The 54,882-nt window shown below is 68.7% G+C and carries 53 protein-coding genes and 7 pseudogenes (1 of these 60 running past the window's edge); 27 read left to right on the forward strand and 33 right to left on the reverse strand.

The annotated features are described in order from the left end of the window. A protein-coding gene (locus ACFQ6X_RS21155) for a hypothetical protein (RefSeq protein WP_383183547.1) crosses the window boundary here: on the reverse strand, positions 1-95 show its 5' end (the start). It extends 271 nt beyond the left edge of the window; only the first 95 of its 366 coding nucleotides appear in the window; the start codon lies at positions 93-95; its stop codon lies beyond the left edge, outside the window. Between the two features lie 363 nt (positions 96-458). Here ACFQ6X_RS21155 and ACFQ6X_RS21160 point away from each other — a divergent pair. Further along, a pseudogene (locus ACFQ6X_RS21160) lies at positions 459-743 on the forward strand (diadenosine tetraphosphate hydrolase); the annotation flags it as partial. Between the two features lie 53 nt (positions 744-796). Here ACFQ6X_RS21160 and ACFQ6X_RS21165 read toward each other — a convergent pair. The 4 genes from ACFQ6X_RS21165 to ACFQ6X_RS21180 all read right to left on the reverse strand — a co-directional run bounded on the left by ACFQ6X_RS21165 (position 797) and on the right by ACFQ6X_RS21180 (position 4,318). Beyond that, positions 797-1,564, reverse strand: a complete 768-nt coding sequence (locus tag ACFQ6X_RS21165; protein WP_383183549.1) for a transposase — start codon at positions 1,562-1,564, stop codon at positions 797-799. 40 nt (positions 1,565-1,604) lie between these two features. Continuing rightward, complete coding sequence (locus ACFQ6X_RS21170; RefSeq protein ID WP_383183551.1) at positions 1,605-1,952, reverse strand: hypothetical protein; 348 nt, start codon at positions 1,950-1,952, stop codon at positions 1,605-1,607. A 249-nt stretch (positions 1,953-2,201) separates the two neighbouring features. Then, entirely contained in the window at positions 2,202-3,554 is a 1,353-nt protein-coding gene (locus ACFQ6X_RS21175) for an MFS transporter (protein ID WP_383183737.1), read from the reverse strand. An 80-nt stretch (positions 3,555-3,634) separates the two neighbouring features. Continuing rightward, positions 3,635-4,318, reverse strand: coding sequence for a TetR/AcrR family transcriptional regulator (locus tag ACFQ6X_RS21180; protein WP_383183553.1), 684 nt, complete (start codon positions 4,316-4,318; stop codon positions 3,635-3,637). Between the two features lie 213 nt (positions 4,319-4,531). Here ACFQ6X_RS21180 and ACFQ6X_RS21185 point away from each other — a divergent pair, with 213 nt between their 5' ends. The 3 genes from ACFQ6X_RS21185 to ACFQ6X_RS21195 all read left to right on the forward strand — a co-directional run bounded on the left by ACFQ6X_RS21185 (position 4,532) and on the right by ACFQ6X_RS21195 (position 5,884). Then, on the forward strand, positions 4,532-4,819 hold the full coding sequence (locus tag ACFQ6X_RS21185; RefSeq protein ID WP_383183555.1) for a hypothetical protein: 288 nt from the start codon (positions 4,532-4,534) through the stop codon (positions 4,817-4,819). Positions 4,820-4,831: 12 nt separating this feature from the next. After that, positions 4,832-5,347: a GNAT family N-acetyltransferase gene (locus ACFQ6X_RS21190; protein WP_383183557.1), complete on the forward strand. Its 516-nt coding sequence runs from the start codon at positions 4,832-4,834 to the stop codon at positions 5,345-5,347. A 69-nt stretch (positions 5,348-5,416) separates the two neighbouring features. Further along, a complete protein-coding gene (locus ACFQ6X_RS21195) occupies positions 5,417-5,884 on the forward strand; it encodes a hypothetical protein (protein WP_383183559.1) in 468 nt (155 codons plus the stop codon). Between the two features lie 4 nt (positions 5,885-5,888). Here ACFQ6X_RS21195 and ACFQ6X_RS21200 read toward each other — a convergent pair. The 4 genes and pseudogenes from ACFQ6X_RS21200 to ACFQ6X_RS21215 all read right to left on the reverse strand — a co-directional run bounded on the left by ACFQ6X_RS21200 (position 5,889) and on the right by ACFQ6X_RS21215 (position 10,288). Next, a pseudogene (locus tag ACFQ6X_RS21200) lies at positions 5,889-7,007 on the reverse strand (IS630 family transposase). 296 nt (positions 7,008-7,303) lie between these two features. Next, positions 7,304-8,233, reverse strand: coding sequence for a hypothetical protein (locus ACFQ6X_RS21205; protein WP_383183561.1), 930 nt, complete (start codon positions 8,231-8,233; stop codon positions 7,304-7,306). 473 nt (positions 8,234-8,706) lie between these two features. After that, positions 8,707-9,096 carry a hypothetical protein gene (locus tag ACFQ6X_RS21210; protein ID WP_383183563.1) on the reverse strand — a complete coding sequence of 130 codons (390 nt, stop codon included), beginning with the start codon at positions 9,094-9,096 and terminating at the stop codon, positions 8,707-8,709. Between the two features lie 685 nt (positions 9,097-9,781). Beyond that, entirely contained in the window at positions 9,782-10,288 is a 507-nt protein-coding gene (locus tag ACFQ6X_RS21215) for a carboxymuconolactone decarboxylase family protein (protein WP_383183565.1), read from the reverse strand. A gap of 99 nt (positions 10,289-10,387) precedes the next feature. On the opposite strand from ACFQ6X_RS21215, the pseudogene ACFQ6X_RS21220 reads away from it, so the two are divergent. The 5 genes and pseudogenes from ACFQ6X_RS21220 to ACFQ6X_RS21240 form a co-directional block, all read left to right on the forward strand. Then, positions 10,388-10,636, forward strand: a pseudogene (locus ACFQ6X_RS21220) (sigma factor); the annotation flags it as partial. A gap of 92 nt (positions 10,637-10,728) precedes the next feature. Continuing rightward, positions 10,729-11,247, forward strand: a complete 519-nt coding sequence (locus tag ACFQ6X_RS21225) for a hypothetical protein (protein WP_383183567.1) — start codon at positions 10,729-10,731, stop codon at positions 11,245-11,247. A gap of 326 nt (positions 11,248-11,573) precedes the next feature. Then, entirely contained in the window at positions 11,574-11,903 is a 330-nt protein-coding gene (locus ACFQ6X_RS21230; protein WP_383183569.1) for an STAS domain-containing protein, read from the forward strand. A 226-nt stretch (positions 11,904-12,129) separates the two neighbouring features. Next, entirely contained in the window at positions 12,130-13,332 is a 1,203-nt protein-coding gene (locus ACFQ6X_RS21235; protein ID WP_383183571.1) for an MFS transporter, read from the forward strand. A 439-nt stretch (positions 13,333-13,771) separates the two neighbouring features. Further along, on the forward strand, positions 13,772-14,959 hold the full coding sequence (locus ACFQ6X_RS21240; RefSeq protein ID WP_383183573.1) for a hypothetical protein: 1,188 nt from the start codon (positions 13,772-13,774) through the stop codon (positions 14,957-14,959). A gap of 349 nt (positions 14,960-15,308) precedes the next feature. Here ACFQ6X_RS21240 and ACFQ6X_RS21245 read toward each other — a convergent pair whose 3' ends face one another. Together ACFQ6X_RS21245 and ACFQ6X_RS21250 are read right to left on the reverse strand one after the other, a co-directional pair. Further along, positions 15,309-16,355 carry a GDSL-type esterase/lipase family protein gene (locus ACFQ6X_RS21245; RefSeq protein WP_383183575.1) on the reverse strand — a complete coding sequence of 349 codons (1,047 nt, stop codon included), beginning with the start codon at positions 16,353-16,355 and terminating at the stop codon, positions 15,309-15,311. Between the two features lie 171 nt (positions 16,356-16,526). Then, positions 16,527-16,850, reverse strand: a pseudogene (locus ACFQ6X_RS21250) (transcriptional regulator); the annotation flags it as partial. A gap of 876 nt (positions 16,851-17,726) precedes the next feature. Between ACFQ6X_RS21250 and ACFQ6X_RS21255 the strand changes: the two are divergent. Then, complete coding sequence (locus ACFQ6X_RS21255) at positions 17,727-18,596, forward strand: hypothetical protein (RefSeq protein WP_383183577.1); 870 nt, start codon at positions 17,727-17,729, stop codon at positions 18,594-18,596. Here ACFQ6X_RS21255 and ACFQ6X_RS21260 read toward each other — a convergent pair. Both ACFQ6X_RS21260 and ACFQ6X_RS21265 read right to left on the reverse strand, forming a co-directional pair. Next, positions 18,593-18,786: pseudogene (locus tag ACFQ6X_RS21260) on the reverse strand (hypothetical protein); the annotation flags it as partial. The gene ACFQ6X_RS21255 and the pseudogene ACFQ6X_RS21260 overlap by 4 nt on opposite strands. A 92-nt stretch (positions 18,787-18,878) precedes the next feature. Beyond that, positions 18,879-19,760, reverse strand: coding sequence for a helix-turn-helix transcriptional regulator (locus ACFQ6X_RS21265; RefSeq protein WP_383183579.1), 882 nt, complete (start codon positions 19,758-19,760; stop codon positions 18,879-18,881). A gap of 138 nt (positions 19,761-19,898) precedes the next feature. Between ACFQ6X_RS21265 and ACFQ6X_RS21270 the strand changes: the two genes are divergently transcribed. Further along, positions 19,899-20,678 carry an NAD(P)H-dependent oxidoreductase gene (locus tag ACFQ6X_RS21270; RefSeq protein WP_383183581.1) on the forward strand — a complete coding sequence of 260 codons (780 nt, stop codon included), beginning with the start codon at positions 19,899-19,901 and terminating at the stop codon, positions 20,676-20,678. Between the two features lie 40 nt (positions 20,679-20,718). On the opposite strand, the gene ACFQ6X_RS21275 is transcribed toward ACFQ6X_RS21270, so the two are convergent. Then, complete coding sequence (locus ACFQ6X_RS21275) at positions 20,719-21,585, reverse strand: sigma-70 family RNA polymerase sigma factor (protein WP_383183583.1); 867 nt, start codon at positions 21,583-21,585, stop codon at positions 20,719-20,721. Between the two features lie 83 nt (positions 21,586-21,668). Between ACFQ6X_RS21275 and ACFQ6X_RS21280 the strand changes: the two genes are divergently transcribed. Both ACFQ6X_RS21280 and ACFQ6X_RS21285 read left to right on the forward strand, forming a co-directional pair. Beyond that, entirely contained in the window at positions 21,669-21,965 is a 297-nt protein-coding gene (locus ACFQ6X_RS21280; protein ID WP_383183585.1) for a hypothetical protein, read from the forward strand. After that, on the forward strand, positions 21,962-22,315 hold the full coding sequence (locus ACFQ6X_RS21285) for a DoxX family protein (RefSeq protein ID WP_383183587.1): 354 nt from the start codon (positions 21,962-21,964) through the stop codon (positions 22,313-22,315). Before ACFQ6X_RS21280 ends, ACFQ6X_RS21285 begins: the two co-directional genes overlap by 4 nt. 66 nt (positions 22,316-22,381) lie before the next feature. Here ACFQ6X_RS21285 and ACFQ6X_RS21290 read toward each other — a convergent pair whose 3' ends face one another. From ACFQ6X_RS21290 to ACFQ6X_RS21310, 5 genes are all read right to left on the reverse strand, one after another. Then, a complete protein-coding gene (locus tag ACFQ6X_RS21290; RefSeq protein ID WP_383183589.1) occupies positions 22,382-22,735 on the reverse strand; it encodes a UBP-type zinc finger domain-containing protein in 354 nt (117 codons plus the stop codon). After that, positions 22,732-24,219 carry an ATP-binding protein gene (locus ACFQ6X_RS21295; RefSeq protein WP_383183591.1) on the reverse strand — a complete coding sequence of 496 codons (1,488 nt, stop codon included), beginning with the start codon at positions 24,217-24,219 and terminating at the stop codon, positions 22,732-22,734. Before ACFQ6X_RS21295 ends, ACFQ6X_RS21290 begins: the two co-directional genes overlap by 4 nt. Continuing rightward, positions 24,216-25,892, reverse strand: a complete 1,677-nt coding sequence (locus tag ACFQ6X_RS21300; protein ID WP_383183593.1) for an FAD-dependent oxidoreductase — start codon at positions 25,890-25,892, stop codon at positions 24,216-24,218. Before ACFQ6X_RS21300 ends, ACFQ6X_RS21295 begins: the two co-directional genes overlap by 4 nt. 529 nt (positions 25,893-26,421) lie before the next feature. Continuing rightward, a complete protein-coding gene (locus tag ACFQ6X_RS21305) occupies positions 26,422-26,781 on the reverse strand; it encodes a hypothetical protein (RefSeq protein ID WP_383183595.1) in 360 nt (119 codons plus the stop codon). Between the two features lie 292 nt (positions 26,782-27,073). Further along, positions 27,074-28,441: an MFS transporter gene (locus ACFQ6X_RS21310; protein WP_383183597.1), complete on the reverse strand. Its 1,368-nt coding sequence runs from the start codon at positions 28,439-28,441 to the stop codon at positions 27,074-27,076. A gap of 91 nt (positions 28,442-28,532) precedes the next feature. Between ACFQ6X_RS21310 and ACFQ6X_RS21315 the strand changes: the two are divergent. Both ACFQ6X_RS21315 and ACFQ6X_RS21320 read left to right on the forward strand, forming a co-directional pair. Next, positions 28,533-28,788, forward strand: a pseudogene (locus ACFQ6X_RS21315) (pyridoxamine 5'-phosphate oxidase family protein); the annotation flags it as partial. A gap of 132 nt (positions 28,789-28,920) precedes the next feature. Continuing rightward, positions 28,921-29,028 (forward strand): hypothetical protein, encoded by a 108-nt coding sequence (locus ACFQ6X_RS21320; protein WP_383183599.1) that lies wholly within the window; start codon positions 28,921-28,923, stop codon positions 29,026-29,028. Between the two features lie 61 nt (positions 29,029-29,089). Here the strand turns inward: ACFQ6X_RS21320 and ACFQ6X_RS21325 are convergent, their stop codons facing one another. Beyond that, positions 29,090-29,872, reverse strand: a complete 783-nt coding sequence (locus ACFQ6X_RS21325; protein ID WP_383183601.1) for a phosphotransferase enzyme family protein — start codon at positions 29,870-29,872, stop codon at positions 29,090-29,092. Between the two features lie 434 nt (positions 29,873-30,306). Between ACFQ6X_RS21325 and ACFQ6X_RS21330 the strand changes: the two genes are divergently transcribed. Then, complete coding sequence (locus ACFQ6X_RS21330; protein WP_383183603.1) at positions 30,307-31,107, forward strand: maleylpyruvate isomerase family mycothiol-dependent enzyme; 801 nt, start codon at positions 30,307-30,309, stop codon at positions 31,105-31,107. Between the two features lie 1,160 nt (positions 31,108-32,267). Here the strand turns inward: ACFQ6X_RS21330 and ACFQ6X_RS21335 are convergent. After that, the gene (locus ACFQ6X_RS21335; protein ID WP_351169065.1) at positions 32,268-32,633 is read right to left on the reverse strand and encodes a nuclear transport factor 2 family protein; all 366 of its coding nucleotides are present in this window, start codon (positions 32,631-32,633) and stop codon (positions 32,268-32,270) included. A gap of 34 nt (positions 32,634-32,667) precedes the next feature. On the opposite strand from ACFQ6X_RS21335, the gene ACFQ6X_RS21340 reads away from it, so the two are divergent. Then, a complete protein-coding gene (locus tag ACFQ6X_RS21340; RefSeq protein WP_383183605.1) occupies positions 32,668-32,835 on the forward strand; it encodes a hypothetical protein in 168 nt (55 codons plus the stop codon). A gap of 92 nt (positions 32,836-32,927) precedes the next feature. Here the strand turns inward: ACFQ6X_RS21340 and ACFQ6X_RS21345 are convergent, their stop codons facing one another. Both ACFQ6X_RS21345 and ACFQ6X_RS21350 read right to left on the reverse strand, forming a co-directional pair. Further along, positions 32,928-33,122, reverse strand: a complete 195-nt coding sequence (locus tag ACFQ6X_RS21345; protein ID WP_383183607.1) for a hypothetical protein — start codon at positions 33,120-33,122, stop codon at positions 32,928-32,930. 135 nt (positions 33,123-33,257) lie between these two features. Beyond that, positions 33,258-34,217: a LysR family transcriptional regulator gene (locus ACFQ6X_RS21350; protein WP_383183608.1), complete on the reverse strand. Its 960-nt coding sequence runs from the start codon at positions 34,215-34,217 to the stop codon at positions 33,258-33,260. 134 nt (positions 34,218-34,351) lie between these two features. On the opposite strand from ACFQ6X_RS21350, the gene ACFQ6X_RS21355 reads away from it, so the two are divergent. From ACFQ6X_RS21355 to ACFQ6X_RS21375, 5 genes are all read left to right on the forward strand, one after another. Continuing rightward, positions 34,352-37,858, forward strand: a complete 3,507-nt coding sequence (locus tag ACFQ6X_RS21355) for a M28 family peptidase (RefSeq protein WP_383183610.1) — start codon at positions 34,352-34,354, stop codon at positions 37,856-37,858. Positions 37,859-38,458: 600 nt separating this feature from the next. Next, positions 38,459-38,683, forward strand: a complete 225-nt coding sequence (locus tag ACFQ6X_RS21360) for a hypothetical protein (protein WP_383183612.1) — start codon at positions 38,459-38,461, stop codon at positions 38,681-38,683. After that, complete coding sequence (locus tag ACFQ6X_RS21365; RefSeq protein WP_383183614.1) at positions 38,680-39,258, forward strand: class I SAM-dependent methyltransferase; 579 nt, start codon at positions 38,680-38,682, stop codon at positions 39,256-39,258. Before ACFQ6X_RS21360 ends, ACFQ6X_RS21365 begins: the two co-directional genes overlap by 4 nt. A 29-nt stretch (positions 39,259-39,287) precedes the next feature. Further along, complete coding sequence (locus ACFQ6X_RS21370) at positions 39,288-40,037, forward strand: class I SAM-dependent methyltransferase (protein ID WP_383183617.1); 750 nt, start codon at positions 39,288-39,290, stop codon at positions 40,035-40,037. 143 nt (positions 40,038-40,180) lie between these two features. Continuing rightward, positions 40,181-41,275, forward strand: coding sequence for an NUDIX domain-containing protein (locus tag ACFQ6X_RS21375; RefSeq protein ID WP_383183619.1), 1,095 nt, complete (start codon positions 40,181-40,183; stop codon positions 41,273-41,275). A gap of 6 nt (positions 41,276-41,281) precedes the next feature. Here the strand turns inward: ACFQ6X_RS21375 and ACFQ6X_RS21380 are convergent. From ACFQ6X_RS21380 to ACFQ6X_RS21390, 3 genes and pseudogenes are all read right to left on the reverse strand, one after another. Continuing rightward, positions 41,282-41,506, reverse strand: a pseudogene (locus ACFQ6X_RS21380) (IS5/IS1182 family transposase); the annotation flags it as partial. Beyond that, positions 41,505-42,140, reverse strand: a complete 636-nt coding sequence (locus ACFQ6X_RS21385) for an NADPH-dependent F420 reductase (protein WP_383183621.1) — start codon at positions 42,138-42,140, stop codon at positions 41,505-41,507. The gene ACFQ6X_RS21385 and the pseudogene ACFQ6X_RS21380, both read right to left, overlap by 2 nt. Positions 42,141-42,172: 32 nt before the next feature. Further along, a complete protein-coding gene (locus tag ACFQ6X_RS21390; RefSeq protein ID WP_383183623.1) occupies positions 42,173-42,907 on the reverse strand; it encodes an SDR family NAD(P)-dependent oxidoreductase in 735 nt (244 codons plus the stop codon). Between the two features lie 144 nt (positions 42,908-43,051). Between ACFQ6X_RS21390 and ACFQ6X_RS21395 the strand changes: the two genes are divergently transcribed. Next, positions 43,052-43,663 (forward strand): TetR/AcrR family transcriptional regulator, encoded by a 612-nt coding sequence (locus ACFQ6X_RS21395; RefSeq protein WP_383183625.1) that lies wholly within the window; start codon positions 43,052-43,054, stop codon positions 43,661-43,663. A gap of 373 nt (positions 43,664-44,036) precedes the next feature. Here ACFQ6X_RS21395 and ACFQ6X_RS21400 read toward each other — a convergent pair whose 3' ends face one another. Together ACFQ6X_RS21400 and ACFQ6X_RS21405 are read right to left on the reverse strand one after the other, a co-directional pair. Next, positions 44,037-45,020, reverse strand: coding sequence for a tetratricopeptide repeat protein (locus ACFQ6X_RS21400; protein WP_383183627.1), 984 nt, complete (start codon positions 45,018-45,020; stop codon positions 44,037-44,039). A 302-nt stretch (positions 45,021-45,322) separates the two neighbouring features. Continuing rightward, complete coding sequence (locus tag ACFQ6X_RS21405) at positions 45,323-45,862, reverse strand: hypothetical protein (protein WP_383183629.1); 540 nt, start codon at positions 45,860-45,862, stop codon at positions 45,323-45,325. Between the two features lie 205 nt (positions 45,863-46,067). Between ACFQ6X_RS21405 and ACFQ6X_RS21410 the strand changes: the two genes are divergently transcribed. Further along, positions 46,068-46,694 (forward strand): hypothetical protein, encoded by a 627-nt coding sequence (locus ACFQ6X_RS21410; protein ID WP_383183739.1) that lies wholly within the window; start codon positions 46,068-46,070, stop codon positions 46,692-46,694. A gap of 441 nt (positions 46,695-47,135) precedes the next feature. Here ACFQ6X_RS21410 and ACFQ6X_RS21415 read toward each other — a convergent pair whose 3' ends face one another. After that, positions 47,136-47,507 (reverse strand): winged helix-turn-helix transcriptional regulator, encoded by a 372-nt coding sequence (locus ACFQ6X_RS21415; protein ID WP_383183631.1) that lies wholly within the window; start codon positions 47,505-47,507, stop codon positions 47,136-47,138. Positions 47,508-47,563: 56 nt separating this feature from the next. On the opposite strand from ACFQ6X_RS21415, the gene ACFQ6X_RS21420 reads away from it, so the two are divergent. Both ACFQ6X_RS21420 and ACFQ6X_RS21425 read left to right on the forward strand, forming a co-directional pair. Continuing rightward, positions 47,564-48,244, forward strand: a complete 681-nt coding sequence (locus ACFQ6X_RS21420; protein ID WP_383183633.1) for an SDR family oxidoreductase — start codon at positions 47,564-47,566, stop codon at positions 48,242-48,244. 16 nt (positions 48,245-48,260) lie between these two features. Continuing rightward, complete coding sequence (locus ACFQ6X_RS21425; RefSeq protein ID WP_383183635.1) at positions 48,261-49,445, forward strand: MFS transporter; 1,185 nt, start codon at positions 48,261-48,263, stop codon at positions 49,443-49,445. A 219-nt stretch (positions 49,446-49,664) separates the two neighbouring features. Here ACFQ6X_RS21425 and ACFQ6X_RS21430 read toward each other — a convergent pair whose 3' ends face one another. From ACFQ6X_RS21430 to ACFQ6X_RS21445, 4 genes are all read right to left on the reverse strand, one after another. Continuing rightward, entirely contained in the window at positions 49,665-50,147 is a 483-nt protein-coding gene (locus ACFQ6X_RS21430; protein WP_383183637.1) for a DedA family protein, read from the reverse strand. Positions 50,148-50,493: 346 nt separating this feature from the next. Next, on the reverse strand, positions 50,494-51,510 hold the full coding sequence (locus tag ACFQ6X_RS21435) for an alpha/beta hydrolase (protein ID WP_383183741.1): 1,017 nt from the start codon (positions 51,508-51,510) through the stop codon (positions 50,494-50,496). A 67-nt stretch (positions 51,511-51,577) separates the two neighbouring features. After that, positions 51,578-53,197 (reverse strand): phosphodiester glycosidase family protein, encoded by a 1,620-nt coding sequence (locus tag ACFQ6X_RS21440; protein WP_383183639.1) that lies wholly within the window; start codon positions 53,195-53,197, stop codon positions 51,578-51,580. Positions 53,198-53,600: 403 nt separating this feature from the next. Further along, positions 53,601-53,900, reverse strand: a complete 300-nt coding sequence (locus ACFQ6X_RS21445) for a hypothetical protein (RefSeq protein WP_383183641.1) — start codon at positions 53,898-53,900, stop codon at positions 53,601-53,603. Between the two features lie 30 nt (positions 53,901-53,930). Here ACFQ6X_RS21445 and ACFQ6X_RS21450 point away from each other — a divergent pair, with 30 nt between their 5' ends. Beyond that, the gene (locus ACFQ6X_RS21450) at positions 53,931-54,587 is read left to right on the forward strand and encodes a TetR/AcrR family transcriptional regulator (protein WP_383183643.1); all 657 of its coding nucleotides are present in this window, start codon (positions 53,931-53,933) and stop codon (positions 54,585-54,587) included. The last annotated feature ends 295 nt before the right edge of the window (positions 54,588-54,882 follow it).

Consider the following 54,882-nt stretch of genomic DNA (forward strand, 5'->3'; position numbering starts at 1 on the left):
GCCGCCCCCGCCGACCCCGCACTCGCGCCCAGCAACCCGCCTGCGAGAGCGACGGCCGCGGCGCCACTCGCGAGCGCACGCTTGAAGTTGTTCATCGGATTCCCTCCGTTGCATCGCCGTACGACTCCGCATGAACCCCCCGTTGGGATGCGGATCGTCGGAACACCACCGACGCTAGGGCCGGCCCCGCTCCTCGTGGGACTCGCAATACTTAGGGAAGCCGTTTTCGCCTTGAAGAGCGCCGCTGCTCGGTGGGGGTGTGTTTCTCCGGGGAACTCGGGCTGTTCGCAGGTGAGATCGTCAGCAGGAGGCAGCCCAAGCCCTCGGCGCGCGAGGTTGATGGATGTCTTTGAAATCGGCCGGGGCCGCTTTCACCACCACTTGCTGGGTCTTCGAAGTGTGTGAGGAAGGTGGGGACCGAGGAGCCTTCCTTGATCACCAGAATGTAGGTCCTGGCCATGACTGGTGACTGGCGGATGGACCGAATCGGAACTGCGCTGAGGGGCGAGAACCCGACCGTGCTGCGACGGTTGACGTCGGGGTTCGCGGTGATCGGGGATATTCAGTTCCTGCTGGGCTACTCGGTTCTGCTCGTGGACGAGCCGGATGTGCAGCAGCTGTCGGACCTGCCGAGGACGAAGCGGCTGTCGTTCCTGTCCGACGTGGACCAGCTCGGGGAAGCGGTCGAGCGTGCCTGTAGGCGGCTGGACCCGGCTTTCCGCCGAGTCAACCTAAGGCTTGTCCCGCAATGATCACCTGAGGGACGCGAACGCCGTTGCACTGTGCATCCGTTCGCCTATCCGGTGATGTTCAGGTTGTGCATTCGCGCGATGCCGCTCATGGCGTGGTGAACGCCGTCGCCTTTGAGGCGACAGTCGCGGAGGATCATCCAGGTCTTCATCCGTGCGAAGGCGTGCTCGACTCGAGCGCGTACCTGCTTGTAGGACTTGTTGTGTGCCTGCTTCCACTCGGGCAGGTCTTCGCCGTTCCGGCGCCGGTGGGGCATCACGAGCCCGGTGCCCGGATAGCCGCCGTCGGCGATCGTAGTGGTGTTGCCGACAGCGGCTTTGGCCCCGGACTCCGCCCACGCCTTGCAGTCGTTGCGGTTGCCTGGCAAAGGCTGGCCGACCACGACAACCAGGCGGCCGTCGGCATCGATGACGACCTGATGGTTGGTGGAGTACCGGTAGTTCTTCGACTGCTCAGCAACTGTGTGATCGCGTGTGGGCACGAGGGTGCCGTCGACGATCAGGGCGGTGTCCTTGGCGAAGCGGCGTCGGGGCCGCAGGGCCAGCAGCGGGCCGAGATGGTCGATGATGCGGCCGGCTGCGGACTTGGAGACGCCGAAGAGCGGAGCGAGCCGCCGCATGGTCAGATTCGTACGCCAGTAGGTCACTACCAGCAGAATGCGATCCGACAGCTGCAGACTCCAGGGGTGTCCCCGCCGCACTTCGTCGGCACCCTCACGCCGCAACGCGGATACCAGCTTGCTGAAGCAGCGCGGGCTCATCCCCGTGAACGGCACTATCCATGACGGCTCCGACGCAGTGATCACACCCAACATGGCAGGATCATCCACTAGCCGGAGCACTACCGGGCTTGCGTCAAAGATCGGGGATCAGGCCGGGCTCGACGCCAAGCGCCACCACGTCCTTGCGGACTGTCGTCACGAACTGCGCGATCTCCGACACGAGCACATCCCAGCCAACTGGCGAGGTCCACGAGCCTGGCTCGGAGACAGAGCCGACCCGCCATCCCTCGACAGACCCCACAATCCGCACCTCGCCCACGTCGGCGTAAGACATCGAGTCGAACTCGAAGTCATCGCGGTCGCCGTCCAGCTGGCCCAGCCAACCCACTAGGTCGCGCGCCAGTTCAGCCACCGGAAACAGCCCCTCCGCCATCACCACCTGGCTGCCATCCCGGATGACCAAGTCGGCTTCGATGTCCACGAGCAGTACCTCGAGAGGTGCCGTTTCAGGACGGAGGCCACGGCGGTACAGATCCGGTATACCCACGTTTTGGTACGCGAAATTCACTGCCATTTGGCCCTCCCTGGAGTCCAAGGGCCCGCAGATCCGCCAGCCACCCAACGCGCGAATCCTACCAAGCTGCCCAATAGGGCTTGCTATAGGAAAGCGGGACAGCCCTTAGCTCTCGTCTTAAGGAGATTTCGAGCCTCCCGAGAGCTGGACCGGGACTCACCGCGCCCTCTCCTTCGGTCGGCCAGTGGGCACCGGTGAGGGGACTGCGGTCAGGGTTCCGGGCAATAGCCGGGCGGGGAACAGAGCGAGGGCGGCGAGAGCAGCCAGGGCCAGCGCGGTGGGGGCCAGTACCGGGCCGGACGGGTGGGCGGCACCCGCAGCGACGGCGATACCGAGGGTCGGCCCGAGGTTCATGGCGGTCTGCTTGAGTCCGCTGACGACCCCGGCGTACCCGGGCGGTGTTTCACCGGCCACCGATCCGGTGGCGGTAACCATCACGGTGGCGAAGCCCGCGCCGAGCAGTGCGAAGGTCGCGCCGAGGAGCGGCCAGCCCGTGCCGGGCCCGATCCGGGCGAGCCCGGTGATGCCGAGCACGACCAGCAGTGCTCCCGCAGTGGCGCAGCGGCGTGGGCCGTATCGGCGCAGCGCGAGCCCCGCCGCAGGCGAGCCGAGGACCATGAACACGGTCAGAGGAAGCACATGCAGGCCGGTGGCGAGCGGGCCGAGGTGGAGTGTGTCCTGGAGGTAGAAGGTGGCGGTGAACAGGGCACCGTGCAGAGCTGCGGCGGTGACGAGCAAGATGCCCATCGACGCGACCACCGGTACCGAGCCGGCGACCGCGCGCGGCACGATCGGGTGCGCGGTGCGGCGTTCGTGCTGTGCGAACAGCAAGGCGAGGGCGGCAACGACGGCGAGCTCGATCAGGGTTCGCGGCGCCGTCCACCCCAGTGCCGGCACCTCGGCCAAGGTATGCACCAGCACCGCCGCGGCCGCCGCGAGGAGCGCCGCACCGGGCAGATCCAGGTGCCCCGGACCAGGGCGGTGGCCCGGGTGGGTGCCAGGCTTCGGCGGCTGAGCAGCCAGGGCGAGCCCTGCAATGGCCACCGCAATCGGGGCATTGATCCAGAACACGGACCGCCAGCCGAGGTGGGCGATCAGCAGGCCGCCGAGCACCGGCCCGGCCCCGGCGGCGACCGCGATCGCACTGGTGCGCACAGCAATCGGCGTGCCGAGGCGGTCCGCCGGGTACGCCAGTCGCAGCAGTGCGAGGGTGGCCGGTTGCATCAGCGCACCGAACGCACCCTGCGCGGCCCGCAGACCGATCGCCCATCCAACCGAGGGCGCGAGCGCGATACCGGCCGATGTGGCCCCGAACCCGAGCACCCCGATCACCAACAGCCGCAGGTGCCCGTACCGGTCACCGAGCCGTCCGGCCACCACCAACAACGCGGCCACCGCGATCAGGTAGCCGGTGCTCGCCCACTGGACTTGAGCCAGGTTCGCGCCGAGGCTGCGCCCCAGGCTGGGCTGTGCCACCAGCAGGACTGTTCCGTCCATCGCCACCAGCATCGCCCCGGCCACGCTGACCGAAAGCGCCAGTGGCCGCCGGCCGAGGCCTGCGCACGCTTCGGACGGTGGGGCTGAGGCGGTCACTTTGACGCCGGGCCGAGGTGTGCGTCCAGCACCGTCGCCACCAGCTGGTCGAGCCGCTCGGTGTGGCCATCCCCGTCTGCCGATGCGGACGGGGGCAGGGCTGCGTCCAGGACCAGGGGGAGGCTCCCCCACGCCCAGAGTTGGGCAACGCCGTGCAGGTTCGACCACAACGCGGCGGTCATTACCGCCGCTCCGCCGTCGTCCGGAGCTGCGTTCTCGCCCGGTTCGCTCCGGCCACCCGTGACCGCCTCCACGCGGCACTGTGCGACCAAGCCGGCCATCTGCTCGAACAAGGGCAGGGAGGATTCACGCAGTTTCGGCTGGTCCGGCGGCAGTGATGCCCCTTCGAGCAGATCATGACGGAACATCAGCTCGAACATGCCGCGGCAATCCAGCGCGTACTGGACGTACGCCCGCGCGACGGCCTCCAGCCGTGTCCGGGCCGAGCCAGGCACAGCCAGCGCGGACTCGAACCGTGCTCCGAGCTCCTGGAAGCCACGCCGCGCGATCGCCGAGAGCAGCGCATGGTGGGTCGGGAAGTACCGGCGGGGGGCCCCGTGCGACACCCCGGCGCGACGAGCGATCTCACGCAGACCCAGTGATGCCGGACCCTCGGCGATCACCAACTCCACCCCGACGTCGACCAATCGCTCGCGCAGGGCGCCCTGATGATGATTCATAGACAGTGTCTACCATGGCCTGCTAGACACTGTCTACGGATGTCCTGCCCCGCGAAATCCCGCTTCGATCGGGGCGACTTGGTGCGTGTTGACGAAACCCCTCCCTCACTCCTGAGACAGCGCACCTGTCCAACCCACTGCGGGCTGGGGGCACTGTTCTCGGAGTCGTGTTGGAGTTGAAGGGCCGAAGTGATTTCACCCGCAGGAAACCAGTTGCTTCGATGCGTCGTTCTGAGCGGCTTCGGGCGCTGCATCACCCCTGTCGGCCCGGTGGCCCTCCTGGAACTGGTGATCCGCCCGCTGGTCGCCGTCGCCGCCACCGACGGACCCGAACTGACCTGGTGGCGCTTGTTCATCAGCTGGACGGCCCGGCGCGGAATCGTCGCCGCGGCCGCCGCGGCGACCCTCTCGGCCCCGTTGATTACCCACCCCATCGACGGGGGCACCCAAGATCCTTCTGGAAATTTCCAGCCATGCCCGCGCAGCGCGTCGGGCGGATGACAGACTGAACAGGTGATCGACGATCTTCCCGCTGGCCTGACGGCTCGGCACCTTGCCAACGAAGACCATCTCCGGGTGCTCGCCGTACTGGACACCTGGTGGGGTGGCCTGAAAGGGAGGGCAGGGTCGACGGAACGGGCGCTGCTTCTGCCCCGGCTGTACTTCCAGCATTTCACCACCACCAGTTTCCTGGTCGAACACGACAGTGGAGAGGTAGCCGCCTTCCTGGTCGGCTTCCTGTCGCAGGCACAGCCCGACACCGCCTACGTGCACTTCGTCGGCGTCGACCCGGCACTGCATGGGCAAGGCATCGGCAGCAGCCTCTACCGGGCCTTCTTCGCGCTCGCTCAGTCCCATGGGCGCCGTTACGTGCACTGCATCACCAGCCCGGAGAATGTCGCGTCGCAGGCATTTCATACTCGGCTCGGTTTCGCGGCCTCAGCCGTGAAGCCCGACTACGACGGCCCCGGATTCGATCGGGTGGCGTTCACCATCGACCTCTCCGCGGATTCGGCTGCCATCGCCTAGTGCTCTGACCTGGAAGGTTCACCGGGCTCAGTACGCTGAGCGAGGCTGCGGTGGGCGAGGAGGTCGGGCATGACGCGGAGACTGTCGATGGACGAGGCTGTGGGGCGGCTTGAGGGCGAACTGGGGTCAGGACAGCGAGCGCTTGACGATCTGGTCACGGAAGACCTCTGGCTTGCCTTCCTCCGATTTGGCCGACGGCTGTTTGACGTCCCGGACACACCCGACGCTGACGGTCTCCTGTTCCAGTACGGGACCCACGCGTTCGACGGCCCTCCGGCGTTCACGCTGGACCTCACCCGGCAGTTCGAGATCTCCGACAGCGACGGTGATCATGACCACTACGTTCAGGTCCGCTGCGAGCTCAGATGCGGCCTCGCACCCGCCTTGGAGGCTCTCGGAAGCTTCGGCTCGTGGTTCTTCCACGATGCCGGAGACGATCTCGAAGAGTGGGCTCAAGGACAGACCGAGCGAGCAGCCTGGGCAACGATCCACAGACTCAAGCCGACCGAGATCAGGGTGTATCAGGAGCAGGTGTAGTCGTTCAGGCCGCCATCCTGGTGCGACGCCCTCCCCAGCGAACACCCTTCTCACTGCGGATGCGGGCTCGTTCGCGTCGTTGGGCTGCGAGGACGTCGGGGTGGCGGGCGTTCTGGTTGCGCCAGCGCAGGTAGGCGTGCAGGACCCGGGTCTGGACCGTGTGGTTGGGATGGTGCGAGTTGGCCAGGGTGAACTGCCGCAAGGGTCCGAAGTGGGCTTCGATGGGGTTTGCCCAGGACGCGTAGGTCGGGGTGAAGCACAGTTCGACCTTGTTCCGGTCGCCCACCTGCGGATTCGCCAGTTCAGGTGGGCGGAGAGGCTGTCGAGGACCACGTAGATGGGGGCGCCGTCAGGGCGGGCGGCGCGGATCGATCGCAGCGCGGCCCGAGTGTGGTCAATGCCCTTGCGGCGCCGATTGATCCCCCACACTCAGTCGTCACCGACGGAGTAGCAGCCGTGGAAGTAGGTGATTCCGTGGGTGCGTCGGCAGGTCGCCGGCAGCCGGTTCGGCTGCCTTGTTCTGCCCAGCAGGAGTCGGCGGTGGGGCGGATGCCCAGCGGGCCGAACTCGTCGACCGCCAACGTGCGGTCCGGCCGCTCGTTGATCGCATACTCGATCCGCTCCAGCTTGGCGTCGAAGTCCGCATCAGGGGGCTCCTTCCAGATCTTCGTGCGCTGGAAGGAGACCCCGCGGCGGGCCAGTAAGCACAGCAGAGCCTCCCGGCCGATCCGGACGGGCCGGGCGATGTTCCTGCGCAGGTGATCGGCGAACTTGCGGATGGACCAGCGGGAGAAGGGCTTGCCCAGCACGGTCGGGCGGGTGGTGGCCGTCTGGACGACGAAGTCCTCGTCGTCACGATCGAGAAGGCGGGAACGGCCTCCCGCCCAGCGAGGGTCCAGGCATGAGAGCCCGATCTCGTTGAACTTGTGGATCGAGCACGAACGGTGTCCCCGTCCGCCTGGACCAGCCGGGCTATGACCGGGACCATGCTGCCGCCCGCCGAGGCCAGCAGCATCATCGCCCGCCGGAACCGCACCGAGCTGGCACTCTCCCGCCGGACGATGTGCTGGAGTTTCTGCCCCTCCTGCTCGGTCAGCCCGCGCACCCGGACCGGTTGCGGCATCCCGCCTCCCCACTGGTCCGGCAATTCATTTCCAACCAGCACCACTGATGGAGCCCTTTGAGATAGGCCATCTCCTGCTCGGCGGCGGCCCCAAACCTGCTCAGTGGATCTCCCTACATTGCCTGATGGCCAGCCGTCTCCAGGGGCAGGGCGGGCCTCGGCCGGATGGCCAGATGGCCGCGGCTTGCGCGCCAGAGTCCGCGTAAGCGTGAGAGCTCGCACATCGGAGGCGGTACTTCATCGCAGTGCGCGCGCTCTTGGCGGTCCGGCGGTCAGGGGGCGACTCTCAGCAGGGCTCAGATATGGGGCCAGTTCCTGGCTGTCACCTCGCGTGCGATAAGGCGCCACTGGTCCTCTCCCCCGGGCAGGGGCCAAGCCCAGGTCGGCTGTTGGGCGGTGTTCAGGTCGTGAAGGAGGCGGACGAGCTGTGGGCCGGCGGTGGCGGCACCGTCTGGAACGGCCGGGCCATGAACGGTGCGGAGTTCAGCGAGGCGTGCCAGTTCGTCCTCGTAGAAGCCCGTGGCCTCATTGATGCGCGCGGTCAGGTCATCGCGCGGCACCGTACGGTGCAACTGCATTAGCGGAGGCTCGACGGATTCGGCGATCGCCGCGGCGAGCCGCGCGTGTCCGTCCAGGATCAGATGGCAGTCAAGGCCGCTTATCCACCACAACAGGACAGGTGGGAGCGTCCCTTCACGGGCCTGCTTGCGGTACGCCTTGACCCGGCTGTCGTCAGCATTGGGCATGGGCCGCAGCGGAAGGACCTCCCACGAATGAGAATGGAGGAACCAGTCGATGTATCCGTCCGGATGCCCTTCGACGAGCATCGAGCTCCAGTAATCGGCATGCGAGGTCTCGGCGTGGCGCCAACGCCGGAGGGGACTGTCGTACGAGAGCAGCCACCGGCCCTCATGCAGAGGGCTGTCAGGCGAGTCGACGAGATGCTGAGCAAAGCGGTGAGCCCACCGTTCCGGGCTGCCTGCCAGGGCACGGCCGGCATCGGCGCGCAACGGCGGAACGAAGGAGCGGTACTCATCGGTGCGCCAGAAGTCCACGCCCTCGAGTTGCTCGTCGACAACGGCGAGCAATACGGGCCGCGACAGCTGGGAGACCTGCAGTCGCGGCCCGGCACTGAACACGCACAGCCCCGGCCGGTGGCGGTCCTGTACGTCCAGGGACAGGCCCATCCACGTGCCGTCGTCCCTCGTGACATCGCTGCGCTGCATCGCGAGAGCGTAGACGGCTGCTGAATGGGCCCCGGTGGTACCCCTGGCCGCCCGACACGACCCCCTCAATCAGGGTGCCCCGGCCAGAGACACGCGAGGGTGCTCGCTGAAGCTCGTCACCCCGTTGCACGTCGAACCGAGTGAGGCGACGAGCGGCCCTGGCCAATTTCAGATTTTCACGAATCCTCATCAGCGCCCCGTTGCCGTGTTCGCCCGCCGCTCTCGACGCCGAGCTGCACGCCGCCCTGGCCGCTTTCGACGCTGCGGCTCCGTGCTACCCAGCTGGTCCACCGACGCCGGCCGCACCGAGGACAGCGGGTGGCGCCAGGCCCGCACCACGCTGCTCGATGCGGTCGCACGCCACCACCACGCTCACCTGCTCGCCGCCATCGTCGAGCTCGGCGGTGAGCCGGAGCTCCCAGCTACCCGTAACGGGCGCTTCAGGGGCGCGGTCATCCCAGAAGGCTGCGCGGTCAGCGCCGGCCGCCGCCGATGCGGCGGTCGTCGGCCAGTGCGGTCAGCGGGCCGAACTCGCAGGCAAGCTCGTTCCACGTCAGAACCTCGCCACAGCGGGCCGGGAACTCCTTCGGGTTGAACTCGGGCATGGTCCAGGTGCCAGTGCCCCGGTCCCGCAGCCACAGGTCCCCGTCACCGTCGACCACAGTCGGCGGGACCGGTACGGGCTCGGCCTGATCGGTGGGCTCCCAGGTGACCCGGCCCGGGTGGGAAACGCGGCGCAGCTCGGTGGTGGCCAGCCGCGCGACCAAGTCACGGGTGGACTCTTCGGCGTCCTTGACCGACGCGAGTCGGAATGCGTCGTCAAGTACGGGCAGGGCTGGATTCTTGCTGCGCTTTGAACTCATACGCTGACTACCTCCGGTGGGGGGCGCCACATCCGTTATGGCACCCCGTAGAGGAACACGGTATCCGAGGCGGGAGCCGGGCCGGCTACGACCACTGTCCAGGTGGAGGCGCTGGCGCACCGGGCGGTGGGGCTAGGTGGTGAGCTGGTCCTGGACGTGGCGCAACCCGTGGTGGTAGCGCTCAGATATGGCGGTCCGGGTCTGAGAAGGTGAGGCCGCCGGGTGCGAGCAGACGTCGGGCCGGGGCGGGTGCGGGCGGTTCCCGACCCGGCGTGCACGGCCCTGAATGCCACCCTGGCCCCCTGCTGGTCGGCGAGGAAGCCGGTGTGGCGCGGGGCACTGACATCGCACTGTGCGATTCCCCGCCGAATCGTTCCCGCAGTCCCTCCCTGACCTGGGGATTCACGGAACTCCGGTCAGAGCCAAATTTCAGTGATCCCCATCACCACGAGCAACCCGGCGAACCTCCAGGTCACAGCACGAGAGGGACGAAGTCCCAGTTCGGCACCCATGAGTCACAGTCCTGGATGACCCCTGTCACATTCGCGGCCAGGACTCCTCTCCACCCGACCGCGAGTGGGGATCCGAGCCGGCGAGAGATCGGATGCCCGGCTGTCCCCGCTGGTCCACGAGCCGCACGCCAGCCCGTCCGGGGCTGGGACGCCAGGGCCTTACGCGGTCGGTTTCACGCCCACGGATCGGTGAACGACCGTCCGGGCACCGGCTTGGCGATGAGTGATACAGGGATGAAAAAGTTGACCTGACCGATCGCGAACATCAGGGTGGCGAGCGCCTTGGCCTCGTAGTGGGCGGCTGCCTGCGCATACAACTCGTTGGAGACCCTTTCTCCGCCTGCCGACGGCTGAAGCACGGCTTCCACCAGTGCCAGCGCGGCACGCTCGGCACCAGTGAAGTACGGCGAATCCTGCCAGGACGCCACCGACGTGATCTTCTCCTCCGGCTCCCCGGCCTTGCGCAGGAAGCCCGTATGCAGGACGGTCAGGTAGCTGCTGCCGACGATCTGACCAGCACGCAAGTGGACGAGGCTGATCGTGGAGCGCGGTACCGAACCGTTGCCGGTGACCTTGAACAGCGCCGCCGACACCTCCGCCAGCTCCGGGACGAGCTGCGCGGGGTCCTCGGACATCCGCGGAACCATCGGAACCTCCGCCGTGATCGAACATGTTTCCATCGTCGTCTCCTCCACATCGTGGTCGGCCGGCGCGCTTGTTGCACGGGCCGATTCATGTCCGTCACTGCATTGACGGATCGCAACGCGAGGAGGTGACAGGTGAGCGGGAGCGAATTCCTGGCCCAGCGCTTCGAGGAGCACCGCTCCCCTCTGCGGGCGGTCGCCTACCGGATGCTGGGCTCGCTCAGCGAGTCCGGCGATGCCGTACAGGAAGCGTGGCTGAAGCTGAGCCGCTCCGATGTCACCGCTGTCCAGCACCCGGGCGGCCGGCTCACCACCGGAGTCGGCCGGATATGCCTGGACATGCTGCGCTCGCGCACCACGCTTCGCGAGGAGTCGCTGCACGACCCGGACCGGCAGAGAGGACGAGCGCGAACCTTGACCGCAGGCCCCGTCACACGTGCGGGCTGGACGAAGAGCGCCGGGTAGCGTGTCGCTGCATGACGCCGTTGCCGGATCTGCCACAGAACGTGGTGCTGCTCGACCTCCTGAGGGAACAGGGCATTCCTCAGGAGCGCGGTGACATGGTCTACGAAGGGTGGGAGCTGCACACCCACCCCGATCTCCTCGACAGGCTCGAGGACCTTGCTCCCCACTGGCCGGTACTGCCGACATTCGGCATACCGGTACTCGCAGTTGAAGGTATCGCCGCGGTCGCGGCGCTGGGCATGAGCACCCTGTTGGTGCGGCTTCCCGAAGCACCGCCCGAACTCCTGGAAGCCGCCGCGCCTCGCCCGCCCCTGACGGATGCCGATCACGACTGGTACGCCGTCTGCCCGTGGCAGAGCAAGCTCCCCTCAGCGCAATCCAAGCGCCTCCTGTCAACGCTGGTCCAGCACGCGCTGTCGTATGCGGCGCGCCTGTCGCAGGACGACAGCATCGACGGGCAGGGCCGGCCGGTCCAACCTCCGCGAAGGCGCAGCGGCAAAGCTAAGGGCCGCCGGCCCAGCAGGGACTAGGACCGCAGCCGAGGACGCCAGCGGTAGCGCGCGTGGAACAACCACGGCCAACGGCGTCTGGCCCGTACGCAGGGCGAGGATGCCGGACGTGGGAACAGGCCGTCGCCGACACCCGCACCACCGTGTACGCGCAGCCGAGTTCGTGGGCAGCTGGGACGCCGGCCCCTTCGGCAAGCGTTCCTGGCACGGACAGCGTCACTGTGGACCGTCGGCATGAGGGGATGACTGTGTTGTCGACGTAATGGTCCCTGGCTGCAGGTGGAGGGGAAGTTCCCGTCCAGGGGGTGGCTTGGAATACCGCGCATACATGCGGAAACATTTGCCTGATGACATCTGATGCCGCCGGCCACACCCAGTCCGCACCGCCGCCCGTGATCGCCCCCGCCGGCGAACTCGACATGCACTCCATCGCACCCCTGGAAGCAGAGATCGAGACCGCACTCGCCCACCACGACGCCCTCGTCCTGGACGCCAGCGGGATCACCTTCGGCGACTCCATGTTCCTCAGACTCGTCCTGTCCACCCACCAACGCACCGACCTGCGCATCACCGCGCCCTCCCCCGCCGTCACCAGGCTGTTCCGCCTTATCGGCGCCGATACTGTCCTGCACCTCTACCCCACCCTCAAAGAAGCGCTCTCCGCTTCCTCGCCGTGAAGTTCTACGACCAGGCCGCCCCGGCTGCCCAGTCCCAGCGGGACACCCGCACTGCTTCTCAGCACCGGCAGGTAGTGCCCGCTCCGTCGCGTCAGCCTCCGGGTGGCTTCCTGCGCTTTCTGCTCCGCAGGGCGCACCGGACTCGGCTTCTTGAAGCCGTAGGGTCTGCCTTCGGCCACAGCGTGCAGGGCCGGGGGATACACGGACTGGTCAGAGGTGGGTTTCTGTGAACGTCGGAGTGCAGCGCGGTGCGATCGCTCTCGTGCAAGTGCTCGGCCTCGCTGTGTGGTTCTCCATGTCAGCGGTGGTGCCGAGCCTGCGGAACGATTGGGGGCTCACGGCCGGCAGCGCGGTATGGCTGACGGCCTCCGTGCAGATCGGCTTCGTCGCCGGGGCCGTGACCTCGACCGCCCTGAACCTGGCTGACCGCCTCCCGCCCCAGCGCCTGCTCGCGGCCAGTGCCGCTGCCGCCGCCGGATGCACCCTGATGCTGGCCCTGTTCGCCGACCGGCTGGCCGTCGCTGTTCCTCTGCGATTGCTGACCGGGGTGTTCCTGGCCGGGGTATACCCCACCGGAATGAAGCTCATGGCCTCATGGGCCGGCAGCGCCGGGCGGGGCAGGACCATGGGCGTTCTCATCGCAGCCTTGACGCTTGGCTCCACACTCCCCCATCTCATCGCCGGACTGGGATCCCTGCCCTGGCGCGGTGTCCTGCTCACCGCGGCAGCAGCCGGACTCGGGGGCTCCGCCATCGCAATGCTCTTCCTCCGGCCCGGCCCCTACGCAGCGCCGGGCGCCCCCGCCCGCAACCCTCGCTACGCACTGAGCATGTTCACCGAACGCGGGCCACGGCTGGCCAACCTCGGCTACTTCGGGCACATGTGGGAGCTCTACGCCCTGTGGACCTGGATCCCGTTCTTCCTTTTGGCGACCGGCACCAGGAGAGATCTCCCGGGCTCACCGGAGATCACGGTCTTCCTCACCATGGGAATCGGCGGGGCAGTCGGCTGTCTGCTCGGCGGCTGGGGCGCAGACCGGTTCGGCCGCGCTCCCGCCGCCCTGACGGCGCTCCTTGTCAGCGGTATGTGCTGCCTGGTCTCCCCGTTCTTCTTCCACGCACCGCCGCTCCTTCTGTTCGCCTTCTGCACGCTGTGGGGCGCTGCCGTGATCGCGGATTCAGGGGTGTTCTCGACAGCCCTGAGCGAGGTCGCCGACCAGCGGTACATCGGGACGGCCCTGACCGGCCAGACGGCGATCGGGTTCGCCCTCACCGTCATCAGCATCCAGCTCACCCCGCTCCTGGCCGAAGCCGTCGGCTGGCGTTACGCCTTTCTCCTCCTGGCACCCGGCCCTCTCTTCGGCGCCCTCGCCATGCGCGCCTTCGGAAAGGGTGTTACCTCCGCTCCCTCCGTGCAGGGCACCTCCTGAAAGCGGACGGCCACGTGCTGCACGGCCCGGTCGCCGATCGCGTGCCAGCCTCGGAACAGGCTCCGGGGCGAAATGCGTGAGGACCTGGCCGTCGGCGGCGAACGTCTCGAAGCGGGTGCCGCAACCGGTCAACTCCGCCCAGGTGGCGGCCACCGCCTTTTCGCGTCGGCGTTCCCCGCTCTTCGTCCCCGCCTCCTGGATCCGTGCGGCCGGCGCGAGGACGGCGTCCGGGTCGACTTGCGCCAGGCGGGCGTACAGCGTCCTTCGCATCGCAGTCGGCCACCGAGCCGGTGCGGGCCACGACGGCAGGCTCGGTACGGCAAGTTGGCGGAGGCACCGGACGTGCAACCGTTCGAGAGCGGCAAGAGTCTAGGGATCGAAGGGCCGTTCTCCCGGAAGATACCGTCCGTTTGCCCGCGTCCCCACAGAGGTTCTCTCCATGCGCATACCCCCGCACAACCGTCGTGCCTCCCGTGCCACTGTCGCCGCTCTCGGCGCTGTCGGCCTGATCGCGCTAGCCGCGGCTCCCGCCGCCTTCGGCGATGAAACCGCACCGGAATTGGTCATTGGAGGCATCGAGCCGATCGACGGGGTGAAACCGGGGAGCAGCTTCGATCTGCCGGTCACCGTGGCGAACAAGGGCACCGGGGCCGCCGAGAAGGTGTGGGTGTCCTACTCCGTCACCCGCGGACTCGACTTCGCGGAGGTTCCCTCCAACTGCCGAGCACAGCAGGTCCCGTCCTATGACGAGATGCCCGAGAGGTGGATCGCGGCATGCGCGTTCGACCAGGCGGTGGAGCCGGGTGTCGTCTACACGCCCGAGAAACCTCTCCGTGTCAAGGCACTGGACCGCGCGCTCAACGACGAGCTGCGCGTGAGTGTCGGGGACGCCGATCCCGGGACGGACGAGAACGGCCTCCCGCCGGTGGCGGGAACCGCACCGGCGGTGAAACTGGTTGAGGGGCAGGCCGGGGGTGAGGGGTCCGCCCCGTTTGTCGATGTGCCCGTCACCTCCGTCAACACTGCCGACTACCAGGTGGAGGGTGCCGCGTTGAAGGGGCGCGTCGGTGACACGGTGACGATGAAGGTGACGTTCACCAACGCCGGGCCGGCCTGGGTGCTGACCAGGGAGGGTGACCGGCTCGTCACGGTCGTGGTCACGCCTCCCGACGGAACGTCGGTCGTCAAGCCTCACGGGTTCTGCGAGGCCAAGGGTGAGGCGTACGTCTGCGGCACCAGTCAGCGGTCGGTCAACGAGGGCGGCGGAGAGACCTACACCTTCAAGCTGAAGATCGACAAGCGGGTGGCGGACGCCAAGGGCTCGGTGGCGCTGAGCTCCGAAGTGCGGCCGTTCGACACCGACAAGACCAACGACAAGGCTGACATCACGCTGGACGTCACGGGTGGGGGGCCGACCGGCTCGACGGGCAGCTCGACCGATGGCTCGGGCGGCTCGGCCGGCGGATCCTCGTCGACCGGCGACGACGGTACGACGACGAACGGCGGCAACCTGGCAGAGACCGGCTCCTCGACGTGGACGATCACGGGCGCGGCTGCCGCGGCGGTGGTCGCAGGTGCGAGCACGCTCCTCATCGTGCGCCGCCACCGGGCCCAGAGCCCGAGCTGACGACCGACAGCAGGCATGCCGACGCGCGGTCGTGGTCCCGTCCGCTCTCCCGGATGTCTACCGCACCGGACTCGTTCACCACCGCGCGCTCGGCCGTTACCGCTCAATCCCAGCCCAGAAACCACGAGGAGCGGGCGGTGTACGAGCTTCGCGACGTCCTCCCCGCCCTCCATGTGCGCCGGGTAGCCCTTGCTGACCGCCCGGCAGGGTGTCGGAGGCTTGCCCCTCCGACACCCACAGAACACTTACCCCAAGGGGTAGGTTCAAGTGCTGGCGCAACCACACGGATGCAGACCGGCGCGGACCGCTGTCTGCGGGGGCTCGACCAACTGCGGCGTGGATGACGTCATCAAGACGCCGAACACGTGGCCGTCACCAACGGCGTGCCGGTCGCAGCCGGCGTACTCGCGAGGAAGCCGAAGGTGGTACTGGCCCCCGCCTTCATCGCGCCGTTCCACCCGGCGTCGCGCACCGTCGTCCCGGTCAGCGCTCCGTTCCAGACCTGGGTGAGCTGACTGCCCGCCGGGAGTGCGAGGGCAACCGCCCACGAAGAGATTGCTGCCGTGGACGAGGCGTTGGTCACCGTCACCTCACCCTGAAAGCCGCCCTGCCATGCCGACACCGCCCGGAAGGCCGCCGAGCAGCCACCACTCCCGGGGTCCCCTGGGTCCCCCGGAGTGAGCAGGGCCGACAGCGCCGGGTACCAACGGGCCGCCATCTTGGCGTCGCCGGAGGCATTGGGGTGGACGCCGTCGTAAGTGTCGGTGGCCGTGTCGAAGCCGGTCCACTGGTCGACGACGGTTACCGGCGACTGCGCGGTGGTGATGCCGTGTGCCCACGCCGGAATGCGCTGGTTGAAGGCGACGGTACGAGCGGCGCACTCGGCGCAGCTGCTCGGATTGATCGGGATGAGCTGCGCGACCAGCACCTTCATCGAGGGGTTACTGGCCCGCATCTGGCCGACCAGCTTGGTGTACGCGGCGAGGATGGTGTCCGGCGCGATGCTGCTCCAGACGTCGTTGGTGCCGAAGTGCATGACAACGATGTCCGGCGCTGTCGCCGCCAGCCATCCGGGCAGCAGGTTCTGGTCGGCGACGGCGGTGGCCAGGAAGCCGCCGTGGCCTTCGTTGTCGGCGTCGTGCGTGAGGGCGCAGCTCTGGGCGCTCAGCGTGCCGACGAAGTCGATGTCGGTGTAACCGGCGTTCTGCAGCTGGTCCCAGAGGAGGGAGCGCCAGCAGCCCGGGGAGCCTGTGATGGAGTCGCCGAGCGGCATGATCCGTACCGGGGTCGCGCCGGTGGCGGCGGCGGATGGTGCGCCGGCCAGGCCGAAGCCGGCGGCGAAGACGAACAGGGCGGCCAGGAAAGTGGCGAGGAGGGGGTGGCGTCTGCTGCGCACGAGGGTCCTTCCCGAAGCGGGGGCGGCAGTGGGGGTGCGGTACGCACCTTGGGAGCGCTCCCACTCATCAAGCCACGATTGTCGCTAGCACGTCAATATCCCAGGCCCCTCGGCGCCCCTCGGCGCCGCTCGGTGCCGCTCGGTGCCGCTCGGTGCCGCCCGCCCGACGGGTCAGCGCATCGCCTGCGTCCCTATGACCGACAGCAGTTGCAGCCGGTCATAGCTCCCGCTGCCCGGCGCGGCCGTGTACACGAGCAGGCTGTGCGACTGGTCCGGGTCCAGCAGCCGCCGGCAGTTCAGCTTCAGTACGCCGACCTCGGGGCGGATGAAGCGTTTGACCTCGTGCGGACGGAGGCCGATCTCGTGCCGGTCCCAGAGACGGCGGAACTCGTCGCTCTGTTCGAGCAACAGCTCGGCGCAGTGCGCCGCACGGGAGCCGGTGCCCCGTAGCGTGGCCGGCTCCCGCAGGCCGGACGCGAACATGCGGGAGAGGAACAGGGTCAACTTCCGCTGCGCGACGTTCAGCGCAATGCTCAGTGGCGGTACCGTCGACTTCGAAAAGCTGGAGGCCGGCCACAGCAAGCGGAGCGAGGCCAGTGACGGCCCTGGATGCTGCCGAGAGCCGCTTCGGGCACACAAGGGTTCCCCGGTCCCCCTCCCATCGGCGTGCCGCCCCCCAACACCGGCCGTACGCGCCCGTCAGAGCGCACGCAGGGCCTTGTCGCACGTCGGGCACCGAAACCGGCTCACACCCGCCGGGTACCACGACTGACCGGGCCGAGAGGGAGAGTACGTGTGCCGCTCCATCCCCTCCGTGGACAGACCGCAGAACGTTTTGCCGCCGGGGTCCCCAGGGGTGTCAGGATCAGCCGGGGCGGCATGCACGGCCTCCGCACGCGTCACCGCTTCCCCGGGCCCGAATTCGTCGCCCAGCGCCTTGCGCAGCTCTGTGAGAACGATGATCTTCATGCGTCCACTGTCGGGCCGTCCTGGAGAACCCGCACGGCGAGCGCATGCTGACGACGTGAGGCGAAGGCGGCTCGGAGCCGGGCCTGGGATCGGCAAGCCGGTGCCCTCCGTAGCAAGTCCGCCCCCGTAGCGAGCCCGCCCCCGTGCGCGACGCGCAGTCGCGTTCCTACCGGGATGCTGACTGCCCTATGACCTTCCTCATCGGCGGCCTTGGCCGGCCCGGCGGGCTGCCGCACGACGGGGAGGACCCGCAGACAGTGCTACGGAGCATGCAGTCTCGCGGCTGCGAGCTACCCTCGGTGCACCGGAAGCGGGGGCCGTCCGAGGCCAACGGGTGCTGGCACACGGAGGCTTGGGGAGGGGCGTGGTGTCTTGCGCACACGATCACCGCGACTGACGTCGGTGAGTACGCGAGTGACCGGGGTTCTGATGATGGTGGCCGTGTGCGCCACGCTGATCGCGGGCATCGTGCCGTTGCCGCCCCGGGCGGAAGCCCGGGACCTGCGGCTCATGCTCATCGGTTGCTCGCTGCTGTGCGTGCTGATGTGGATGACGGTCTCGATCCGTTCGCGGCGCGCGGGCATGGTCGGCTTCGACAAGTCCGTGCGGGCGGCCCGCCGACCTTCCCGCAGCCTGCCCGTCCTCCTCGCCGTGCTGATCCCATTGGCCAGTGGTGCGGCGCTGGTCCAGGCGGTCGGACCGGATGGTGAGCGGGGGCGTTGGGTTTCTGAGGCGTACACAGCCGGCGGAGGCGCCTATGAGGTTCCCATCGAGAGGACGGTGAGTGAACCACGGCCCACCGGCCTGAACGTGAACGGCGCCGACGAACATGCCACTGACGTCGTCGTGAAGCTGCGCTTCGACGACGGCATTCGCACCGTCACCGTCCGGGGTGCGAGGACCCTGGGCGTTCCGGAGGAGGGTGACACGGTGGCCGTCATCTATGCTCCCAGCCAGCCGGGGCTCGGCGTGCGCTACCACGACGCCGGCTTCTTCAACGGCGGCGTCGCGCTCCTGTGGATCTGGGCGGTGGCCTTGTTCGTGGCCTTGTTCGCCTCCGGGATCTTCGCTGTGGGCGGGGCTGTGGTCCACTCTGTCCGAAAGTTCCGCGGTGACGTCCATGGAGTGGCGGCGCTGGTGCTCTGCCTCGGAGTGCTCCTCCTGCTGCCCGGCGCGTTCTTCTACACCTCCACCTGGGCGGGCTGGATCCTCGCCCTTGCAGCTGCCTCCACTCCCTGGCTGGCCCTGACCTGGATCCTCAAGCGCATCTAGGTCGTGTCCGCAAAGTCATGGAGCCAGACTTGTAGACGGGCGAGGGTGACCTTGGCTCGGTGGTGGATGGCTCGCTCGGCGTAGCGGGTAACGAGTGTGCTCTGTTGTGTCTGAGGCGTCCGATGCAGCGTTCGACGACGTTGCGGCGACGGTAGACGGTTCGGTCGAGGCGGCAGAGCGTTACTCTGCGACCGGGGCAAACGGCTCGACAAGGGTCCAGGACCTCGACTCGTGACGATGCACCGCGACTTACCAACGAACGACCCACTCTGCGGACACGTCCTAGGCCTCTCGGCCTGACCGCTGGACGCCGACATCTTGGCGAACCTGAGCGTTCACTGCGGGATACTCGTCACCGTTGTCCGCGTGCAGGCCTGCGAGCAGGCGCAGCCCGTCCTCGGCGGGGCTGCCGGAGACCGCGGACAGTACCAGGAGCTCCATGCCTGATTCATCCGGTAGTGCGAAGTTCTCCTGGTGCAGGTCCAGCAGTCCGACCAGCGGGTGCCTGTACGCCTTGCGTCCATGCGTGCGGGCGCGCACGTCCGCGCGGGCCCAGAGGCGACGGAAGCGCTCGCTGCCCATCGCCAGCTCGCCGATGAGCGAGGCCAGACGAGGGTCGTCGGGGTATTTCCCGGCGGCCAGGCGCAGATGCCCGACCGCGTCGAGGGTGCATGTCTCCCAGTCCGCGTAAAGGCCGCGCTCCGCCTCCTCAAGGAAGATATGCCGGGCGGTGTTGAGACCCGGCAACGGCCGGCCGAAGAGGAGCCCGGCGAGCCGGTTCCCGGCGAGCACGTCCAAGCGGTGGTCCATGATCAGCGCGGGTGCGTCAGCGACCAGGTCGAGGACGCGCAGCAACTCCGGACGAACCCGCCCGCCCGGCGCCTTCGCGCGGCGGCGGCGCTGCCGGGCGAGCCGGTCGAGGTGCCCGCGTTCGGTCTCGTCGAGGCCGAGGACGCCGGCGAGGGCGTCGAGGACCTGCTCGGAGGGCTGAGTCGCGCGGCCCTGCTCCAGGCGTACGTAGTAGTCGACGCTGACTCCGGACAAGTGTGCGATCTCTTCGCGGCGCAGCCCTTCGACCCGGCGGCGGCTGTCTGTGCGAATGCCGACGGCTGCCGGGTCGACTCGGGAACGCCGGGTCCGTAGGAAGCCCGCAAGATCGTCCATGCCCCCAGTATGGCCTCGGTGTTGCCCGTGAAGGTGGCCCTGCCAGTACCAGGAAGTCCCGTCCGATGGAAGAAGCGTCCCTGAACGCCGGGCGCCTCGACGCCCAGGATCGAAGGCATCCGATCCGAAGGAGTTCCCATGAAGACGCTGATCGTCCATGCCCACCCCGAGCCGAAGTCGCTCAACAGCGCGCTGAAGGACCTCGCGGTGTCCACGCTGGAGGGCGCTGGGCACGAGGTGCGGGTGAGTGATCTGTACGCGATGAACTGGAAGGCTGTCGTGGACGCCGCGGACTACGGTTCCCACGCCTCAAGTCCGTTGAAGGTCGCCCTTGACTCGGGCCGGGCCTTCGATGCCGGGATGCTCACGCCGGACGTCCTCGCCGAGCAGGAGAAGCTGCTGTGGGCCGACACGATCATCTTCCAGTTCCCGCTGTGGTGGTACACCATGCCCGCGATCCTCAAGGGCTGGGTGGACCGGGTGTTCACCTATCGCTTCGCCTACGGCGTCGGCGAACACAGCGAAACCAAGTACGGCGAGCGCTTCGGCGAAGGAACCCTCGCAGGCAGGAAGGCTGTGCTGTCGGTGACCGTCGGCGGCCCGGAGTCGCATTACGCCGCTCGCGGGATCAACGGCCCCATCGACGATCTGCTGTTCCCTATCCACCACGGCATCCTCTTCTACCCGGGCGTCGAGGTTCTGCCACCGTTCGTGCTGTACAGCACCGACCGGATGACCGGCGAGGACTACCCGGACGTCGCCAAGGCCTGGGAGCAGCGCCTGCTCACCTTGGAATCGACCGAGCCGATCGCTTTCCGGCGGCAGAACTTCGGTGACTACGAGATCCCTTCGCTGCACCTGAAGGAGGGTCTGGAGCCGGCGGGTCGCTCGGGTTTCGGGCTGCACGAACGCAGCTGACGCGCTTTGTGACGTGTCATCCTGTCCTAGCTGTCGCGGCTCAGGAGGTTGTTGACGGTAGGGCGGCCGCGAAGTGGTCGTCGGCTTGGGCCAGTCGCAGCGCGATTCTCGTGACCTTCCGATTGGCTGTGCTGATCTCGATCGTGGCGAGGGGATGTCCTCCCGGGGCGATGAGGTACACCGATTTGTTGTTGACAGTGAGTCTGCAAGCCGACTGAATGCGATCACGAAAGTGCGCGGTCTCGGTGGCAATGTCGACTGCACCGATGACGGTGGTGCGGGCTCCGCGAGGCAGGAGCGCAGCGTCGGCGTCGCGGACACTGTCGGGCGCGAGCAGCTGGATCATTCTGCGCGTATCCCCGGTTCGGGCTGCTGTCAGAAAGGCCTCGACGATCTGCTGGTCCGGTCGACTGTTCCGGTCCGAGGCAGGCTGGGCGCTGTCGAGGCGTTGTCGGGCCCTGCTGGCGTGTTTCTTGGCACTGGGCACTGTCCCGCCCAGCACGCGTGCAACCTGGTCGAACGGCATGGAGAACAAGTCATGCAGGACGTACGCGACCCGTTGGGACGGGGTCAACTGGTTCAACAAGACCATGAGCGCCCGGGAGACGTCCTCTGTGCGGAGGATTGCTTCGTCCGCGGCCAGTTCTGCGGCCGGGATGGCGTCCGCGAGCAGCGGTGCTTCGTTGCGACGGCGTCGGGCACGCAGCTCGTCCAAGCAGACCCTGGCGGTGACAGTCGTGAGCCAGGCTGACGGGTTCTCGATCGATGGTGAGGATCGAGCAGTCATGACCCGCAACCATGCCGTTTGGACGGCGTCTTGGGCGTCATGAGCCGAGCCGAGCATGCGGTGGGCAGCCGACAACAGATGCGGTCGTGCGGTCTCGAATTCTTCGACCGTGATCGGCATGGCTGTCACCTTTCCGGGCTTGCGGACGTCAGGACGGTCGGTTCAACCCATTCCTGTTCGCATCCCGAGGAGATGACAACGTCATGAGCCTACAGATGGTGCGGTTCCGCACCGACAGCGGCACAGCTGCCGAAGTCCGATCGCAACGTGCGAGGGTCTTCGCCGCCCTCCACGCGGCATCACCCCAGGGCGTGGTCTGCACGGCGTACTCCGGTGAGTCGGGGCCGGACTTCATCCTGGCCCTCGAGATGGAGGAGGCGCCAGAGAATCCGTTGGTGGAACTGGCGCAAGCCGCTCAGCTGCGAGAACTGATCAGCCGCGCCGTGGGAGCGCCGGTTATACAAGAGCCGTCCACCGTCGTGGGGTCGTACAACTCGTGAGCACAGTACTGATCATCGCCACGGTGGGGTGCGTCGTCGCGAACGCGTTCATTGCGATCGCGGACTACGCACGGGCACCGTTCGTGCTGGCGAACTCCGCTGAGGTTGGACTCCCGCCAGCTGCGGTGCCGTACCTGGCGACCCTCAAGCTCGCGGGCGCTGCCGGCCTCCTCATGGGGCTTCTCGGGGTCCCCGGGCTGGGCCTGGCGGCAGGAATCGGCTTGACCGCGTTCTTCGTCGGCGCGGTCCTGGCTCACGTCCGCGCACGCGTCTTCTACAACATCGCCTTCCCGGGCGGCTACCTGCTACTCGCCGTCGGCAGCACCAGCTTCTTCGTGGGCAGACTATGACCCGCGCCAACGCACTCGTCCGGCGGCCCCATGCCTGTCCACGCGCCGGTCCCCCGAGTGTTCCGGTCAGCCGTGCAGCAACTGTTGCCAGTCCTGCGGGACTCGGTCGGACGGGCCGGGGGTCGGCTGGTCGGCCGGGTGGTCGCCCGGCGGGGCCAGTGCCGGCCCGGACTCGTACAGGTCGCCGGTGGCGAAGTTGAAGTACCACTCCTCGCCCGGCTCGAAGCTCTGCATCACCGGATGTCCGCTGGACCTCCAGTGGGCGCTGGCGTGCTGCCCGGGAGAGGAGTCGCAGCAGCCGACGTGCCCGCACTGGGCGCATCTGCGCAGGTGGAACCACCAGCCGCCCGCCGTGTCGCAGTCCGCGCAGCCGGTGCCACTGGGCGGGACGCTCGGGTCGATTCCATCGATCTCGGTCATGAAGACTCCTCGGTCGTCGTGGATCCGTCTTCAGGTCGGGCATCGGCCCCCGCTTGGGGGGTGGTCAGCGGCAGCAGCACCCGGAACCGGGTGTCTCCCGGCACGGACTCGACCTCGAGGCTGCCGTGGTGTTTGTTGACGACGATCCGCCAGGAGATGTCCAGCCCCAGACCAGTGCCCTCGCCGACCGGCTTGGTGGTGAAGAACGGGTCGAAGATGCGGCTGCGGATCTCCTCGGGCACCCCGGGACCCGTGTCGCGGAACTCCACCAGTAGCCGGCCGCCTTCCCGGGCCGTGCGCACCGTCAGCGTCCCTTCGCCGCCGGTGCCGCGGATGGCCTGCACCGCGTTGTCGATGAGGTTGGTCCACACCTGGTTCAACTCCGCCGGGTAGGCGGGCACCTCGGGCAGGGAGCGGTCGTACTCCTTGACCAAGTGGACTTGCTGGCCGATCTTGCCGGACAGCATCAGCAGTGTGCTGTCGAGGAGTTCGTGGACGTCGACGTCGCGGTGCGGGGCCCTGTCGAGCTGTGCGTACTGTTTGGCCGCGTCCACCAGGTGCGAGATACGGGTGGTGGAATCCTCGATCTCGTCCATCAACAGCTCTGTCTCGACCGTGTAGTTGAGCCAGCCGACGGCTCCGGGCAGGATCTCCCGGTCCACGGTCGCCGCGACCTGTTCCAGCCAGTCCGTGTCCAGTCCCGCCTGCACGAACGTGGGCGCGATCCGCCAGCCCTCCGGCACCCCGTGGTCGTCGAGCCAGTCGCTGATCTCGTCCTCCCGGTCGGCCGCCTCCAACGGGCTCAGCGTCGGTGCCTTGGCGACGCGTTCGGCGGTGCGTTCCTGGATCTCGATGAGCGAGGCCAGCGCCTCGCGCGAGTACGTGCCCTGCGTGATCAGGGACAGCTTGTGCCGCATCCTGCCGACCCGTTCCCGCAGCGTCGCCGTCGCGCGGACAGCTGCCGCCGCCGGGTTGTTGAGCTCGTGCGTCAGTCCTGCGGACAGTGAGCCAAGAGCCAGCAGACGCTCGCGCTGCCCGATGGCCCGCTGCGTGTTCCTGGACCCGAAGAACAGGCCCTCCAGCAGGTGCGCCGCCATGGGGAACCACTCCTGCATGACGTTCGCGAACGACTGGGCGGGCAGGACGAAGAACCTGGTCGGCTCCGTCACCCGCATCGAGTTGTTGTATGTCTGGGGCACCTGGTCGCCCAGATACGCCTGCATAGCGCCTGCGTAGACACCGCGCTGTGACGTGCGGCTGACCTCCACATCCTGCCCGCCGACACGGCGGGAGAGGACGACGGTGCCCTCGATCATCACGTAGAAGCACGTGGCCGGGGAGCCTTCGACGTACACGGGGCCGGGCTCGAACCGTTCCACGCGGCCCTCGGCGCACAGCCTCCCGAGTTGCTGTGGGGAGAGCTTCTCGAACAGGAACAGCGACCCGATCTCCGTCGGGTCGCACGGCATGACCTGCACGTTCATGACTGCTCCAGATACCGGTGGACGAGCATCACGGCCATCGCCCCCTCACCCACGGCGGACGCGACGCGCTTCGCGGACAGGGCGCGTGCGTCACCCGCCACGAACACGCCGGGGACACTGGTCTCCAGGTGGTAAGGGGGCCGGTCGAGCTCCCATCCGGTCGGCGGCCGTCCGTCCGGAGTCAGGTCCGGTCCGGCGAGGATGAAACCGTTCGGGTCGCGCAGCACGGTCCCATCGAGCCAGTTCGTCAGCGGGGCCGCGCCGATGAAGACGAACATCCACTGCGCGTCGACCACCTCGCTTTCGCCGGTCAGTGCGTCCTGCAGCGTCAGGCGCTCCAAGTGCTCAGCACCGTGGGCCGCGTTGACGACGGTCCGCAGACGGACCTTGATGTTCGGAGCGTCCTTGATCTGCTGCACCAGGTAGTAGGACATCGACGCGGTCAGGGACTCACCGCGCACCAGCAGCGTCACCGACTTCGCACCCCGCGAAAGGAACATGGCAGCCTGCCCAGCGGAGTTCGCGCCGCCGACGATGTACACGTCCTGCCCCTCGCAGGACGACGCCTCGGTAAGCGAGGAACCGTAGTACAGACCTCGCCCCGTCAGGTCGTCGCAGCCCGGGGCGCCGAGCTTCCGGTAGGACACCCCGGTTGCCAGGATGACGCTGTGGGCGGCGACGGCCGAGCCGTCGGAGAAGCGCACCACGCGTGCGGCACCGTTGGCCTCCAGCCCGGTGACCTCGCGGGCAGTGAGGATCTCGGCTCCGAAACGGGTCGCCTGACGGCGGGCGCGGTCCGTGAGCTGGGCCCCGGAGACACCATCGGGGAAGCCTAGGTAGTTCTCGATCCGGGAGCTCTGGCCGGCCTGGCCGCCTGTCGCCGACCGCTCGATCAGCACCGTCCGCAGTCCCTCGGAAGCCCCGTACACGGCCGCGCCGAGCCCGGCGGGCCCGCCGCCGATCACCACCAGATCGTAGAATTCGGCGGTCGGCATGGTTGCGAGGCCGACATGCGCGGCAAGCTCGGCCGACTCCGGTTCGGTCAGCACCGTGCCGTCCGGGGTGAGGACCAGCGGCAGGCTGCGGCCGTCGGCGCCGGCCGCCTCCAGCAGCCGACGTCCCTCGGGCTCCTCCGAGGAATACCAGCGGTAGGGCACCTGGTTGCGGGCCAGGAACTCGCGTACCTGTGAGGAGTGCGCCGACCACCGGTGTCCCACCACCTTGGTGGCGGGGACCGGCCGGAAGTCGCTGGAGCGCCATGCGGTGAGGAGGTCGTCCACGACCGGATAGAGCTTCTCCTCCGGCGGGTCCCAGGGCTTGAGCAGGTAGTGGTCCAGGTCGACGACGTTGATCGCGTCGATGGCGGCGTTGGTGTCCGCGTATGCGGTCAGCAGCACCCGCCGCGCCCCGGGGTACACACCGATGGCCTCCTCCAGGAACTCGATGCCGTTCATCTGCGGCATCCGGTAGTCGGCGAGGATCACGGCGACCAGATCGCCCCGCAGCTTCAGCTCGCGCAGCGCCTCGAGGGCGGACTCCCCGGATTCGGCCCGCACGATCCGGTAATCGCCCCCGTACTTTCGCCGCAGATCCCGCGCGATGGCCCGAGACACCGCCGGGTCGTCGTCCACCGTCAGAATGACGGTCCGTCCTGCGTCAGTGGTCTGCGCCATGCTCCTCCGCCCTGCGTCCTGTGAGAACGGCCCGCACCGGCTCCCCCCATCGTAAGTTCGATCGCCGGTCCCCGCCCTGGCACCCGGCGAGGCCTCGTATACCGCAAGACCGCGTACGGCGCATCCGCGCCGGGGCCGTCGCGACGGGGTCCGGGACCCAGCCGCTACCGGGCGCCCGGCAACCTCCACGCAGCGTGCTGTCTGACCCGGCCCAGCCGTCGGCGGGGAGCCTCGCGAGGGACCGGCGGCGGCGACGGGGCCCATCAGCGGCGCCCGCGTTCCCCGAGACCCACGCCCGCCATCAGCGACCCCGCCCCACGGCAGAACCGTCAGGTGGAAGAGGGGAAGCCTGAGGGCTGACTACCGCAATCCGGGAGTTGACCTGCGGCTGTACAGGGGGCCGGCGAGATCGTGCGCACCTGTTGGAGGACACCCTCGGCCGGGGCCCGCTCGTTCGCCATCAAAGCCTCGTTCGCCGCGGCGTATCAAAGCAATGTCGTTGGCACCGAGATCGAAGGGGCCGGACCGCTCATGGCTTGGCACGTGTGTACAGGGCAAGCACACCGGCAAGCGCGAGCGCGCCCGATCCGACCAGCCCGAGCGTGCTCGGGGCGCTCAACACGCGGTACGGGCCGATGGCCAATACGGAGCGTCTCGCTTGGATGGACAGCGCGCTTCCGGTGCTCTGGATGGATCCCAGCGACACCAGGGACAGGGCGGAGCCGATCGAGCCGACAGACATCGATGAGCCGATGGACCCGATGGACAGCGCGCTGCCGACCGAACCGATGGACAGCACGGATCCCACGGAGCCGATGGACAGGAATGAGTCCTTCGACCACAAGGAGAGCGAGGAGCTCCCGTCTGGTCGGGAGAGAATATGCAGCATGGTGGTCATTGTGCCGCGAAAGGGGCTAAGGCCGACGTAGCCGGTGACAACCCTTCGCCGTTTTCTCGCCGGCGGCCAGCAGCGTGCAGGTCCCATGCCAGCGAGCTTGCCTCGCCGAGGCGGAACCGCAAGTCAACGGCGTCGCGCGTCGACACAGCCGCGAAGCCCCGGTGCGCTTCCGGGGCCTGAGGGTGCGCTTCCGGGGCTTGAGGCGGCATCGATTCCTGCCCGGTCGCACCGGGGGCGAGCGGGTTGGCTTGCTGCCGCGTCGGTGGCGATGGTCGGCCGTACTTCAGCCGGTGGTGCGGTGGGTCTCCTTCGGCGGGATGCAGAAAAGCGCAAGGGCGGCCGCTGCCAGATAGGCGAGCGCGCCGATGACCATGCTGGTTCGCAGCCCCGCTGTGAAGTCACCGGTCGCGGCGAGCAGTGAGCCGCCCAGTGCGACGCCCGCGGCGCTGCCCACTTGGCGGGTGGTGTTGAACAGGGCGGAGGCGGTGCCGGAGAAGCCCTCGGGTGCGGCTGTCATGACGGTGGTGGTCGCGCCGGTGAGGGCGAAGGAAGTGCCGAATCCGGCGGCCATCATCGGTGCGACGAGCAGTGGGTAGCCCGGATCCGTCCCGGCCGCTGCCCAGCCGGCCAGGCCACCAGCTGCCAGCAGCATGCCGGAGAGCACCAGCGGGCGGTGTCCTGTGCGCCGTGCGAGGCGCCCGGACAGGACGGAAGCGAACATCGTCATGGCGACTGCGGGGAAGAGGGCGAGCCCGGTGCGCAGTGCGCTCAGGTCGCGGTGCTGCTGGAAGTACAGGCTGGCGGTGAAGATCATGCCGTAGAAGGCGAAGTTGAACAGCAGGCCGATCACCGCCGCGCCGCTCAGCGCACGCGAGCGCAGCAGCCGCAGCGGCAGTACGGGAGTGCGGGCCAGGTGCTCACGCAGGACGAACAGGGCGGCGGTCAGCACGCACACGCCGGCCCCGGCGAGGATCAGCGGGTCTGTCCAGCCGCGTCGTCCGGCCTCGTTCAGGACGGCGGTGAGCAGAGCCACCGTGGCGAAGATCGCGCCTTGGGCCGGCCAGTCCAGGGAGCGGCCGGTCTGCCGGGGCGAGGGGGCCACGTGGCGCAGGGTCAGCAGCAGGCACGCGCCTCCGATGGGCAGGTTGATGAAGAAGACCCATCGCCAGCCGACGGTGGTGACGAGGAGTCCGCCGAGGAGGGGGCCGGCGGATGCGGCGATACCGGCCATCGAGCCCCAGAGTCCGAAGGCGCGGGAGCGCTCGGCGGGCGAGGGGTAGGCCTGCTGGAGGAGGGCGAGCGAACCGGGCACGATCAGTGCCGCGCCGGCTCCCTCCAGCAGCCGGGCGGCGACCAGGGTCCCGGTGTGCTGGGCCAGCCCGCAGCCGGCCGAGGCCGCAATGAACACCACGACCCCGGTGCAGAAGATCCGCCGGTTGCCCAGCCGGTCCCCGAGCGCGCCGCCGGTGAGCAGCAGGCCGGCGAATGCCAGCGTGTAGCCGTTGGTGATCCACTGGATTGCGGTGAGCGAGGCCGACAACTCCCGACCCACGGCGGGAACGGCGACGTTGATGATGGTCACGTCCAGGATGACCATGAAGTAGCCCGCGCAGACCGCGAGCAGCGGCACCACGGACCGGGGCCTTGCCACCAGCGTCCCACCTTCGCTAGAGGGGTCACGACACCCGTTCCGGGGAGCTCCGGCGCCCGTAGTCCTGGTTGCAGCAGGACGGTCCGCGACGCTGGGACTCACGGGAAAGGCCTATGAGAGCGCCGACGGCACACTGCGGAAGTCGTCGAGAGCCAGCCGGCCTTCTTCACCGCCTCGGCCCCGCTCACCGCCGACGGGTGCGTGGACCTGTCACCCAAGGGCCGGGCGGGCACTCCGCGATACTGGACGAGTCAACCCTGGCCTGTCCGGAATTCGGCGGCAGCCACGCCGAGACCATCGCCCACCTGCGCGAGAACGGCCGGATCACGCTGATGTGGTGCGGGTTCGGCGCGCACGCTCGCGTGCGATGAGGACGTCGGCGTGGGTCAGGCCCGTCGCCCGCCGCCTCACCCACGAAGCGACCCCCAACTGGCGCATGGCATCGGTTCCGGGTTCGGACTGGTGTTCCGTGGCGGAACGTGCCTGTCGAGTACGGGCCGTGGGGACGGGTCTTCGGCCTGTTCCGTCGATGGCAGCAGGGCGGCGCCCGGCAGCGGATCCTCACCCACCCGCTACGACGTGGGTAAGACGACCGGACGCCCCGGCACCATCGCCTAACGTGACCAGGTCAGACCATGAAGGACAAGCTCACCCGGCGAGCAGGGCGTGCACCCACTGGTCTTCGCGTTGCTCGATGTATTCGGCGTCGTTTCGCCAGGCGTCACCGTGGCCTTCAGCCCACAGCCTTGCCCAGGGCTGGACACCTTGGGCTGCCTGAGTTCGCAGGAAGTCGTGCATGGAACGCGTACGGCGCCCCAACAGAGGGACCAACCGACGACGTTCGGACTCATCGAGACCGTACGCGTCGGCGAAGACTCGCAGTCGTTTCGCCGCGTCCGGGCGCTGCCAGTCTGGATGTGCGGACAGCGGGATGAACCCGTGAATGGCGTATGCGACATCCCACAGAAGGGAGCCAGGACCTGCTGCGTCCCAGTCGATGAGGGCCCACTGCGTCTCGTCTGCGACCACGAGGTTCCAGGGGGCCAGGTCGTTATGGGCAATGATGTCGCTGCCCTCGGGAGGGATCAGTGTCTGCCAGTGCGCGTCGGGCGGGGGCGTGAAGTCCCGCACGGCATCGTGGAAGTCCCGGATGAGGCGGGCAACGCGAGCCAGTTGTCGCGCGGGTTCCATCAGCGAGAACCGGTCGGGCCAGACCACATGTCCCGGCATGAAGGTCAAGACCTCACGTCCTTGATCGTCAATACCGAGTGGGCGAGGCGCCGCGCTGAATCCCACCTCGTGCAGGTGGGCAAGCAGGGCATGCACGGAGGGAGTCCACGGTCCGGCCGGACGGCGAACGGTGTCCCCGACCCGAACGACACCATCACTGACGTTGCCGCCAGACAACGGCTGTTCATCATCGTGCTGCATCGAACCAGTGTGTCGGACCAGCTCGCCATGATCACCCCGTTAACAGGGGAACGTAAGAGTGCGGACAGAGGTTGAAGAACAAGCTGAGTGGCTGTTGTTGTTCCGAGCTTGAAGAGTGCTGGTCGAACGGGAGTCACCTGAACTCCCGGCCCGACCGGTCCTCCCCCGCCGTCGTGACCTCCGCGTCCATCACATCGAGCGGCGGCATGACCGCGCGCACCGGGTGGACGTCACGTCGCCGAGGTGCCCGGCCGCACGGCGAGGCCAGAGCACCCACAGGCACGACGCCTGGCGTACCGACACCACCAGCGTCCACGCAGCAGTGCGCAGCTTGTCACCCGAGCGGTGGGAGGCGAGGACGTCCGCAAAGGCCAACCGGCGGCGACTGTGAAAATCGCTGTCCGATCACCGGTGCACGGTGATAGACATCCGGCGTGGAAAAGAATCTTGAGTTCCCTGACCTGTTGCGACTGATCGATGAACGGTCGACCGCCTTTCGCGCCGTGGTCGCCGCCGCGCCCGGTCTCAACGCGCAGGTGCCGACCTGCCCCGGGTGGACGCTGTTCGATCTGGTGAAGCACCTGGGTGGGGGAGACCGTTTCTGGGCCGCCATCGTCGGCGCGGGGTCTGCCGACGCTCCCCCGGCCGAGGCCGTCGCCGCGCGCGCCGCGCTGGAAGTGCCGCAGGAGCGTGAGGCCCTGCTGGCCTGGCTGGACGCGTCGACGCAGCTTCTGCTGGGCGCCCTGCGCGCGGCGGGACCGGAGAGCGGTTGCTGGACGTGGTGGCCCGCATCGCAGTCACCGCAGACCGCCGGCGGCACCGCCCGGCACCGGGTCCAGGAGACCGCGGTGCACACCTACGACGCCCAGCTCGCCGGGGGCGCCCCGCAGCCGCTGCCGGTCGAGCTGGCACTCGACGGTGTGGAGGAGTTCCTGTTCACCGTCTGCGCAACGCCGAGTGCCTGGCCGCACAAGCCCACGGCTTTCGACTTCCACGCCGCCGAGGGCCGCTCCTGGCGCCTCACCGTCGACGGCGACGGCGCACGCATCACCCGCATACCCGCGCCCACCGACGCGACCGACGAAGACTCGGACGCAGCCGGCGCCGCCGTCCACGGCACGGCCAGTGAGCTGGTCCTCTACCTGTACGACCGGATCCAGGCCGACTCCTTGCACGTTGACGGAGACGCAGGGCTGCTCGACCTGCTCCGCGCCTGGGAGCCGGAGGAGAAGTAGGACGTAGCGGGGGGCGGTTGGTCGCGCCTCGAGCCGGTACGACACCACTCTTCGCCAGGTTCGTCAGTCGCGGCACCGGGCTCGAACCCATGCACAACCCTGCCCTCGCGTCATGACCAGACGACCCCGATCACAAGCGCTGACCTACCCGAACACAGCCTTGTACAACGCCCTTTAGGGGCTACGCCCCCTCAGAGGCCGACGGTCTTACGCACAACCGGGCCCGCCTCGACGGAGGCGGGCCCGGAGGCAAATCAAGTGGGTGAGCAGCCAACGTCACGCTGTCGTCAGCAGACCTTCTCCAGCGCCACGGCGATAGAGGTGATGTTGTATACCCCGTGTCGAAGGACCTGGAGCTGCCCGTTTCGTACCTAAGGATCTGCAGTGGCGCAGAAGGGTTGAAGGTGATCTTGGCACGCACGTTGCAGCCATCGGTCAACGTGTCGTACACGGTCCCCACAACCCTCCTCGTAGGTTGACCCGTTGAGGTTTCGGAGGAGCAGACCGAGTAGGTCATCCTGCCCCAAGTGGCCGTTTTCTTAAGGCCACCGACACATGTCACTGCCGACGCAGATGTCGTCGTCAATGCGACCAGGCCACCCGATGCCAGAGTCGCGCTCACCAGCAAAGCCGACAGTCGTTTCCCGACCTTCACGCCGTCCCCCGATTCTCGGTAACCCGTACAGCGCAGCAGCCTACGAACCCGACTCGGCGTCGCCCACCTATAAGGTTTCATGTTGCCGACTGCCGCCAGTGCCCCCATCATCTCGTGGTACCCACCCTTCCGCGTTGCCTGACCAGGCGTGCAGCACTCGTTGAGGCGGGCCGGCCCGGCTGACCGGGAGACACCACATGCCAGCACCCGCACCTCTCGGGTCAGCCGCCCGCGCCCCCATGGGACACCGCCGAATTCGCCAACGGTGTCCGGCGCGGAACACGACCCAACTCCGCCGCGTCTTCGGCATCGCAACGCACCTTGACCCCACGGGGGCGGGCGGAGACCCTCCTCACGTTGAGTGCACCGATCGGGTCTCCGAGCCGCCGGCTACCGATCGAAGGCACACGTCGCGCCATGTCACCCCCAGCCTCTCGTTTGGATCGTGCTGGGCTCGCGTGCGGTCCGATCCGAACGAAAGGCCCCAGCGGACGGGCGGGGCAGGTCAGTTGGCGGGCGTCTCGCCGTACGCGCCGAAGCCCGCCACCACCAGGCCGTCCCGGAAGGTCAGCACCTCGCTCACCCTGCCGCCGATCTGGTTGAGGTAGTCGATCACGAGTGCGTCGACGCTCGCTCGTACGTCCATCACCTCGAACTTGAGGTCGGGTATCCGCTTGAGCCCTGCCGCCCAGTACGCACGCAGAGCGGCTTTGCCGTGCACGGTGCCGGCCGGGTCGCCCGTGAGCCGCGCGATCATGGGCGAACTGAAGGTCACGTCGTCGTGGTAGTGCGCGAGAATGCGGTCCAGGTCGTGTGAGTTCCAGTCGTCCTGCCACTGAGCGGCGAAGCGACGGGCGAAGTCGAGATCCATACGGATCATGATGCGGCAGAGCGATGATGGATGCGTGCACTTTGAACCCATCACCTGGGAGCGGCTGGCCCGCACCCGCGCCGCCCACGCCGAGGGACTCGGGGAACGCGGGTGCGTCCCCGGCCCGTCCGGGTGTGATGACGAAGACCGGCGGCCGGCAGCGGCTGTCGGCGAGGTCTGCATGGCGCCTGACTGGCTCTGACGTCCACGATGCCGCGATAGCGCATCTGAGCGGGGCGGTCCTGCGGGGAGTAGCCCAGCTCGCGGCGTATGGAGTGGTCACCGTGGCGGCCTCTACAGCTGGAGCTTCTGACCGCCCGCCTTCGCAGGCGGGCGGCGTTTGACGCCGCTGCACGCCAAGAGTTCGGTCCCGGTGGCGTCGAAGTGCAGCCTGAAGTGCCACGACCGGTCCGCCGCGTCGATGATGCCGGTCCGCAACTGCTTGTCGCGGTGCTGAGCCAGGTCGTGCCGAGGCGAAAACGGATTCACAAGCACCCTTGACCAGGTCCAGCGGTTCGTCCGTCTCGAAGGTGTTCACCTGCGCGCCGCCCTTCGCTGAACGATGGCTACGCTGACCGCCCCAGTGAAGCCGCTCGATCGATGCATCAGGGTTGCGCGCCCGCCCTATTCGAGTGCCGGATGCAGCTCGGGGCGGGCGTCCCACCAGGTTCGGTGGAAGGGGTTGTTGTCCACATTGGCCAGGTACGCGCGGGCAGCCGCCCGGTAGAGGAGTTCCGCCTGCCCTGCCGAGACCGTCGAGCGGTTCCAGGCCAGGCGGATGCGGCCGGTGATCGGCGTGCCGACGAGGGGGCGCAGGACGGTCCCCTGGGCGTACGGGGCCGTCGGCTGGCTGAGCGAGATCGCGCGGCCCGCGGCGATCAGCCCGTAGTGCATCTTGCGGTCGGTGATCCGGTAGCGCAGTGACGGAACGAACCCGGCCTTCGCGCATGCCTCGACCAGCGCTTCGGGGCCGCCGTCGTCGTCCTCGACCAAGGTCATCCACGATTCGTCGGACAGGTCCGCGAGGTCGATGGCCTCCCTTTCCGCGAGGGGATGTTCCGCCGACATCCGGATGCAGAACGGTTCCTTGGGAATCAACGTCCTTGCCATAACCCCGTCAGGGAGCGGGACTTCGTGCTCGTTGACCTCTCCGTATGCGACGGCGTCGTACTTCCCCGCTCCGAGCATACGGAGGAGTGCGGTCGCCGAGTGTTCCAGATCGACGGTGATCTCCTGCCCCGACAGGGCCAGATCCGTCTGCTCCAGCAATCCGTCGACCAGCACCAGCAGGATGCAGCCCAGTCTCAGCGGCCTGCCCGTGACGAACGCGCGCGACTCGGCACCCAGCGCGTCCATTTCGTTGAGCACCCGGCGGGCTTTCCCCAGCACGAACTGGCCGAGCGACGTGGGCTCCACCCCGTGCCGGGTCCGGACGAAGAGCTCACCGCCCGCCACCCGTTCGATCCGGCGCAGCTGGGCGGAGAGCGCGGGCTGTGACACCCCGAGCCGGCGCGCCGCGAGACCCAGGCTGCCCGCCTCCGCTATCCGGCAGACGGCCTCCAGATGCCTCAGTTCCAGCTGCATTTCAGCAGCGTACGCAGCGTGCCGCCGTCGCACCATAACTCGCGTCTTATGCCCGGCGGGATGTCCCTCACTGGTCATGCTCACGCCCATACTCGGCGGCGATGAACCAGTCTCCCCCACGCTTTGGAGCCCCGATGAAACGAAGAACGGTGACGGCCGGCCTGACCCTGGCCATGCTCGCCGGGCTGACAGGCACCTCGGTCGCCCAACAGGCAGAAGTCCCCGCGAGCACCGCCGACGCACGCACGACCCCGCTCTCGCGGGCGGTTGCCGCAGCCGACCGGGCTGTCGACAGCGGTCTCGACTCCCTGGTGAACTCCTCGCAGGAACAGTACGAACGGCGCCTCGTCACCCCCTGGGTGAAGGGCCTCTACTCCGTCGCCTACGAGCGCAGCTATCGCGGTCTGCCGGTCGTCGGCGGCGACGCGGTCGTGCTGGCCGACGGCGACGGCGACGTACGCGCCCTGCAGTCGGCGTCCTCCACCCGCATCGACGTGGCCACCGATCCGGTCGTCACCGCGAAGAAGGCCGAAACCGTCTCGCGGGCGAAACTGGCGAAGGTCGACAAGGTCCGCGGCAGCCGACTGGTCGTCAGACTGGACGAGGGCAGGCAGACCCTCGCCTGGGAAACGGTCCTCTCCGGCCGTACGAAGGAGGCGCCCAGCAGACTTCACGTCTACGTGGACGCCCGCACCGGCAAGGTCGTAGGAACACACGACGAGGTCGCCGCCGGCAGTGGCACCAGCAAGTGGAACGGCCCCGGCCCCATTGCCATCGACACCACCAACTCCGGCGGGAGTTACAGCCTCCGCGACCCGAACCGTGCCGGGCTCAGCTGTGCGGACTACAGCACGGGCACCGTCTTCTCGAAGTCGTCGGACTCCTGGGGCACGGGGAACCCCACGTCCAAGGAGACCGGCTGCGTGGACCTCATGTTCGCCGCGCAGAAGCAGTGGGACATGCTCGGCCAGTGGCTCGGCCGCAACGGGGTCAACGGCAGTGGCCGCACCTTCCCCGCCAAGGTCGGCCTGCCCGAGATGAACGCCTACTGGGACGGCAACCAGGTCACCATCGGCCGCAACAGCGCCGGCGAGTGGATCGCCGGAGCGGACGTGGTGGCCCACGAGTACGGGCACGCCATCGACACCACCACCCCGGGCGGCACCAGCGGTCAGGAGTCCGGACTCGGCGAGGGCACCGGAGACATCTTCGGCGCGCTCACCGAGGCGTACATGAACCAGCCCTCGCCGTACGACGTCCCCGACTACACCGTCGGCGAAATGATCAACCTCCAGGGCCGGGGACCGATCCGGAACATGTACAACCCGCCGGCCGTCAACAACGACCCGGCCTGCTACAGCTCCGCGATACCCGGCACCGAGGTCCACGCGGCGGCCGGACCGCTGAACCACTGGTTCTATCTGCTGGCCGAGGGCACGAACCCGGGCGGCGGGAAGCCGAACAGCGCCACCTGCAACCAGACCACCCTCACCGGCGTGGGCATCCAGAACGCCGGAAAGATCTTCTACGGCGGGATGCTGCTCAAGACCAGCAGCATGTCCTACAAGAAGTACCGCACGGCGACGCTGAGTTCGGCAAAGTCGCTCGACCTCGCCACCTGCGGGCTCTTCCAGAAGACCAAGGCCGCGTGGGACGCGATCAGCGTGCCGGCCCAGGCCGGTGACCCGACCTGCACACCGACCGGGCAGAACAGCGACTTCTCCCTGGCTCTGAACCCCTCGGCCGGCACGGTCCAGCAGGGCGGCTCGGTCACCACGTCCGTAGTCACCAACACCACCACAGGTACGGCCCAGTCGGTGACCCTCACCGCAACCGGCCTGCCCTCCGGAGTGACCGCCTCCTTCAACCCGGCCACGGTCCAGTCCGGCCAGTCCTCGGTCCTGACCCTGTCCGCGGCCACCACCGCCGCGCCCGGCGCATCCACCGTCGTCATCAAGGGGCAGGGCGCTTCGCTCGCGCACACCGTCGACTACACGCTCAACGTCGGCGGAACACAGCCCGGCACCGACCCGCCGAACATCGCCGTCGCCAACGTCCAGGCGCACCTCGCGCAGTTCGGCACGATCGCCACGCAGAACGGCGGCCACCGACGGGCGGGCAGCGCGGGCTACACCCAGTCGCTCGCCTATGTGAAGGGCAAGCTGCAGGCGGCCGGGTACACCGTCACCGAGCAGAACTGCTCCACCTGCACCTACCCGTCCAATAACCTCATCGCCGACTGGCCGGGAGGCCCCGCCGACCAGACCGTCATGTTCGGCGCGCACCTCGACGGCGTCGCGGCGGGCCCCGGGATCAACGACAACGCCTCGGGCTCCGCAGCCCTGCTGGAGAACGCGCTCGTCCTCGCGCAGAAGAACCCGACCATGACGAAGCACGTGCGCTTCGCCTGGTGGACGGACGAGGAACAGGGCCTCAACGGCTCGGAGTTCTACGTCAACCAGCTCAGCAGCGCCCAGCGCACAGCGATCAAGGGCTACTACAACTTCGACATGGTCGGCTCCACCAACGCCGGCTACTTCATCAACAACGTCAACTCCACGACATCCGCCCCGCTCAAGGCGTACTGGACCTCGCTGAACCTCGCACCCGAGGAGAACGTCGAGGGCCAGGGACGCAGTGACGACGCGTCCTTCCAGGCAGCGGGTATCCCCACCTCCGGATACGCGGCCGGTGCCAGCGCCCGCAAGACCTCGGCGCAGGCGGCCAAGTGGGGCGGCACGGCCAATGCCGCCTACGATCCCTGCTACCACAGCTCCTGCGACACGACGAACAACATCAACGCGACCGTCCTGGACCGCAGTGCGGACGGTGTCGCGTACGCCGTCTGGAAGCAGGCGGTCGGCAGCGACGTACCGGCGCAGGACTTCTCCCTCTCCACCAGCCCGTCCTCCGGAAGCGCCGCACCGGGTGGCAGCGTCACGTCGACGGTGAACACCACCACCCTGAGCGGCAGCGCGCAGACCGTCGCGCTCTCGGTCTCCGGCGCGCCGAGCGGCGTGACCGCGACGCTGAGCCCCTCCTCCGTACAGTCGGGCAACTCCTCGACCCTCTCCGTACAGATAGGAGCCGCCGCCCAGCAGGGCACCTACACCCTCACGGTCACCGGTTCCGGAACGGTGAGCCACAGCACCACCTACACGCTCACCGTCGGCGGGGGCGGCGGCACCTGCACCGCACGTCAGCTCGTCGTCAACGGTGGCTTCGAGAGCGGCACCAGCCCGTGGACCGCCACCTCGGGCGTCATCACCAACCAGGCGGGCCAGCCATCGCACGGCGGTTCCTACAAGGCGTGGCTGAACGGGTGGGGCACCGCCCGTACGGACAGCGCCGCGCAGTCGCTGACGATCCCGTCGGGCTGCGCCACTCACCGGTTGTCGTTCTATCTGCACATCGACACCGACGAGACCGAGAGCGTCGTCTACGACACCTTCACCGTGTCGGTCGGCGGCCGGACCCTGGCGACGCTGTCGAACCTGGACGCGAACACCGGATACGCGCTGAAGTCCTACGACGTAAGCGAGTTCGCGGGACAGACGGTCACTCTGAAGTTCAACGGCGTGGAGGACCAGTCCCTCCAGACCTCGTACGTCGTGGACGACGTCACCCTCCAGGTGAGCTGACCCTCCGCGGCACGACCGGATGACCGATGGCCGGCGTCCGTCCGGGGCCTCGTGGCCCGGGCGGGCGCCGGTCCGCGTGGCTCGGCTCGTGGGCCTGGGACGAGGTGGTGCCAGGTCTGCGGGCGGTGGGACGGGACACGGCATGCGTCCGCCGCCCTCAACACTCCGGTTCGCGGTGGGTCGTTCGCCTCCGGCTGGTGGGGGGCGGAGAAGCTGGAGACCCCGGTCAGGGAGAAGAACCGCATGACCCGGCTCGGGTTGACGCCGGTTGCCCCGTCAGCTCGCGCAACGGTTTCGACCGGTGCGGAACTTCATGCTTCACCGTCGGCGATTCGGCCAACCACTCTGGTCCGCACACCTGTTGCCAGGGCCGGGTCCATGCATCCTCCACGTGCCGTCACCCGCTCAATCTCGGGATTTCAGGACCGACCGAAACACATGTGTTCGAAATCCCGACTCAGTCGTTGAGCCCTAGAAGACGCTGGACGACCATCAAGGGGGACCCATGACGGCCTCGGAAGATGCGCACGGAGAACTGTCCGATGCCGAGCGGCTCGCGCTGCGGTGGCCGACCTCTCCGCCGGCCCGTTTTACGGCCGTGTGCAGGCCGCCAGCACCATGGTGACGGCCGGCGACCGCCCCCTCGGTGCCGCGGTCGCCGGTGCCCTGGTCCTCCTCGGGGTGCGCCGCACCCTCGTCATCGGTGCGGTCCTCCAGGTCGCGCCCGTGGTCCTCCTGCTCGCCTCCCCTGTCCGTGCTTCGCGAGACATGCCTGCCATTCCCGCGCGCACCGCCGTGCCGCCTGCCTGTGAAGGAAACTCATGACGACGACCGCGACCGCCGCCTACTGGGAACCGCTGTGGGCCGACGGCCACCGGTACCGGCAACTCGACGGTCCCGAGAGGCGACTGATGGACGAACACCTCGGCCCCGGCTGCGGGCGCCCGGCCCTCGACATCGGCTGCGGCGACGGTGCCTTGGCCCGCCACCTGCACCACGAGCTCGGCTACCGCACCACCGGAATCGACTTCTCCCCCAGCGCCGTCGCACTCGCCGCCGCCCGAGACGCGGAGCCGGGCTCCGGACCGGCGTGGCGGTGCGCCGATTTCACCACCGGCGACCTCACGGCACTGCCGGAGCCGGCGTACGCGGTCATCACCTGCCGTCTGGTCTTCCGGTGGGTGGACGACAAGGCTGCTTTCCTCAACCGCGCTCGCCGGCTCCTCGCGCCCGGGGGGACGTTCTGGGTGGTCACCGAGATCGCGGGCCGCCGTGAGGACACCGACCCCCTGCACGGCCTCGGGATCAGCCCCGCCGAGGTCGAGACCCTCACCTCGGGCTGGTCCGTCGTCCGGACCGCCGACCTCGACGTGCTCCGCTGCTACGCCCTGCGCCCCTGACCTCACCCCGCTTTCTGATGGAGGCTTCAGTGACTACCGAGAAGGACACCGTCGAGATCTGGACCACCTACGGCACACACCAATTGACCAGGGGACTTGAGCTGCCCGAGCTGGACCGGTGGGACTGGGGAATCCAGGAGGCCGGCCCTGGCCGCACCGTCCTCGGCGAGGTGGCGGGACTGCGTGTCCTCGACCTCGGCAGCGGCCTGGGCCGGCACGCCGCGAAGCTGGCCGCCCTGGGCGCCGAGGTCACCGCCGTGGATGCCTCACCCACTCAGCACCAACGCGCCCTCATCCGCTACCCGGACACCTCCGGCCTGCACCTTGTGTGCGCAGACGCCGTGGCCCACCTGCACGCTGCCGACCCGTACGACCTGATCTACTCCGTCGGTTCAGTGCCGTACCTGGACCCCGCCCGGCTACTGCCTGCCCTGGCTACCGGCCTCAAACCTGGCGGGCGCCTGGTCTTCTCCGCGTTGCACACCAATTCCCACGGCTCCGGACCCTCGACCGAGGCGACACCGCGCCCCGAGATCCTGCGGCTGCCCGGCACCACTGACGATCATTCTGTGAACATGTGGGTCCTCACTCCGCAGCTGTGGGAAGACCTCTTGGTCCAGCACGGCCTCACCGTGGAGTCGGTCACGGCGATCGACTCACCCGCAACGGACAACGCAGTCTCCTACCGGCTGTACGCGGCCTGCCGCACCCCGGGTGTTCCGGCCGCCCCCGCACCAGCGCTCCAGCCCCGCCGGACACCGTCCTCGGGATCGGTGTGATCGTGCACGGCCCGGACAGCGTCCTCCTCGGCAGACAAAGGCTCGGTACCTGGGCTCATGCCGGGGCTGCCCCTGGCGTCCGCCATCGGCTCACCGCCTGACACTCCGCCGCAGCACCAGCCCCCTTCCCTTGTAGGAGAACCATGACGACGACCTCTGCCCCCGACGAGCTGCCAGGAACCGCGATGACCGACGAGGAGTACGGCAACCTGCGCGCGTCGGCCGCTCTGTGGGCCGGCACCTCCGTACTCATCACGAACGTGCTCGGGAAGGTACTGATCCAGCACGTCGACTACCGCGACACCTGCCTCCTGCCCGGCGGCGCCGTCGACAAGGGCGAGTCTCCCGCGCACGCCGCGGCTCGCGAGCTCATGGAGGAACTCGGAATCGTCGCCCGGATCGACCGGGGCCTGGCCGTCGACTGGGTCTCCACCGAGACCGTGGACGCGCCTGCGGCCATGCGTTTCCCCGGCGAGCTCCTGCACGTCTTCGACGGTGGCACCTGGGACGACGAGCGGATCGCCGAGATCCGCCTGCCCCCGAGCGAAATCACCGGCATCGAGTTCGTCGAGCCGGCCCGGCTACCCGACTTGCTTTCCCCGGCCGACGCCCGCCGCGCCCTGTCCGCGCTGCGAGCCCGGATCAACGCTGCCGGCACGGTCCTTCTGGAGAACGGCCATCCGATCGCCCCCAGCGTCCTCGACCGCCTCGCAGTCCTGCAGACCGCCCGCCCCGCGTACCGATACCCCTGGCACCAGGGACCGGCCCCACGCGAGCTCGCCCTGGCCCAGGTGTGGGCATGGCTGTTCGCCCCGGACGGGCGCGTCCTCGTCCTCCTCGAACCCGGCACCGGAACCGCCTTCCTGCCCGGCGGCACGCCCACGAAGCAGGACCAGGGCGACCCCGTATCCACCCTGCGCCGCGAAGCCAACGAGGAGGCAGCCGTCCAGCTCGAGTGCCCCCTGCTCCTCGGGCACGTCACCGATCCCCCGGTGCGGCGCGCATACCTGCGCTACGCAGCAGCGCTCACCGGCGCCGGCCCCGCAGCGCCCGATCCGGCGACAGGCCATACCTACACCCGCATCCTGGCGTCCCCCGAACAGGCAGCCGAACTCTTCGACTGGGGACCGTCGTCTGCCGAACAGCTCGCCGCCGTCCACCAGGCCCGCCGGGAACTCGGTCTCCCCCGGGCCGCACTTCAACCCATCACCGAACTCACCAGCGTTGATCGTCACTGAGCGTTTTCAGCGTTGCCTCTCCAGGGTGAGAATGGCAATGCCGGTCATGCGGTCGGGGCAGATGCGGGATCTGCGGAAAATCTGCCAGAACGTCAGTCGCACCAAGCCGCGTTCGACGGCGGCCTGGGCGAGGACGCGGTTCACGGTGCGCTGGGTGGGGGTGAGTTCCCCGCCGGGCGGACGTCTCAGGCCAGTGGTGACGTGCAGCCCGGCCCCGGTGCAGGCGCCATCAAGCGTCTGCTCGGACGGGTAGTTCGGTGATGCTGAGGGCGAAGTCCAAGTCCCCCACCCCGTGGTTGGCGAGGCCCACCGTCACCACGCCCGCTCCTTCCAGCCAGTGCGCCATTTTCAGGCCGCCGACGTCCAGTGGGCGCAGCCCGAGGCTCCCGATGAACGCCATCACACTTGCCTTGGCCTGCGCATCGTCGCCGGCGAGGAAGACGTCGGGCCGGCCCTGCTCCAGGACATGGCGGAAGACGGTGTTGAACGCCTTCACCACGCTGGCGCCGGCCGGGGCCGCCTTGGCGACCTCCTGCGCGATCGAGGTCTCCTCGCGGTGGGCCAGTCCGTCGAACGTGGAGTTGAAGGGGTTGCTGATGTCGACGATGACCTTGCCCGCGAGAGCGTTCCCGTACTGGGTGACAACCGGCACGACGCCGTCGTACAACAGGGCCACGATGACGATGTCCCCGGCCGGGGCGGTGCCCCATTCTCCCGTCGTGGCGCCGCCGCCGAGAGCCTTGGCCAGGTCAGCGGCCTTGGACTGATCGCGGCCCATGACTTCCACCGTGTTGCCGCCCGCTATCGCTCGCGCTCCGATGGTGCGGGCCATGTTGCCGGTGCCGATGATGCTGATGTTGCTCATGAGATGCCCTTCTCTGGTTGTGGTTGTTCGGTTCAGAGGGCGGTGGTGCCGCCGTCGGCGACGAGTTCCATGCCGTTGACGTAGCTGGAGTCGTCGGAGGCGAGGAAGAGGGCGGCGGTGGCGATTTCGTCGGGGCTGCCCATCCGGCCTCGGGGGATGAGGGACTCGAACTGGCGCTTGGTGGCTTCGTCGAAGAGTTCTTCCTGCTTGGCGGTGGCGACCTGGCCGGGGGTCAGGACGTTGACGCGGATGCGGCGGTCCTTGAGCTCGTTGAGCCAGACGCGGGCCCATGCCTGCTGGACGGCCTTGCTGCCGGCGTAGACGCTCCAGCCGGGAAAGGCGCCGAGGGAGGCGTTGGAGCCGGTCATGAGGATGGAGCCGCCGTCGTTGAAGAGCGGGAGGGCCTTCTGGACGGTGAACAGGGTGCCGCGGGCGTTGAGCCCGAACCAGGTGTCGAACTGGGCCTCGGTGATCTCGCCGAGCGGGGCGGGCTCGCCCCCGCCTGCGCTGGCCCACAGGACGTCGAGGCTTCCCTTCTCCCGCTTGACGGTGTCGTACAGGCGGTCCAGATCGTCGAGGTCGGCGGCGTCGCCCTGGACGCCGGTGACGTTGCGGCCGATCTGCTTCACGGCCTCGTCCAGGGCGTCCTGGCGACGGCCGGTGATGAAGACGTGCGCTCCCTCGTCGACGAAGAGTTTCGCGCCTGCCAGCGCCATGCCGGTGGTGCCGCCGGTGATGACCGCGACCTTGCCATCGAGCTTTCCCATAGTCATTCCCCTGGGGTCGGTGGTGCCGTGTGTACCTGGGGCGACGACGTTAAGTACACCGCCCTGTGTGCTTACGGTACGGGGCGGGTGACCGGGACGCAACTATGTACACCGGTCGTTACCTAGCTGCGGTACAGTGGACCCATGACGGAGTTGGAGAAGGGCCCCACGGGCCGCCGCCGCGGCCGGGGCGCTCGCGAGCGCATCCTCAGCGCGTCCCAGCAACTGTTCCGCGAGCAGGGCATCAACGGCACCGGCATGGACCAGCTCTGCGCGGCAGCCCAGGTGTCCAAGCGCACGGCCTACCAGCACTTCACCGGCAAGGACGAACTCGTCGCCGAGTACCTGCGCCGGTTCGACCCCTCCGTTCTGTCCGGCGTGTTCGACCGCACCGACCTCACGCCCCGCGAACGGCTCCTCGCCGCCTTCGACGTCCCTCCCACCACCCCGCTGTGCCCCTACATCGCCGCCGCAGTCGAACTCCACGACCCCGAGCACCCCGCATCCCAGTACGCGCGCGACTACAAGAAGGCCGTCGCCGCGCGGCTCGCCGATACCGCCCGCGAAGCCGGCGCCGCCGACCCCGAACAGCTCGGCGAGCAGCTCGCGCTGCTCATCGACGGCGCCGCGGCCCGCACCCGGGTCCTCAACACCGACGCCTTCCCCACCGCCGCCGCCATCGCCGCCGTCCTCATCGACAACGCCATCCCCGCCACAGCCGGCAATGACGGGCGACGGGAGGAAGTGTCGAGTTAGCTGGCACTCCGCAGCCGGGCTGGAGGGGCTGCCGGTCGGGTGGCTGCACCCGCTGGTACGCGTCACCAGCCGCCCGGCGCCTGGCCCGGACCCGTCGGCTCTTGCGGAACGTGCCCGCCCGCCTGCTGACGGCCGCAACAGAAGCCTCCGGGGAGACCGGCGACCCTCGAGGCACCGCAGACGTGGTCGGCCTGGCAGGTGCTGGCCCCTGCTGCCGTAGTGCGGACAGCCTCAGGGCCGTGCCGGACAGCTCAACGGCACGGGAGCCCCGTAACCGGCGTCCCAGGACAATCCGGCTGGTGCTGTCCGCCGGATCATGTGCCCAGGAACCGGAAGGTCCTCCTGGCTGATGCCGGTTGACACAACAGCTCGCTCAGATCTTTCGCAGGCGTTGGGCCTTGGCCACCATGCTCTGAGGCAGCTTCGGCCCTGAACACGCGTAGTCGATGAGCAGGTTTCGATAGGTGGTGTTCGCGAGCTCCGGCGCCAGAGCGATCAGGGCCATCAGGTCCTCGGACGAACCGGAAACGCGTGTGCGGTAGGCGGCGCCCGCCGCGCGCAGGGAGACTTCGTGAGGTTCGTATTCCAAGCCCTGTTCAACAAGGCTCGCGGCTGCGGCGAAGTCGCCCTGCTCGGCACGCACGTCCGCCAGGTCGAGGTAGAGGGACCAGTTGGCGGGGTCCCGGGTCAGGGCGCAGGCGAAGGCCTGTGCAGCCTGGTCCAGTTCGCCCATCACGCGCCAGGTGGCCGCTCGCGCGACTGCGGTCCACATGACCTGATCGACGGCATCGGCGCGATCGCACAGGGCAAAGCACAGCTCGTAGCGGCCGCAGGCCCGGGGCAGCCTGGCCATGGAGGCCAGGGCCTCCGGAACGGGAGTGCGTTCGGACACCGCCTCGATGGCATCGAACCAGGGCGTGAACCGCTGACGCATCTCGTCGCTGTCCAGGTCGTGGCCGTAGTCCAACGTCCGCAGACACGCCTCGGCCAGCGCCTCGGCACTCACTGCTCCGAGAAAGCGCGCATCGCTGAACCAGGGTGCCGCGCCCCATGCCACCTCGGGCCGTGCGCCCGTGACCGAACCAAGGGCCATCACCGCGTCGTTCATGTTCCCTTCGAGGAACAGGAAGTATGCCTGTGCGAGCACGGCGCTCAAGGAGCCGTCCCCTTCGAGGCTCTCCTCCAGTTCCGAGCGCCGGTCCTGCCACAACTCGGCAAGGGCCGCATAGGGCTCCGGGGCAGTCGGTGCTGCGGCTATCGCCCCCACCAGAAACTTCACTGCGCCGACCGGGCTTCCGCCGCAGTGCGCCATGACACCAGCGAGTCTGACACCCGCCGCCACTGACTGATTCGACATCTCCAGAGAGTATCCATGGCCAAAGGTTCTGCGAGCACGTCGGATCGGACGGCGAAACCGCTGTCGATGATCCGACCGTCGGGGGCGGACCGTTGGCGGACGGGACGCGAGCTGACGGGAGGGCATTCCAGCGGCGCGTGTCGGTCGCTCCGGCCCGGCTGCGCGACGCTGGCCTGTCGGTTCCCTTTAATCTCCGGCCGAGTTTGACTTCCATCACGATGCCGTCGTCGTCATTCGACCGTTCCTGTGGACGGGTTGAACGCGGCTTCTCTGCACTGCGCTCTGAAGCAGGCCAGTCGAAGTCAAGGCAGGTGCTGACGGACCGCGATGCAGGCGACGATTTGCTCACGGACCGGGCCAGGTTTCAGGTAACCGACCAGGTTGTCCAGATGGGCCGTCAGGTTCTTGTGCCACCGCAGCTCGCGGATCTGCTCGACGGGAATGTCACGCCAGCCCTCGGCGAGATCAGCGGCCTGTGTGGGCGTGAAGGTCAGCGCGTCGAGCGTGTCGAACGCCAGCGCCTTTGGACTCCAGTCGGGGTCGGTGTCGTCAGGGCCCAGCCGGTCGATCACCCACATCCGGAGCATGAAGTTCTGCTGAGCCAACCGCGCAAAGAGTCCCTCAGCGTTGTCGAACATGCGCCGGTTCGCGAGCAGCGACAGCTTCGCCCATTGGCGACGGACTTCCTGGGAGTTGCTGGAGTTGTAAGCCTGTACTTGCGCGGCCACGCGCACTGCCTCAAGTCGCTGACCCTGGGCGTCATGGATGAACGTCTTCAGCTGGTCGTAAGTCCAGGTGCTCAGATCGCGGCCTGGTTCTTCTCGATATGTATCGCTACTCAAGGTCCCCCCTCCTTTCCGTAGGCAAGTCGAAGCCGATGGCGGCCTTCTGGGACCTCCTGTCGGCCTGGGCGAGCCTAGCTTCGGCGTCGGCAATGCTGACCTTCAGCCCTGCGACCTCCCCGAGCCCTTGACCGAGATGAGGGCGCTCGGCGAAATCGGGAGGCGTATGGGCGGGGGCTGCGGAACACTTCGCCGGGTGATCGTCATGCAGCCCGTTCTGGAGATATACGCACCTGACGGCTTCGACCTCTGGCCTGTCGCCGAGGTCGAGTCCTTTGGCTTTCTGCCGCTCAGCGGCGAGCTCTCACCCGCTGAGGTCGGGGCGGCGGTGATGCGTATCGCCAGCTGCAACGACATCGACCCCGACGACGATCGCCCGCCTCGTCCGGCCGGCGCACTTGCCTCGTTCCTACACGGGCTGCTGACGTTCGACAAGCTCTTCGCCGCCGGCGGCTTGCGGGTCACCGACAACTCCACAGGCATCACCTTCCTGCCTGGCTGCTGTGATGGCCTGGAGGAATGGCGCGACTGGCACCGGTTCATCGACGATGGCAGCATGCTCAGTTTCGGCCACCACCCCGTGTCACCGGTTGCGGAGCGCTTCGGCGACACCGTCCGGCTCACTGTCAACGCCGAGCAGAGCGACAGTCCGGTGATCGAGCTGTCCGTCACCGAGCTCCGCAACCTGCTCGCCGGTGCCGAGTGCGACCTGGCCGACTTCCTAGCACTGGCAGCCGATTGGGGCTCCAGGCACCTGCCCCGCCACTGTGCTCCCGTCACAGCCGCCCTCGCCCGCGTTGTCGGCCTTCCCACGCCGCCGCCGGTGGCGTAGAGAGCCCGGCTGGCCCCACCGGTTCAAACGGCCCCTGATCCGCTACACGCACCGAGCCGACCTCGATCAGGGGCTGCTCGAACGTGCTTGCAGCATCATCCGCCTGCGGCGGCTTCGGCGGCCCGCCTGACCATATCCGCCGACCAACGTCGGAACATGTTCAAAGCGTCTGTCAGCCCGGCACCGGATGGTCGCTCCGCCCGACCGACTGCTGAGCGCATACTGCCGGGACTGTCGCACCGATGGGCGGGGCATGGAGGAGTCGATGCGCGAGTGCTCGGCCGAAGCCGGCAGGGCCAGGCAGGCTGCACTGCGGGCGGCCAGGATGCGCGGCCAGGCCCACCGACTCCGACCGGGAGAGAGCGCCGTGGCCCCTTGAGAGGATCGGCATGACAGCGTCGTCGGAACCTTGCGCTGCTGCCGACGTTCGAGGAGGCAATGTCAGCCTGAAGCGTCCTCGATGCCGACTCGTTCGCGTGCGGCGAGGATCTCCGGGACGTGCATCTCGGCCCACTGTCGTACGGCGCGCAGCGGAATCAGCAGGGAACGGCCGAGCTCGGTCAGGGCGTACTCGACGTGCGGCGGGTGGCCGCCCAGGTCGGTGCGGGCGAGCAGGCCGTCAGCCTCCATGGCGCGCAGCGTCTCGGTGAGGGCCTTGGGGGTGATCCCGCGGATGTGCGCTTTGAGTTCGGTGAACCGCATCGGTCCGTCCTCCAGCGCGTTGACGACGAACACCGTCCACCGCGCCCCGATGCGGTGCAGCACGGTGCGACTCGGGCACGTCGCCGCCATGACGTTGTACGCCTTGCCCATGGGGGTCCTCCCGGTAGCGTTGAAGATACCGGTAGCAAATCTATACCGTCGCGTTCATGAGCGAGAATCTGACAGGCAAGCGGATCCTGGTCGTCGGCGGCGCCCGCGGTATCGGCGCTGAGATCGTCCGGCGCACCGGGCAGGCCGGCGCCGACGTAGTCGTCGCCACACGGTCTGGCCCCGAGGTCCGGATAGACGTCACCGACGAGACGACCATCGCGCGGGCCGCGGAATCACTCGGCTCCTTCGACCACGTGATCTCCACCGCGTCGGCTCACCATGATGTGCCGGTGCCCGAGCTGGAACACGACAAGATCCAGACCGCGTTCTCCACCAAGGTCGTCGGCCCACTTCTGCTGGCCAAACACTTCGCCCCGCGGATGCCTGCCGCCGGATCGTTCCTGTTCTTCTCCGGCATTGTGGGCTGGCAGCCCAAGCCCGGCACCGTCGTCAAAGGGACTGCGAATGCGGCCCTGGCCGCGCTGGTCACCCACCTGGCCGTCGAGCTCGCGCCGCTGCGTGTCAACGCCATCGCGCCCGGTATCACCGACTCCGGCACCTGGGACCGCCTTCCGGACGAGCGTCGCCGTGCCTTGTACGACAGTGCCGCCGCGGCCTCTCTCACAGGCAGGATCGGGACGCTCGAGGACGTCACCGATACCGCCCTGTGGCTCCTGGGTGCGGGATGGGTGACGGGCGAGACGGTCCATGTCGACGGCGGAGCCCGGCATCGCTGATCGCGGCGCCACCGCCATGGCAACCACCACCAGAATCCAGCCGCGCGCCCTCGTCCGCGCCTCCGGAGGCCCCCGCTATGCCGTCGCTCTGGGCGTGGACGCTCTCGGCACCGGCTTGTTGCGGCCCTTTCTGCTGCTCTACGGCGTCACGGTGCTCAGGCTGTCCGCATCGGCCACCGGCATCGCCATGACGGCCGGCGTCGTCGTGGGTCTGGTGTGCATGCCCTCTGTGGGCCGATGGCTGGACCGCGGCGCACGCAGCACGGTCGTGGCGGCGTCGATGCTGGTACGGGTGCTGGGCGTGGCACTTCTGCTGGCCACCCCGACGGGAAACGTCTGGCTGTTCGCGACAGCGGCGCTCTTCCTCGGCATCGGCAACCAGGCGTGGCCGGCCGCCCACGCCGCCCTCGTGGCCACGATCTCCCACGGCCGGGAACGTGACGCCGCCCTCGCGGGGGGCCGCGCCTTGCGCAACGCCGGCCTGGGCGCCGGTGCACTCCTCGCCACCGCATGCCTGGCGGGCGGCGCCGCAGCATTACAGGTGCTGGCAGCCGTCACCGGGCTCGCCTACCTCGCGGCGGCGGCCCTGGCGTGGTCGGTTCACCTCCACGCGCAACCGGCCGCTCCCCCGGCCAAGGACAGGGACGAGGAGCCCGCACCCCGGATGCGCGCGCTGCTGGGCGCCAACGTGATCTACGTCTTCTGCCTCAACATCCCCGAAATCGCGCTCCCGCTGGTCCTGGTGACACAGATGCACGCCTCCCCGGTCTGGTCGGCGGCAATCTTTGTGGCCAACACCGTGCTGGTGGTCACCCTGCAGGTCCCGGTCACCGTCCTGATGTCCCGCTTCCCCCGCCGGTCCGTGCTGGCAATCGCCGGCGTCGTACTCGCGATGTCCTACCTCGGCTTCCTCGCGGCCACCTCTCTGGGACGCGGCTGGGGTGCCCCGGCCGTCGCCGCGGTCTCCGTGGTCTGCACCCTCGGCGAGATCATCTACGCAGGCAGCGCCACCGCGCTCGTCACCGCCCTCGCCCCGGCACATGTCCTGGGACGCGCTCTCGCCCGCTTCCAGCTCTCCACGGGCTTCGGCCTGGCAGCCTCCCCAGCGGTCATCACCACACTCGCATCCCACGGCCCGGCTGCCCTCTGGGGCAGCCTCGCCGCCGCGACGCTCCTCGCCGCCTCCGCCGTCGCCAACTGAGCATGCCCGATCAGGGGCACTACGGAACGGCCGCCGAGGAGAAGCAAGGAAGACGACTCAGCGGCTGGTGCTGCCGGGGGCAAGCAAGCCGAGGGTCCTCCGGCTTCCTGTGCCGCGAAGTCTCCAGGAGCATCGGCAGGCCGGCCCAGGCCTCTCCGAACTGCGTGAGGCCGAAGTGCCGGGTTCACCTTCACATGAACATGACCCGGTCGGGCCGGTTCACGATTCGTCGGCCACGGTCCCACCAGAGGCCGGGACCGCCCGCCTGCTGCGGTACACCACCACCCCGCACACGGCCAGAAAGAGGACGGCCACTGCGGAAACCCCGAGGGCCGTCCGCTCGGCGAAGAGCCTTCCCAGCACTTCGAGCACGCCGAGCCCCGCGGTCGCATAGATCAGCGCCCAGGCCGCTCCGCCCACGAACAAGGCGGGGAGGTAGCGCAGCAACGGCATGCGCATGCTGCCCGCCAGGAAGTTGGCAGCGGTCTGGAAACCGACGGTCAGGAATGAGGCGGCCACCACCGGCGCACCCCATCGCTGGATCGCCCTCTCGGCGCGCCGGAACTTCCCTGAAGAGATCCGCCCGGCGAACCTGCTGCGCCTGGCACCGGCACCGGCGAGCCACCCGACGGCGAACGTCCCTCCGGCGCGAAGCAGGACGATGACGTACAGGGTTCCGGCTGTGAGCGCGATCTTATCCACGACGCCTCGTCCAGAGCGCCGGGCCGAAACCCGCGTCCCCCGTCACGCGCACGGACGTTCCCGCCCCTCTGGGCGCACGACGCGCGCGAGCCCGTTCACCGTCTCTCACCTGCGCCCTGCCTCTGCCCGTTCCGTCCACCAGTGTCTCCTGCCGCACCGCAACCCGAACCGCACGCCAGGGTCCGCATGCCAGGCAAGGTCAGCCTAACCGAACGTGCATACGGCGGAGACAGGGCACCGGACTTCTCGACGAACGGCAGGCGCGGTCATCGAAACTGGTCAGCTCACCAAAGCACAGGCCCCTGCCTGCGCGGCAGGGGCCTCGCATGATCCCGGCATACGGCGTTCAGCGGTCCGTCTTGAGCGCATGGAGCAGCATCGGCAGCGATGAGTGCAACTCGCGCTGCCAGTAGGCCCAGCCGTGGGTTCCCGGTCCGTAGAAGTTGGTGGTCACGTGCTTGGCGCCCTTGCGTTCGAGCTCGTCGGCAAGGGCCTGGTTCTGCCTGTTGAAGTCCGCCTCGAGCGCGCTCGTGCTGCCCGGTGGGTCAAAGGGGCCGGCGGTGCCGTCACCGCACGACAGGTAGACGGGGATCGACTTGAGGCGCTTGGCCAGGTGGAACGGGTCGTGGGCCGCCCAGATGTCACGTTGCGCAACCGGGTCGCCCCAGACCCTCAAGGGGTCGTTGCCCTCGCCGGCGAAGAACCCCATGATTCGGTTCACCGACTCGTCGTTGAGCAGCGGGTGCACGGAGCCGGAGTACGCCGCGACCGCCTTGAACATGCCGGGATGCCGGGCGGCATACATAAGGGCGCCCTGGCCACCCATCGAAAGTCCCGCGACGACGCGGTTCCTGCTCGCCCCCCAGCCGTGCTCAAGGAGCTGGCTCAGCTCCTTGGTGTGGAAGGTCTCCCACGCCGGATCACCGCCCTGACCGTAGTTCCACCAGTTGCTGTACCAGCCGTTCCAGCCGGCCTCCGGCATGACCACGAGGACGTCGCGCAGGCTGTCGGTCTGCGCGACATCGGTCCGACCGGTCCAGGACGTGTAGTCCCCGCAGCAGCCGTGCAGCAGCCAGAGGGTCGGCCAGTGGCGGCTCCGGTCGCCCGGGTCCCAGCCATCGGGCGTGAGCAGACGCACGTTCGCTGTCCGGCCGCCGAGGGCGGGTGAACGGACGGACAGATCGACCTGCCGGTCGGCGACCTGGGTGACCGCGACCACCTCGGCGCCCCGGGACGAGGAGTCGCGTCCGCTCGCTTCCCGGGCGGGCGGCACTGCCGACGCGGTGGCCGGCGCCGGCGGGGTCGCCGCCAGGGTGAGCAGCAGCGCGGGAAGGACGAGCAGGAGGCGGACTCGGCGGATCAGGATGGCGTTGATAGCTGCTCCTGGAGGTCGGTGGTCGCTGGCTCGGGCGTTCGCGTACCGGGCTTGGTCAGCGCCGGTCGGGCAGGATCAGCAGTGCGTCCCCGACGGGGCGTTCACCGGTCGCGTCGGACGGGTCGTTGATCACTTCTCCGTCGACCACCATGGTCGTCGATCCGCCGCCATCCAGATTGACGGCGGCGCGCAGGCCGAGCGCCCGGGCGACGGCGGCGCTCTCGGGGATGCTCAGCCCGAGTGCGTCGGTGCTGCGTCCGTCGGCGGTGACGAGCACGGTCCTGCCGTCGGCGTCCACCCCGGCCAGCGTGCGCGGATTGCGCTTGTGCACCCAGCCGTAATAGAAGCTCTCGTTGCCGGGCTGCACCATCCCGTCCGCGGCGGGCGTGACGTGCAGCCGTCCGTCGCGGACCAGTTCGGGACCGCCGTTGAGGATGGTGGTCGCCGGTGACGGGGAGACCTCGCAGCCGCTGCTGTCCCTCAACGTCCCCTCGACGCGCAGGGGCCGGCCGACCTGCGCCAGGGTGGCCAGCTCTGCGACACGGTCGCCCGTCGCCTGCACGGAACTGCCACCGGTCGGCAAGGGTCCGCCGCGTGGTTGGCGCAGCTCCAGGACCCGCCCGCGGGTGTCCAGTACGGCCTCCATGCCGTCGCCCGCCGGCGTCTGGCGGCCGTAGTGGGGCGTGAAGGCGACGAGCTCGTCGCGGTCGGTGCAGGTCGCGTCGTGCAGGGGCAGCGAGGTCGGAGTGTCGTCGGCGGTGCCACCGCAGTTCCTGATCAGGCCCGGCACCCGGTCGATGCCGTCCAGGGGTTGCGACGCGCCCCGGCCGACGACCCGCCCCTTCCAGGTGAGCCGGGCGATCCTGCTGTGCCGACCGGAGTCGCGCATCACCAGTCCGGGGCGCCCGTTCACCGGCTCACTCAGCAGTCGGCCCTCGTAGACACCGACACCGGCCGGATCGCCCGGTGCTCCGGCTCGCGGGTCGAGGACGAAGAAGCCGGCGTTGACCGCTGCGGTCGCCCCGGCCGCGACCGCCAGCTCACTGGTCTTCTCCCGCATCTCCAGATCGGGACCGTACGACGCCTTGAGCCCACCACGGAACCGGCCCGGGTCGATGGTGAGCACGTCGATCCGCCACGGTCCACGGTCCGCGGGGTTGCCGTCCCAGCCGGTGTACACCGCAGACCCGGCGTACCCGTCCCCTCTCAGCCGGGTGAGCTCGGCCGTCGCGGCGGACTGCGAGTCGAACTGCCCGACCCGGACCCGCCACCCAAGCGTTCCACCGGCGTAGTCGGCGACGGCCGGAGTCGTGACTTCCTCCACCCGGGCGTCGAAGCCGTCCGCCTGCACGTCGGCAGCGAGCTCGTCGGCGCTCAACCGGTCCTTCAGCGCCGTCGGCGGTGCGTCGGGGTCCGGCGAGTTGGCGCCGCCGGGTATGGAAACCTCGACCGTCCACGAAAGCGCCGTGGTGCCGGCACCACGCACGATCCGCGTGAGAGTGACACCGGGCTGCAGCGTCCGCGTGCTACGGGTCTCGGTCAAGTCGACGGCGCCCAGCGGCAGGGCATGAGTCGCCCCAGGAGGCGGCTCCGAGGAGAAGGCAGGCGCCGGCAGGACTCCGGCCACAGCCAGAAGGACAAGGACCGTGGACGCGCCGAGCAACCTTCGGTTCACGTACCCCCCTTGGAAAGATCGGCCCAGCAACGGTGCGTGCGGCGACGGCCAACCGTCAAGACGTGTGCACGTCAATCTCCTTGCCCACCCGAATAGGAATCGCGGCACCCCCACACGCCGCCTCGCGGGAACCTCGACAGAGCGATCCTCCAGGATCCCGCGCATCCGATGAACGTCAAGGCCGATCCGCGGCAGCCCTCCCTCCCCCGCCGGCCCACCCGCACCGGCTGAGCTTCCAGCCGCCCGGCCGGGGAGTCGTCAGACGCGAATACGCCCCCGCCCGTTGCAGCGGGGAGGATCGTGGTGATGACAGGACGGCCACCCCGGGCGGGTAAGTTCACCTGCCGACACGCGCTGGGGCCTTGGGTGCCTGACAGCCGGGCACGCCCTCCGGACATCCGTGTCAGGCGCCGATCCAGGCGTCGACCATCTCCAGGCGCTGGACCGTCGGCTCGGGCGGACGAAAGCCCAGCGCCGCGGTGACCACTCGGTCCACGACCGGGTGCAGGCGCTCCTCGGCGAACCGCTTCCAGTCGGCCTCCGACTCCCAGACGTCGGTGTACCGCAGCCCATTGGCTGTGCGCTGGACGAGGTGAGCCACCAACCCGGGCGGCTTCTCCGGCCCCAGCCCTTCCTTGATGCGTGCGTAGACGGCCGAGTCGATCGGCACCTCAAAGGTGAACGCGTACGTCACAGGGACCACATCCCTCATATTCAACCGAAGCCATTTCGGATGAATACGACTAGCATCGACCTCGTGGACGGACAGGTCAAGAGGCAGTACGACACGAGCCGCCGCCGGGCAGCGGCGCAGGCGACCCGGCAGGCGATCCTGGACGCGGCGACACAGCTGTTCGCCGAACGCGGTTACGCAGCAACCACGATGGCGCAGGTCGCCGAGTGCGCGGGCGTCGCGGTCGACACCGTCTACACGGTGGCGGGCCGCAAACCGGCGCTGTTCCTCCAACTCGTGGAGTCCGCCATCTCGGGCACCGGCGACGCCGTTCCGGCGACCGAGCGGGCCTACGTACGCGAGATGCGCGCCGAGCCGGACGCGGCGCTCAAGCTGCGCCGTTACGCACGGGCCATCAGGGAGATGCACGCCCGGCTGGCACCACTGCTGCGCGTCGCCCGAGCGGGACCGCCAGAGGCCGCGGAGGTCTGGCGCGGCATCGCCCGGCGCCGTGCGGACAACATGCGGCTGCTGGCCAAGGACCTGGCCGCGACGGGACAGCTACGCCAGGGGCTGGACCTGGAGGAAGTGGCCGACGTCATCTGGGCCACCAACTCACCCGAGTTCTACTGCCTGCTGGTCGAGGACCGCGGCTGGCCGCCCGAGCGGTTCGAACGGTGGCTCGCTGACGGCTGGTGCCGACTGCTGCTCACCTGATCCCGACCGCCGGGTCCACCTCGGGATCTACCCCGGCGACAACGCAGCACGGCCTGTTGCGCCTTACGGGATGCCACGGTGCCGGCTTCACGCTGTACCTGCTGGTCACGGTCACCCCGACGGGGAGCGGTGACGACGGGACCAGCGGCGGGGCGAGCGGCCGGGACCTCGGCCATCGCCTGGATCGCTGAGGTGACGGGAGCTGTGCGTGCACAGTCCGACGATGCGTTGCACCGTCGCCGAACATCCACTGTGGTGGCGGGAGCTGGCGAGGCAGGCATAGCAGTCAGCCAGC

The sequence above is a fragment of the Streptomyces sp. NPDC056452 genome, assembly GCF_042796085.1.
Taxonomy (GTDB): domain Bacteria; phylum Actinomycetota; class Actinomycetes; order Streptomycetales; family Streptomycetaceae; genus Streptomyces.

Coding starts and splice junctions, on each gene's coding strand:
- ACFQ6X_RS21355 (WP_383183610.1), top strand. CDS start 34,352: ATGAAACGAAGAACGGTGACGGCCGGCCTGACCCTGGCCATGCTCGCC.
- ACFQ6X_RS21240 (WP_383183573.1), top strand. CDS start 13,772: ATGCGCATACCCCCGCACAACCGTCGTGCCTCCCGTGCCACTGTCGCC.
- ACFQ6X_RS21230 (WP_383183569.1), top strand. CDS start 11,574: ATGACATCTGATGCCGCCGGCCACACCCAGTCCGCACCGCCGCCCGTG.
- ACFQ6X_RS21450 (WP_383183643.1), top strand. CDS start 53,931: ATGAATACGACTAGCATCGACCTCGTGGACGGACAGGTCAAGAGGCAG.
- ACFQ6X_RS21270 (WP_383183581.1), top strand. CDS start 19,899: ATGAAGACGCTGATCGTCCATGCCCACCCCGAGCCGAAGTCGCTCAAC.
- ACFQ6X_RS21350 (WP_383183608.1), bottom strand. CDS start 34,217: ATGCAGCTGGAACTGAGGCATCTGGAGGCCGTCTGCCGGATAGCGGAG.
- ACFQ6X_RS21410 (WP_383183739.1), top strand. CDS start 46,068: ATGCAGCCCGTTCTGGAGATATACGCACCTGACGGCTTCGACCTCTGG.
- ACFQ6X_RS21210 (WP_383183563.1), bottom strand. CDS start 9,096: ATGAGTTCAAAGCGCAGCAAGAATCCAGCCCTGCCCGTACTTGACGAC.
- ACFQ6X_RS21335 (WP_351169065.1), bottom strand. CDS start 32,633: ATGGATCTCGACTTCGCCCGTCGCTTCGCCGCTCAGTGGCAGGACGAC.
- ACFQ6X_RS21175 (WP_383183737.1), bottom strand. CDS start 3,554: ATGCTGGTGGCGATGGACGGAACAGTCCTGCTGGTGGCACAGCCCAGC.
- ACFQ6X_RS21165 (WP_383183549.1), bottom strand. CDS start 1,564: ATGTTGGGTGTGATCACTGCGTCGGAGCCGTCATGGATAGTGCCGTTC.
- ACFQ6X_RS21305 (WP_383183595.1), bottom strand. CDS start 26,781: ATGCTGCATATTCTCTCCCGACCAGACGGGAGCTCCTCGCTCTCCTTG.
- ACFQ6X_RS21265 (WP_383183579.1), bottom strand. CDS start 19,760: ATGGACGATCTTGCGGGCTTCCTACGGACCCGGCGTTCCCGAGTCGAC.
- ACFQ6X_RS21395 (WP_383183625.1), top strand. CDS start 43,052: ATGACGGAGTTGGAGAAGGGCCCCACGGGCCGCCGCCGCGGCCGGGGC.
- ACFQ6X_RS21425 (WP_383183635.1), top strand. CDS start 48,261: ATGGCAACCACCACCAGAATCCAGCCGCGCGCCCTCGTCCGCGCCTCC.
- ACFQ6X_RS21195 (WP_383183559.1), top strand. CDS start 5,417: ATGACGCGGAGACTGTCGATGGACGAGGCTGTGGGGCGGCTTGAGGGC.
- ACFQ6X_RS21290 (WP_383183589.1), bottom strand. CDS start 22,735: ATGACCGAGATCGATGGAATCGACCCGAGCGTCCCGCCCAGTGGCACC.
- ACFQ6X_RS21275 (WP_383183583.1), bottom strand. CDS start 21,585: ATGCCGATCACGGTCGAAGAATTCGAGACCGCACGACCGCATCTGTTG.
- ACFQ6X_RS21365 (WP_383183614.1), top strand. CDS start 38,680: ATGACGACGACCGCGACCGCCGCCTACTGGGAACCGCTGTGGGCCGAC.
- ACFQ6X_RS21415 (WP_383183631.1), bottom strand. CDS start 47,507: ATGGGCAAGGCGTACAACGTCATGGCGGCGACGTGCCCGAGTCGCACC.
- ACFQ6X_RS21215 (WP_383183565.1), bottom strand. CDS start 10,288: ATGGAAACATGTTCGATCACGGCGGAGGTTCCGATGGTTCCGCGGATG.
- ACFQ6X_RS21420 (WP_383183633.1), top strand. CDS start 47,564: ATGAGCGAGAATCTGACAGGCAAGCGGATCCTGGTCGTCGGCGGCGCC.
- ACFQ6X_RS21180 (WP_383183553.1), bottom strand. CDS start 4,318: ATGAATCATCATCAGGGCGCCCTGCGCGAGCGATTGGTCGACGTCGGG.
- ACFQ6X_RS21325 (WP_383183601.1), bottom strand. CDS start 29,872: ATGCAGCACGATGATGAACAGCCGTTGTCTGGCGGCAACGTCAGTGAT.
- ACFQ6X_RS21225 (WP_383183567.1), top strand. CDS start 10,729: ATGACGCCGTTGCCGGATCTGCCACAGAACGTGGTGCTGCTCGACCTC.
- ACFQ6X_RS21375 (WP_383183619.1), top strand. CDS start 40,181: ATGACGACGACCTCTGCCCCCGACGAGCTGCCAGGAACCGCGATGACC.
- ACFQ6X_RS21205 (WP_383183561.1), bottom strand. CDS start 8,233: ATGCAGCGCAGCGATGTCACGAGGGACGACGGCACGTGGATGGGCCTG.
- ACFQ6X_RS21280 (WP_383183585.1), top strand. CDS start 21,669: ATGAGCCTACAGATGGTGCGGTTCCGCACCGACAGCGGCACAGCTGCC.
- ACFQ6X_RS21295 (WP_383183591.1), bottom strand. CDS start 24,219: ATGAACGTGCAGGTCATGCCGTGCGACCCGACGGAGATCGGGTCGCTG.
- ACFQ6X_RS21400 (WP_383183627.1), bottom strand. CDS start 45,020: ATGTCGAATCAGTCAGTGGCGGCGGGTGTCAGACTCGCTGGTGTCATG.
- ACFQ6X_RS21300 (WP_383183593.1), bottom strand. CDS start 25,892: ATGGCGCAGACCACTGACGCAGGACGGACCGTCATTCTGACGGTGGAC.
- ACFQ6X_RS21385 (WP_383183621.1), bottom strand. CDS start 42,140: ATGAGCAACATCAGCATCATCGGCACCGGCAACATGGCCCGCACCATC.
- ACFQ6X_RS21390 (WP_383183623.1), bottom strand. CDS start 42,907: ATGGGAAAGCTCGATGGCAAGGTCGCGGTCATCACCGGCGGCACCACC.